The 55,199-nt window shown below is 68.0% G+C and carries 58 protein-coding genes and 2 tRNA genes (2 of these 60 only partly in view); 21 read left to right on the plus strand and 39 right to left on the minus strand.

Translation table 11 applies throughout. The features are described 5' to 3' along the window. Nucleotides 1–663: the 3' portion of an 8-oxo-(d)GTP phosphatase MutT1 gene (gene mutT1 / locus G6N28_RS02140; protein WP_163896822.1), read on the plus strand. The gene continues 264 nt to the left of window position 1, outside the view; the window shows 663 of its 927 coding nt (coding positions 265–927); the start codon falls outside the window, past its left edge; its stop codon occupies nt 661–663. 94 nt (nt 664–757) lie between these two features. On the opposite strand, the gene G6N28_RS02145 is transcribed toward mutT1, so the two are convergent. The 3 genes from G6N28_RS02145 to leuC form a co-directional block, all read right to left on the minus strand. Beyond that, the gene (locus G6N28_RS02145) at nt 758–1,363 is read right to left on the minus strand and encodes an HU family DNA-binding protein (protein ID WP_163896823.1); all 606 of its coding nucleotides are present in this window, start codon (nt 1,361–1,363) and stop codon (nt 758–760) included. A gap of 190 nt (nt 1,364–1,553) precedes the next feature. Beyond that, on the minus strand, nt 1,554–2,147 hold the full coding sequence (leuD, locus tag G6N28_RS02150) for a 3-isopropylmalate dehydratase small subunit (RefSeq protein WP_163896824.1): 594 nt from the start codon (nt 2,145–2,147) through the stop codon (nt 1,554–1,556). 10 nt (nt 2,148–2,157) lie between these two features. Beyond that, nucleotides 2,158–3,603, minus strand: coding sequence for a 3-isopropylmalate dehydratase large subunit (gene leuC / locus G6N28_RS02155; RefSeq protein WP_163896825.1), 1,446 nt, complete (start codon nt 3,601–3,603; stop codon nt 2,158–2,160). Between the two features lie 38 nt (nt 3,604–3,641). On the opposite strand from leuC, the gene G6N28_RS02160 reads away from it, so the two are divergent. Further along, complete coding sequence (locus tag G6N28_RS02160) at nt 3,642–4,343, plus strand: IclR family transcriptional regulator (RefSeq protein WP_163896826.1); 702 nt, start codon at nt 3,642–3,644, stop codon at nt 4,341–4,343. 90 nt (nt 4,344–4,433) lie between these two features. Here G6N28_RS02160 and G6N28_RS02165 read toward each other — a convergent pair. The 4 genes from G6N28_RS02165 to G6N28_RS02180 form a co-directional block, all read right to left on the minus strand. Beyond that, nucleotides 4,434–4,506: transfer RNA gene (locus G6N28_RS02165), tRNA-Glu, on the minus strand. A 62-nt stretch (nt 4,507–4,568) separates the two neighbouring features. Continuing rightward, nucleotides 4,569–4,643, minus strand: a tRNA-Gln gene (locus G6N28_RS02170). A 120-nt stretch (nt 4,644–4,763) separates the two neighbouring features. Further along, on the minus strand, nt 4,764–6,233 hold the full coding sequence (gltX, locus tag G6N28_RS02175; protein ID WP_163896827.1) for a glutamate--tRNA ligase: 1,470 nt from the start codon (nt 6,231–6,233) through the stop codon (nt 4,764–4,766). Further along, the gene (locus G6N28_RS02180; protein ID WP_163896828.1) at nt 6,233–7,024 is read right to left on the minus strand and encodes a fumarylacetoacetate hydrolase family protein; all 792 of its coding nucleotides are present in this window, start codon (nt 7,022–7,024) and stop codon (nt 6,233–6,235) included. Before G6N28_RS02180 ends, gltX begins: the two co-directional genes overlap by 1 nt. A 142-nt stretch (nt 7,025–7,166) precedes the next feature. Between G6N28_RS02180 and G6N28_RS02185 the strand changes: the two genes are divergently transcribed. After that, on the plus strand, nt 7,167–8,342 hold the full coding sequence (locus tag G6N28_RS02185; protein ID WP_163905748.1) for an MFS transporter: 1,176 nt from the start codon (nt 7,167–7,169) through the stop codon (nt 8,340–8,342). Nucleotides 8,343–8,385: 43 nt separating this feature from the next. Here G6N28_RS02185 and G6N28_RS02190 read toward each other — a convergent pair whose 3' ends face one another. Together G6N28_RS02190 and serA are read right to left on the minus strand one after the other, a co-directional pair. Then, on the minus strand, nt 8,386–9,396 hold the full coding sequence (locus tag G6N28_RS02190; protein ID WP_163896829.1) for a 3-isopropylmalate dehydrogenase: 1,011 nt from the start codon (nt 9,394–9,396) through the stop codon (nt 8,386–8,388). Further along, the gene (gene serA, locus G6N28_RS02195) at nt 9,393–10,979 is read right to left on the minus strand and encodes a phosphoglycerate dehydrogenase (RefSeq protein ID WP_163896830.1); all 1,587 of its coding nucleotides are present in this window, start codon (nt 10,977–10,979) and stop codon (nt 9,393–9,395) included. Before serA ends, G6N28_RS02190 begins: the two co-directional genes overlap by 4 nt. A gap of 54 nt (nt 10,980–11,033) precedes the next feature. Here serA and G6N28_RS02200 point away from each other — a divergent pair, with 54 nt between their 5' ends. Then, nucleotides 11,034–12,464 carry a phytoene desaturase family protein gene (locus G6N28_RS02200; RefSeq protein ID WP_179962003.1) on the plus strand — a complete coding sequence of 477 codons (1,431 nt, stop codon included), beginning with the start codon at nt 11,034–11,036 and terminating at the stop codon, nt 12,462–12,464. A 63-nt stretch (nt 12,465–12,527) separates the two neighbouring features. On the opposite strand, the gene ilvC is transcribed toward G6N28_RS02200, so the two are convergent. The 3 genes from ilvC to G6N28_RS02215 are packed head-to-tail and all read right to left on the minus strand — an operon-like array spanning nt 12,528 to nt 15,970. Continuing rightward, on the minus strand, nt 12,528–13,529 hold the full coding sequence (gene ilvC / locus G6N28_RS02205; RefSeq protein WP_179962157.1) for a ketol-acid reductoisomerase: 1,002 nt from the start codon (nt 13,527–13,529) through the stop codon (nt 12,528–12,530). Nucleotides 13,530–13,586: 57 nt separating this feature from the next. Beyond that, nucleotides 13,587–14,093, minus strand: coding sequence for an acetolactate synthase small subunit (gene ilvN / locus G6N28_RS02210; protein WP_163896833.1), 507 nt, complete (start codon nt 14,091–14,093; stop codon nt 13,587–13,589). After that, on the minus strand, nt 14,093–15,970 hold the full coding sequence (locus G6N28_RS02215) for an acetolactate synthase large subunit (protein ID WP_163896834.1): 1,878 nt from the start codon (nt 15,968–15,970) through the stop codon (nt 14,093–14,095). The genes ilvN and G6N28_RS02215 overlap by 1 nt, the downstream gene beginning before the upstream one ends. A 344-nt stretch (nt 15,971–16,314) precedes the next feature. On the opposite strand from G6N28_RS02215, the gene G6N28_RS02220 reads away from it, so the two are divergent. Beyond that, nucleotides 16,315–16,656: a PH domain-containing protein gene (locus G6N28_RS02220; protein ID WP_163905750.1), complete on the plus strand. Its 342-nt coding sequence runs from the start codon at nt 16,315–16,317 to the stop codon at nt 16,654–16,656. 5 nt (nt 16,657–16,661) lie between these two features. On the opposite strand, the gene G6N28_RS02225 is transcribed toward G6N28_RS02220, so the two are convergent. After that, nucleotides 16,662–17,486: a DoxX family protein gene (locus G6N28_RS02225; protein ID WP_163896835.1), complete on the minus strand. Its 825-nt coding sequence runs from the start codon at nt 17,484–17,486 to the stop codon at nt 16,662–16,664. 135 nt (nt 17,487–17,621) lie between these two features. Here G6N28_RS02225 and G6N28_RS02230 point away from each other — a divergent pair, with 135 nt between their 5' ends. After that, complete coding sequence (locus tag G6N28_RS02230; RefSeq protein WP_163896836.1) at nt 17,622–18,743, plus strand: PQQ-dependent sugar dehydrogenase; 1,122 nt, start codon at nt 17,622–17,624, stop codon at nt 18,741–18,743. Between the two features lie 7 nt (nt 18,744–18,750). Here G6N28_RS02230 and gatB read toward each other — a convergent pair whose 3' ends face one another. Then, nucleotides 18,751–20,253, minus strand: a complete 1,503-nt coding sequence (gatB, locus tag G6N28_RS02235) for an Asp-tRNA(Asn)/Glu-tRNA(Gln) amidotransferase subunit GatB (protein WP_163896837.1) — start codon at nt 20,251–20,253, stop codon at nt 18,751–18,753. Nucleotides 20,254–20,277: 24 nt separating this feature from the next. Beyond that, nucleotides 20,278–20,751: a MarR family winged helix-turn-helix transcriptional regulator gene (locus tag G6N28_RS02240; RefSeq protein WP_163896838.1), complete on the minus strand. Its 474-nt coding sequence runs from the start codon at nt 20,749–20,751 to the stop codon at nt 20,278–20,280. A gap of 72 nt (nt 20,752–20,823) precedes the next feature. On the opposite strand from G6N28_RS02240, the gene G6N28_RS02245 reads away from it, so the two are divergent. Further along, nucleotides 20,824–21,519, plus strand: coding sequence for an NAD(P)-dependent oxidoreductase (locus G6N28_RS02245; protein ID WP_163896839.1), 696 nt, complete (start codon nt 20,824–20,826; stop codon nt 21,517–21,519). A gap of 24 nt (nt 21,520–21,543) precedes the next feature. Here G6N28_RS02245 and G6N28_RS02250 read toward each other — a convergent pair whose 3' ends face one another. The 3 genes from G6N28_RS02250 to gatC all read right to left on the minus strand — a co-directional run bounded on the left by G6N28_RS02250 (nt 21,544) and on the right by gatC (nt 24,429). Beyond that, the gene (locus tag G6N28_RS02250; RefSeq protein ID WP_163896840.1) at nt 21,544–22,575 is read right to left on the minus strand and encodes an ATP-dependent 6-phosphofructokinase; all 1,032 of its coding nucleotides are present in this window, start codon (nt 22,573–22,575) and stop codon (nt 21,544–21,546) included. Nucleotides 22,576–22,651: 76 nt separating this feature from the next. After that, nucleotides 22,652–24,133, minus strand: coding sequence for an Asp-tRNA(Asn)/Glu-tRNA(Gln) amidotransferase subunit GatA (gene gatA, locus G6N28_RS02255; RefSeq protein ID WP_163896841.1), 1,482 nt, complete (start codon nt 24,131–24,133; stop codon nt 22,652–22,654). Further along, on the minus strand, nt 24,130–24,429 hold the full coding sequence (gatC, locus tag G6N28_RS02260; protein ID WP_163896842.1) for an Asp-tRNA(Asn)/Glu-tRNA(Gln) amidotransferase subunit GatC: 300 nt from the start codon (nt 24,427–24,429) through the stop codon (nt 24,130–24,132). Before gatC ends, gatA begins: the two co-directional genes overlap by 4 nt. Before the next feature lie 73 nt (nt 24,430–24,502). On the opposite strand from gatC, the gene G6N28_RS02265 reads away from it, so the two are divergent. The 6 genes from G6N28_RS02265 to G6N28_RS02290 all read left to right on the plus strand — a co-directional run bounded on the left by G6N28_RS02265 (nt 24,503) and on the right by G6N28_RS02290 (nt 28,863). Then, a complete protein-coding gene (locus tag G6N28_RS02265) occupies nt 24,503–25,159 on the plus strand; it encodes an ACT domain-containing protein (RefSeq protein ID WP_163896843.1) in 657 nt (218 codons plus the stop codon). Nucleotides 25,160–25,238: 79 nt separating this feature from the next. Further along, the gene (locus G6N28_RS02270; RefSeq protein WP_163896844.1) at nt 25,239–25,850 is read left to right on the plus strand and encodes a DUF4178 domain-containing protein; all 612 of its coding nucleotides are present in this window, start codon (nt 25,239–25,241) and stop codon (nt 25,848–25,850) included. 8 nt (nt 25,851–25,858) lie between these two features. Next, nucleotides 25,859–26,362, plus strand: coding sequence for a DUF2617 family protein (locus G6N28_RS02275; RefSeq protein ID WP_163896845.1), 504 nt, complete (start codon nt 25,859–25,861; stop codon nt 26,360–26,362). Next, on the plus strand, nt 26,359–26,787 hold the full coding sequence (locus G6N28_RS02280; RefSeq protein WP_163896846.1) for a DUF4247 domain-containing protein: 429 nt from the start codon (nt 26,359–26,361) through the stop codon (nt 26,785–26,787). The genes G6N28_RS02275 and G6N28_RS02280 overlap by 4 nt, the downstream gene beginning before the upstream one ends. A 34-nt stretch (nt 26,788–26,821) precedes the next feature. Further along, nucleotides 26,822–27,292: a DUF350 domain-containing protein gene (locus tag G6N28_RS02285; protein WP_163896847.1), complete on the plus strand. Its 471-nt coding sequence runs from the start codon at nt 26,822–26,824 to the stop codon at nt 27,290–27,292. Continuing rightward, a complete protein-coding gene (locus G6N28_RS02290; RefSeq protein ID WP_163896848.1) occupies nt 27,289–28,863 on the plus strand; it encodes a polyamine aminopropyltransferase in 1,575 nt (524 codons plus the stop codon). Before G6N28_RS02285 ends, G6N28_RS02290 begins: the two co-directional genes overlap by 4 nt. Nucleotides 28,864–28,866: 3 nt before the next feature. Here G6N28_RS02290 and G6N28_RS02295 read toward each other — a convergent pair whose 3' ends face one another. Beyond that, complete coding sequence (locus G6N28_RS02295; protein WP_163896849.1) at nt 28,867–29,121, minus strand: metallothionein; 255 nt, start codon at nt 29,119–29,121, stop codon at nt 28,867–28,869. 155 nt (nt 29,122–29,276) lie between these two features. Continuing rightward, nucleotides 29,277–31,385 carry an NAD-dependent DNA ligase LigA gene (gene ligA / locus G6N28_RS02300; protein ID WP_163896850.1) on the minus strand — a complete coding sequence of 703 codons (2,109 nt, stop codon included), beginning with the start codon at nt 31,383–31,385 and terminating at the stop codon, nt 29,277–29,279. A 154-nt stretch (nt 31,386–31,539) separates the two neighbouring features. Here ligA and G6N28_RS02305 point away from each other — a divergent pair, with 154 nt between their 5' ends. Together G6N28_RS02305 and G6N28_RS02310 are read left to right on the plus strand one after the other, a co-directional pair. Beyond that, nucleotides 31,540–31,944, plus strand: a complete 405-nt coding sequence (locus G6N28_RS02305; protein ID WP_163896851.1) for an MmcQ/YjbR family DNA-binding protein — start codon at nt 31,540–31,542, stop codon at nt 31,942–31,944. Nucleotides 31,945–31,982: 38 nt separating this feature from the next. Beyond that, entirely contained in the window at nt 31,983–33,587 is a 1,605-nt protein-coding gene (locus tag G6N28_RS02310) for a 4-coumarate--CoA ligase family protein (RefSeq protein WP_163896852.1), read from the plus strand. A 1-nt stretch (nt 33,588) separates the two neighbouring features. On the opposite strand, the gene G6N28_RS02315 is transcribed toward G6N28_RS02310, so the two are convergent. The 4 genes from G6N28_RS02315 to G6N28_RS02330 form a co-directional block, all read right to left on the minus strand. After that, nucleotides 33,589–34,461 carry a hypothetical protein gene (locus tag G6N28_RS02315; protein ID WP_163896853.1) on the minus strand — a complete coding sequence of 291 codons (873 nt, stop codon included), beginning with the start codon at nt 34,459–34,461 and terminating at the stop codon, nt 33,589–33,591. Nucleotides 34,462–34,566: 105 nt separating this feature from the next. After that, entirely contained in the window at nt 34,567–34,911 is a 345-nt protein-coding gene (locus G6N28_RS02320) for an ArsR/SmtB family transcription factor (RefSeq protein WP_163896854.1), read from the minus strand. Beyond that, on the minus strand, nt 34,908–35,393 hold the full coding sequence (locus G6N28_RS02325) for an SRPBCC family protein (RefSeq protein ID WP_163896855.1): 486 nt from the start codon (nt 35,391–35,393) through the stop codon (nt 34,908–34,910). Before G6N28_RS02325 ends, G6N28_RS02320 begins: the two co-directional genes overlap by 4 nt. A 187-nt stretch (nt 35,394–35,580) precedes the next feature. After that, complete coding sequence (locus tag G6N28_RS02330; RefSeq protein WP_163896856.1) at nt 35,581–36,591, minus strand: uroporphyrinogen decarboxylase/cobalamine-independent methonine synthase family protein; 1,011 nt, start codon at nt 36,589–36,591, stop codon at nt 35,581–35,583. A 57-nt stretch (nt 36,592–36,648) separates the two neighbouring features. Here G6N28_RS02330 and G6N28_RS02335 point away from each other — a divergent pair, with 57 nt between their 5' ends. After that, nucleotides 36,649–37,293, plus strand: a complete 645-nt coding sequence (locus G6N28_RS02335; RefSeq protein WP_163896857.1) for a sensor domain-containing protein — start codon at nt 36,649–36,651, stop codon at nt 37,291–37,293. On the opposite strand, the gene G6N28_RS02340 is transcribed toward G6N28_RS02335, so the two are convergent. Genes G6N28_RS02340 through fdxA form a run of 3 tightly spaced genes read right to left on the minus strand, consistent with a single transcriptional unit; the run spans nt 37,290 to nt 38,589 of the window. Beyond that, nucleotides 37,290–37,583 (minus strand): hypothetical protein, encoded by a 294-nt coding sequence (locus G6N28_RS02340; RefSeq protein WP_163896858.1) that lies wholly within the window; start codon nt 37,581–37,583, stop codon nt 37,290–37,292. The two genes, G6N28_RS02335 and G6N28_RS02340, sit on opposite strands and share 4 nt — an antisense overlap. Before the next feature lie 8 nt (nt 37,584–37,591). After that, nucleotides 37,592–38,245 (minus strand): helix-turn-helix transcriptional regulator, encoded by a 654-nt coding sequence (locus G6N28_RS02345; RefSeq protein ID WP_163896859.1) that lies wholly within the window; start codon nt 38,243–38,245, stop codon nt 37,592–37,594. Beyond that, the gene (fdxA, locus tag G6N28_RS02350; RefSeq protein WP_163896860.1) at nt 38,245–38,589 is read right to left on the minus strand and encodes a ferredoxin; all 345 of its coding nucleotides are present in this window, start codon (nt 38,587–38,589) and stop codon (nt 38,245–38,247) included. Before fdxA ends, G6N28_RS02345 begins: the two co-directional genes overlap by 1 nt. Before the next feature lie 161 nt (nt 38,590–38,750). Between fdxA and ctaD the strand changes: the two genes are divergently transcribed. Then, on the plus strand, nt 38,751–40,430 hold the full coding sequence (gene ctaD / locus G6N28_RS02355; RefSeq protein ID WP_163896861.1) for an aa3-type cytochrome oxidase subunit I: 1,680 nt from the start codon (nt 38,751–38,753) through the stop codon (nt 40,428–40,430). Nucleotides 40,431–40,444: 14 nt separating this feature from the next. Here ctaD and G6N28_RS02360 read toward each other — a convergent pair whose 3' ends face one another. The 10 genes from G6N28_RS02360 to G6N28_RS02405 form a co-directional block, all read right to left on the minus strand. Further along, complete coding sequence (locus tag G6N28_RS02360; protein WP_163896862.1) at nt 40,445–40,891, minus strand: hypothetical protein; 447 nt, start codon at nt 40,889–40,891, stop codon at nt 40,445–40,447. Beyond that, nucleotides 40,884–41,507 carry a helix-turn-helix transcriptional regulator gene (locus G6N28_RS02365; protein ID WP_163905752.1) on the minus strand — a complete coding sequence of 208 codons (624 nt, stop codon included), beginning with the start codon at nt 41,505–41,507 and terminating at the stop codon, nt 40,884–40,886. Before G6N28_RS02365 ends, G6N28_RS02360 begins: the two co-directional genes overlap by 8 nt. Before the next feature lie 169 nt (nt 41,508–41,676). After that, nucleotides 41,677–42,744: a tRNA 2-thiouridine(34) synthase MnmA gene (mnmA, locus tag G6N28_RS02370; RefSeq protein WP_163896863.1), complete on the minus strand. Its 1,068-nt coding sequence runs from the start codon at nt 42,742–42,744 to the stop codon at nt 41,677–41,679. Next, on the minus strand, nt 42,744–43,973 hold the full coding sequence (locus tag G6N28_RS02375) for a cysteine desulfurase family protein (protein WP_163896864.1): 1,230 nt from the start codon (nt 43,971–43,973) through the stop codon (nt 42,744–42,746). Before G6N28_RS02375 ends, mnmA begins: the two co-directional genes overlap by 1 nt. Nucleotides 43,974–44,020: 47 nt before the next feature. After that, a complete protein-coding gene (locus G6N28_RS02380) occupies nt 44,021–44,845 on the minus strand; it encodes a lysophospholipid acyltransferase family protein (RefSeq protein WP_163896865.1) in 825 nt (274 codons plus the stop codon). Then, a complete protein-coding gene (locus G6N28_RS02385; protein ID WP_163896866.1) occupies nt 44,842–45,666 on the minus strand; it encodes a GNAT family N-acetyltransferase in 825 nt (274 codons plus the stop codon). Before G6N28_RS02385 ends, G6N28_RS02380 begins: the two co-directional genes overlap by 4 nt. 96 nt (nt 45,667–45,762) lie before the next feature. Continuing rightward, complete coding sequence (locus G6N28_RS02390; protein WP_163896867.1) at nt 45,763–45,978, minus strand: nitroreductase family protein; 216 nt, start codon at nt 45,976–45,978, stop codon at nt 45,763–45,765. Nucleotides 45,979–45,983: 5 nt separating this feature from the next. Next, nucleotides 45,984–46,727, minus strand: coding sequence for an SDR family oxidoreductase (locus tag G6N28_RS02395; RefSeq protein ID WP_163896868.1), 744 nt, complete (start codon nt 46,725–46,727; stop codon nt 45,984–45,986). A gap of 139 nt (nt 46,728–46,866) precedes the next feature. Next, complete coding sequence (locus G6N28_RS02400) at nt 46,867–47,823, minus strand: electron transfer flavoprotein subunit alpha/FixB family protein (protein WP_163896869.1); 957 nt, start codon at nt 47,821–47,823, stop codon at nt 46,867–46,869. A 30-nt stretch (nt 47,824–47,853) separates the two neighbouring features. Beyond that, entirely contained in the window at nt 47,854–48,645 is a 792-nt protein-coding gene (locus G6N28_RS02405) for an electron transfer flavoprotein subunit beta/FixA family protein (RefSeq protein ID WP_163896870.1), read from the minus strand. A gap of 196 nt (nt 48,646–48,841) precedes the next feature. On the opposite strand from G6N28_RS02405, the gene G6N28_RS02410 reads away from it, so the two are divergent. The 3 genes from G6N28_RS02410 (at nt 48,842) to G6N28_RS02420 (ending at nt 52,492) form a co-directional block, all read left to right on the plus strand. Continuing rightward, a complete protein-coding gene (locus G6N28_RS02410; protein ID WP_163896871.1) occupies nt 48,842–49,612 on the plus strand; it encodes a class I SAM-dependent methyltransferase in 771 nt (256 codons plus the stop codon). 32 nt (nt 49,613–49,644) lie between these two features. Further along, entirely contained in the window at nt 49,645–51,132 is a 1,488-nt protein-coding gene (locus G6N28_RS02415; RefSeq protein ID WP_163905754.1) for a 1,4-alpha-glucan branching protein domain-containing protein, read from the plus strand. Between the two features lie 118 nt (nt 51,133–51,250). Continuing rightward, nucleotides 51,251–52,492, plus strand: coding sequence for a glycosyltransferase family 4 protein (locus G6N28_RS02420; protein WP_163896872.1), 1,242 nt, complete (start codon nt 51,251–51,253; stop codon nt 52,490–52,492). A 105-nt stretch (nt 52,493–52,597) separates the two neighbouring features. Here the strand turns inward: G6N28_RS02420 and G6N28_RS02425 are convergent, their stop codons facing one another. After that, nucleotides 52,598–53,335 (minus strand): acyltransferase, encoded by a 738-nt coding sequence (locus G6N28_RS02425; RefSeq protein WP_163896873.1) that lies wholly within the window; start codon nt 53,333–53,335, stop codon nt 52,598–52,600. 94 nt (nt 53,336–53,429) lie between these two features. Here G6N28_RS02425 and G6N28_RS02430 point away from each other — a divergent pair, with 94 nt between their 5' ends. Next, nucleotides 53,430–54,716 carry a BamB-related PQQ repeat family beta-propellar protein gene (locus tag G6N28_RS02430; RefSeq protein WP_179962004.1) on the plus strand — a complete coding sequence of 429 codons (1,287 nt, stop codon included), beginning with the start codon at nt 53,430–53,432 and terminating at the stop codon, nt 54,714–54,716. Here G6N28_RS02430 and G6N28_RS02435 read toward each other — a convergent pair. Then, nucleotides 54,713–55,199, minus strand: the 3' portion of a protein-coding gene (locus tag G6N28_RS02435; protein WP_163896875.1) for an esterase. It continues 209 nt past the right edge of the window; only the last 487 of its 696 coding nucleotides appear in the window; its start codon lies off the right edge, out of view; its stop codon occupies nt 54,713–54,715. The two genes, G6N28_RS02430 and G6N28_RS02435, sit on opposite strands and share 4 nt — an antisense overlap.

Raw genomic sequence — 55,199 nt, forward strand, 5'->3', positions numbered from 1 at the left:
GAGGGCATCAAGAAGGTGCGCTACTGGGCGGCGCGCAGAACCGGCGGCGAATTCAGCCCCAACCCCGAAGTCGACGACCTGAAGTGGTTACCCGTCACCGAGGCGATGAAACAGCTGGAGTACCCGCACGACCGAAAGGTGCTGCGCCACTTCATGAAGCTGCCCGTCGACACCAAGACCGTGCTGATCGTCCGGCACGGCACCGCGGGCCGCAAGTCGCGCTACAAAGGCGACGACCGAAAGCGCCCGTTGGACAAGCGCGGCCGTGCCCAGGCCGAATCGCTCGTCGGGGTGCTGCTGGCATTCGGCGCCGACACCCTCTACGCCGCCGACCGGGTGCGCTGCGAACAGACATTGGAACCGCTGGCAGAGGAGTTGGCAACGGTCATCCGCAAGGAACCGTCGTTGACTGAGGAAGCGTATTCCGATGACCGAAAGGCCGCGCGGCGCCGTGTCCTCGAAATCGCCGCAGGCGACGGTGTGCCGGTGATCTGCACGCAGGGCAAGGTGATCCCGGACCTGATCGAGTGGTGGTGTGAGCGCGACGGCGTGCGCCCGGACAAGTCGCGCAACCGTAAGGGCAGCACCTGGGTGATGTCGCTTTTCGACGGCAAGCTGATCGCCGCGGATCACATCGAGAGCCCGCTGGCCAACCAGAAGTAACGGTCCCGCTTCGACTTCGGAGTTAGTCGACCTACCCAAGCACGCAGATACGCCGTGGGTCGCGTTCGACCCACGGCGTATCCGGCTGTGGAATTTACCTGCGGCCGCGCTTGGCTGCGGCCTTCTTCGCCGGAGCCTTCTTCGCGGTCTTCTTGGCAGTCCGCTTGGTAGCAGCCTTCTTCGCCGGTGCCTTCTTCGCGGTCTTCTTGGCAGTCCGCTTGGTGGCAGCCTTCTTGGCAGTCCGCTTGGCTGCGGCCTTCTTCGCCGGTGCCTTCTTCGCGGTCTTCTTGGCAGTCCGCTTGGTAGCGGCCTTCTTCGCCGGCGACTTCTTGGCGGCCTTCTTGGCTGTCTTCTTCGCAGCCTTTCGGGCCGTAGTCGCTGTCACGCCGCGCTTGACGGCAGGTCCTTCTGCCGGGAGACGCTGCGCTCCAGAGACAACCGCTTTGAACTGCGCGCCTGGCCGAAACGCCGGCACCGAAGTGGGCTTGACTCGCACGGTCTCGCCTGTGCGCGGGTTACGTGCGACGCGAGCGGCGCGACGGCGCCGTTCGAAAACCCCGAAGCCGGTGATGGTGACGCTGTCTCCCCGGTGAACCGCACGCACGATGGTGTCAACGATATTCTCCACCGCAGCGGTTGCCTGCCGACGATCGGTGCCCAGCTTCTCCGTGAGTACGTCGATGAGCTCCGCTTTATTCATGCAAACCTCCGAAACCAGTGGCCCTCCTTGGACCGACTGAGGACACGGTAAACCCATTACCCATTGATTTCCAAGAGCCACGCGCAATTTCAAATGAAACTGGCGAACTTTCTTGCCGCCCTTGAACTCCAGCCGGACGGCTCAAGAACCGGGTTTCGGCGACGGTGATTCGGCTCGCCGGGGCCGTTCGTCAGGCCGGCAGAGTGCGCGGTTTCCAGCTCGGCCGGCGTGCTTCATACGCGTCGATCTCAGCGCATTTCCGCAGCGTAAGGCCTATATCGTCGAGCCCTTCGAGCAGTCGCCAGGCGGTGTAATCGTCAATCGTGAACGGCACCATAACCGTTCCAGCGACGATATTCCGATCTTGAAGATTCACAGTGATTTCCAGGCCTGGCTGCTGCTCGATGAGCTTCCACAACAGTTCAACATCATCCTGAGAAATTTCTGCCGCCAGGAGTCCGGCCTTGCCCGCATTACCCCGAAAAATGTCGGCGAAGCGCGACGAGATAACGACCCGGAAGCCGTAGTCCATGAGCGCCCAGACCGCATGCTCGCGTGACGAACCGGTGCCGAAATCCGGGCCCGCGACCAATACGGACCCCTTGTCGAAGGGCGGCAGATTCAGTACAAAGGACGGATCGTTACGCCAGGCCGCGAACAACCCGTCCTCGAAACCCGTTCGGGTGACCCGCTTCAGATAGGCCGCCGGGATGATCTGGTCGGTGTCCACATTCGAGCGGCGCAGCGGCACCCCGATGCCGGTGTGGGTGCGAAAGGCTTCCATGTCAGCTCCTCTAGCGGGTCGTGGCGTCGGGCAGGTCTGCGGGGGAAGACAAGGTGCCGCGTACCGCCGTGGCGGCGGCGACCGCCGGCGACACCAGGTGAGTGCGGCCGCCTTTTCCTTGCCTGCCTTCGAAGTTGCGGTTGGACGTCGATGCGCACCGTTGGCCTGGTGACAACTGGTCGGGATTCATCCCCAGGCACATCGAGCAACCCGCCTGCCGCCACTCCGCTCCGGCGGCGGTGAAGATCTCGCCGAGACCTTCGGATTCGGCTTGCGCGCGCACCCTCATCGAACCGGGCACGATGAGCATCCGCACCCCGTCGGCGACCTTGCGACCTTTCAGCACGTCCGCCACCACCCGCAGGTCTTCGATTCGGCCGTTGGTGCACGAGCCGACGAACACGGTGTCGACCGCGATGTCCCGCATCGCCATCCCTGGACGAAGGTCCATGTAGGCCAATGCCTTTTCGGCCGCCTGGCGTTCACCGTCGTCGAGCATCAGTTCGGGATCTGGCACACAACCCGATAGCGGCACCCCCTGCCCGGGGTTGGTACCCCAGGTGACGAACGGACTCAGGGTCGTGGCATCGATGTAGACCTCGGTGTCGAACTCGGCGCCGTCATCGGTGCGCAGTCGGCGCCACGCCGCGACCGCCTCGTCCCACTGCGCGCCCCCCGGGGCATGCGGACGATCCCGCAGGAATTCAAACGTCGTCTCGTCGGGCGCCACCATGCCGGCCCGCGCGCCGGCCTCGATGCTCATGTTGCAGATGGTCATCCGGCCCTCCATCGACAGCGATTCGATGGCGCTGCCCCGGTATTCGATGACGTGACCCTGACCTCCGCCGGTTCCGATCTTCGCGATCACCGCCAGGATGATGTCCTTCGCGCTGACCCCGCGCGGCAATTCACCGTCGACGTTGACCGCCATCGTCTTGAACGGGCGCAGCGGCAGGGTCTGCGTCGCGAGCACATGCTCGACTTCCGAGGTGCCGATGCCCATCGCCAACGCGCCGAACGCGCCGTGCGTCGAGGTGTGACTGTCGCCGCACACCACCGTCATGCCGGGCTGGGTCAACCCCAGCTGCGGCCCGATGATGTGCACGATGCCTTGTTCGGCGTCGCCCATCGGATGCAACCGGATGCCGAACTCTGCACAGTTGCGGCGCAGGGTCTCGACTTGGGTGCGGGAGATCGGATCGGCGATCGGCTTGTCGATGTCGATCGTCGGCACGTTGTGGTCCTCGGTCGCGATCGTCAGATCGGGCCGGCGCACGGTGCGCCCGTTGAGCCGCAGCCCGTCGAATGCCTGGGGACTGGTCACTTCGTGCACCAGGTGAAGGTCGATGTAGATCAAATCGGGCTCGCGCGCCGCACCCTCGCCCGTGCCCTCGGCGACGACGTGGTCGGCCCACACTTTCTCCGCCAGAGTGCGCGGCTTGGTGCTGGTAGACATCTTGACTATCTCACAATCTGGGACGCTAGTATCTCCTTATGAGACAGGATAGCGGCATCGGGGTGCTCGACAAAGCCGTGGGCGTCCTGCATGCGGTGGCCGAGTCACCTTGCGGGCTGGCCGAACTGTGCGAGCGCACAGGACTTCCCCGCGCGACCGCGCACCGGCTGGCCGCGGGGCTGGAGACACATCGGCTGCTCGCCCGCAACGGCGACGGTCGGTGGCGGCTGGGTCCGGCGCTGACCGAACTGGCCGGGCAGGTCAACGATCCGCTGTTGACGGCGGGCGCGGTGGTGCTGCCGCGCCTGCGGGAGATCACCGGCGAGAGCGTGCAGCTTTATCGCCGAGAGGGCATCACACGAATCTGTGTGGCCGCATTGGAACCGCCTGCCGGGCTTCGCGATACGGTGCCGGTGGGCACGCGCCTGCCGATGACCGCCGGTTCGGGGGCCAAGGTGCTGTTGGCGTACGCGGATGCGGCGACGCAGCAGGCCGTCCTGCCCACCGCCAAGTTCACCGATCGTGCGCTCGCCGAGGTGCGCAAACGCGGTTGGGCGCAGAGCGTCGCCGAACGCGAACCCGGGGTGGCCAGCGTCTCAGCGCCGGTGCGCGACGGCCGCGGCACGGTGACCGCGGCGGTGTCGGTGTCGGGGCCGATCGACCGGATGGGCCGACGGCCGGGCGTACGGTGGGCCGCTGATCTGTTGGCCGCGGCGGAGGCGCTCACCCGACGGCTGTGACTGCGGGGCCACCCAGGCGCGAGCAGACGCAAAAACCCCCATTTCCACACGAATTTGGGGGTGTTTGCGTCTGCTCGTCGGCTGGTTTTGTACCCCCGATGGGATTCGAACCCACGCTACCGCCGTGAGAGGGCGGCGTCCTAGGCCGCTAGACGACGGGGGCCAGAAGAGCATCCGGACCGCCAGCATAGCTCAGCCGCCGATGTCGGCCTAATCACGCTGGCTTGGCTGGGGTACCAGGACTCGAACCTAGAATGGCTGAACCAGAATCAGCTGTGTTGCCAATTACACCATACCCCACTGGCTACCTATAACCGCTGGTCACAGGCTATTATTCCGGTCCTCCACGCGGAGCGCCGCGGTGCGGCGTCGCTCGTGTCGGACCGACGTGCAGACTACCAAAGATTCGCGACCACCTTCTCAGGCCTCCGTCGCCGCCACGGCGTGCTCGCGCCCCAGGCGTAGCCGGCGCAGGGTGCGCTCACGCCCCAGCAGGTCCAGCGACTCGAACAGGGGCGGGCTGACCGTGGCGCCGGTGGCGGCGACCCGGACCGGGCCGAACGCTTTGCGGGGTTTGAGCCCCAGGTTCTCCAACAGCGAAGCCTTGAGGGCCGCTTCGATCGCTGCGGTGTTCCACTCGTCGAGCCCTTCGAGAGCGGCCAGCGCGGCGTCCAGCACCGGCACGGCCTCCGGTTTGAGCTCTTTGGCCGCGGCCTTCTCGTCGAGCCTGTACTCGTCGTCGTTGAGGAACTTCAGCAGATCCCAGGCATCACCGAGAACCACGATGCGGGTCTGCACCAGATCCGCGGCCTCGGCGAACCGCTTCCCGTCGAGCCCGGTGTCGTACCCGTGGTCGGCGAAGTAGGCCGACAGCCGCGCGGTGAAGTCCTCGGCGCTGAGCATCCGAATGTGTTCGGCGTTGATCGCGTCGGCCTTCTTCTGGTCGAAGCGGGCGGGGTTGGCGTTGACGTCGACGACGTCGAAGGCGGCCACCATCTCGTCGAGCGTGAAGAGGTCGCGGTCGTCGGCGATCCCCCAGCCCAGCAACGCCAGGTAGTTCAGCAGCCCCTCCGGGATGAAACCGCGTTCACGATGAACAAAGAGGTTGGACTGTGGATCGCGCTTCGACAACTTCTTGTTGCCATCCCCCAGAACGGTTGGCAGGTGCGCGAACTCGGGGATACCTTCGGCCACCCCGATTCGGATCAAGGCGCGGTAGAGGGCGATCTGGCGCGGCGTGGACGGCAGCAGGTCGTCACCGCGCAGCACATGGGTGATCTTCATCAGCGCGTCGTCGACCGGATTGACCAACGTGTACAGCGGATCTCCGCTGGCGCGGGTCAACGCGAAGTCGGGCACGCTGCCGGCCGCGAAAGTGGTCTCACCGCGCACCATGTCGTGCCAGGTGATGTCCTCGTCGGGCATTCGCAGCCGCAGCACCGGCCTGCGACCCTCGGCGAGAAACGCCGCCCGCTGCGCCTCGGTGAGGTCACGGTCGAAGTTGTCATAGCCCAGCTTGGGGTTTCGCCCGGCCGCCACATGGCGTGCCTCGACTTCCTCAGCGGTGGAGAAGGCTTCGTACACCTCCCCCGATTCCAGCAGGCGGTTCAGCACGTCGCGATAGATGTCGCCACGCTCGGACTGCCGGTAGGGGCCGTAAGGTCCGCCGATGTCGGGTCCCTCGTCGTAGTCCAGCCCCAGCCATTTCAGCGCATCCAGCAGCGCCAGATAGCTTTCCTCGCTGTCGCGTTGGGCATCGGTGTCCTCCAACCGGAACACGAACGTGCCCCCCGTGTGACGGGCGTACGCCCAGTTGAACAGCGCGGTGCGGATCAACCCGACGTGCGGGGTACCGGTCGGCGACGGGCAGAACCGTACTCGTACCGTCATCACTTTCCTTTGCGGACAACAGGGTTGGTCAGCGTGCCAAGTCCTTCGATGGTGATGCTGACGGTGTCGCCGTCCTCGATGGGGCCGACGCCCGCGGGTGTACCGGTCAGCAGCAGGTCACCGGGCAGCAGCGTCATCACGTGTGAGATCCACTCGACGATCTCCCCGACGCCATGAATCATCAGCGACGTGCGGCTGTCTTGTTTGACCTCGCCGTTGACTTCGGTGCGGACCGCGAGGTCGGAGGGGTCGAGGTCGGTGACGATCCACGGCCCGACCGGGCAGAAGGTGTCGTGTCCTTTGGCGCGGGTCCACTGACCGTCTTTCTTCTGCTGGTCCCGAGCCGACACGTCGTTGGCGATCGTGTAGCCGAGGATGTTGTCGGCGGCGCGCGCCGCGGGCACGTCCTTGCAGGGCCGCCCGATCACCACCGCCAGCTCACCTTCGAAGTGCACCGGGTTGGCGTCGGCGGGCAGCTGGATCGGCACGTTGGGCCCGATGATCGCGGTGTTGGGTTTCATGAAGATCACCGGATCGTCGAACGTGCCGCTGTTGCCCCCCATCTCCTCGACATGCGCGGCGTAGTTCTTGCCCACGCACACCACCTTGGTGGCCAGGATCGGTGCCAGCAGGCGCACGTCGGCCAGCGGCCACTGTCTGCCGGTGAAGTCCGGCGTGCCGAACGGGTGTTCGGCGACCTCGCGGGCGACGGCCTGGGTGGGGTCGTCGGTCGGGCCCTCGATGGTGACGAAGGCCACCCCGTCGGGGCTCGCGATACGGCCAAGGCGCATGGGCTCCAGCCTAATGGCCGCGGTCAGTGCGGATGCGGCCGCTCCCGCGGCGTCGAGATTCCACACTGTGAAATACGAATTCAGCGATGTGAGACCGCCGTGCGACCATGACCTGGTGACCGCCGAATCGACCAGCACCGCAATGCGCTGGTCGATGTTGGCGATCGCGCTGGCGGCGACCACGAGTGCCAATGTGTTCATCAACGGTGTGGCGTTTCTGATTCCGGCGCTGCAGTCCGAACGTGGCCTGAACCTCGCATCGGCCGGGCTGCTGTCTTCGATGGCCGGCTTCGGCTTGGTCGTCACGCTGATCGCATGGGGCTACGTCGTCGACCGGATTGGCGAACGTTTCGTGCTCGCAGTGGGTTCGGCGTTGATCGCGGCCGCGGCGGTCGGTGCCGCTTCGGTGGAGCCACTGTGGGCGGTCGGCGTGTTTCTGTTTCTGGGCGGGATGGCCGCGGCGAGCAGCAATTCGGCCAGCGGGCGGCTGGTGGTCGGCTGGTTTCCCCCCAACCAGCGCGGCCTGGTGATGGGAATCCGGCAGGCCGCGACACCGCTGGGAGTCGCGTTGGGCGCGTTGGTGATTCCCCGCATCGCCGAAAGCTACGGGGTGTCTGCCGCGCTGTTGTTCCCCGCGCTGGTGTGCGGAGTTTCGGCCGTGGTGTGCGCGGTGGCTGTCGTCGACCCGCCCCGGCCGCCGCGCGCGGAGGCAACTCAAGAGGTACTGGCCAACCCGTATCGCGAATCGGGTCTGCTCTGGCGCATCCACGCGGTGTCCGTGCTACTGGTCGTGCCCCAAGCGGTGCTGTGGACGTTCACGCTGGTGTGGTTGATGACCGAACGCGGGTGGTCGGCGGAGTCGGCGGGCGCGATGGTCACGGTGGCGCAGGTGCTCGGCGCAGGCGGGCGCGTCGCCGCGGGCCGGTGGTCGGATCTGCTGGGCTCACGGCTGCGTCCGATCCGCACGATCGCATTGGCGGCGGCCGTCACGATGGGGCTGTTCGCGTTGACGGACTGGCTCGATTCCCCGACCAGCGTGGCGTTGATGGTGATCGCGGCGGTGATCACGGTGTCCGACAACGGGTTGGCGTTCACCGCGATCGCCGAGATCGCGGGCCCGTTCTGGAGCGGGCGCGCACTGGGCGCCCAGAACACCAGCCAGCATCTGGCCAGCGCGGTCGCGGCCCCGTTGTTCGGCGGGTTGATCGGAATGGTCGGTTACGCCGCGGCGTTCGCGGTCTGCGCGCTGCTCCCGTTGGTCGCAGTGCCCGTCGTGCCGGCGGACAACACTTTCGCGAAACGAACCCCAGGCTTGTGATTTCGACCGCGGGCCCGGCCCTGGTGGAGCTCTCGCGAAGAAACTACAGCGACGCCGCGATCCGGTCACCGATCTGCGCGGTGGACAGCTTGTCGTCGCCGCGGGTGGCCAGGTGATGTTCGACGGCCTTGTCGACGCGGGCCGCCGCCTCGTGCTCACCGACATGGGACAGCAGCAGCGCGACCGACATGATCGCCGCGGTCGGGTCGGCGATACCCTGCCCGGCGATGTCGGGCGCGCTGCCGTGCACGGGCTCGAACATCGACGGGTTCGTCCGGGTCGCGTCGATGTTGCCGCTGGCCGCCAACCCGATTCCGCCGCACACCGCGGCGGCGAGGTCGGTGACGATGTCGCCGAAGAGGTTGTCGGTGACGATCACGTCGAACCGGCCGGGGTCGGTGACCATATGAATGGTGGCGGCGTCGACGTGCTGATAGCCGATTTCGACGTCCGGGTAGTCCGCGGCGACCTCCTGCACGGTGCGCCACCACAGCGTTCCCGCATACGTCAACACATTGTTCTTGTGCACCAACGTCAGATGCTTGCGACGCTGCTGGGCTCGGTCGAATGCGTCCTTGACCACCCGGCGCACGCCGAACGCGGTGTTGACGCTGACCTCGGTGGCGACTTCGTTGGGCGTGCCGACGCGGATCGCGCCACCGGTGCCGGTGTATGGGCCTTCGGTGCCCTCGCGCACGACCACGAAGTCGATGTCGGGGTTACCGGCCAGCGGGCTGTTCACCCCCGGATACAACCGGGCCGGACGCAGGTTGATGTGGTGGTCCAGCTCGAAGCGGATCCGCAGCAGCAGACCGCGTTCGAGCAGACCGCTGGGTACAGACGGGTCGCCGATGGCGCCGAGCAGAATCGCGTCGTGGCCGCGTAGTTCGTCGAGCACCGAGTCCGGCAGCACCTCACCGCTGGCGTGATAACGCCGCGCACCGAGGTCGTAGGTCGTCTTCTGCACGCCTGGCAGCACCGCGTCGAGCACTTTGACGGCCTCGCCGACCACCTCGGGGCCGATCCCGTCGCCGGCAACGATCGCGAGTTTCATGACAGGTCCACCACTTCCAGCAGCATCGCGCCGACTGCCTCGCAGATCTCGGTGCGGACCTCGGCGGGCACGTCGCGGTCGATGCGCAGCAGGATCGTCGCGCCGGGACCTTCGCTGTCCTCGCTGAGTTGAGCGGCGTGGATGTTGATGTCGGCGGAGCCGAGCAGGGTGCCGATCTTGCCGAGCGTGCCGGGCTGATCGATGTAGTTGACGATCAGGTACACGCCCTCGGCGCGCAGATCGAAGTTGCGGCCGTTGATCTGGACGATCTTCTCCACCAGTTCCGGCTCCGTCAGCGTGCCCGCGACGTTGGCGGTCGTCCCGTCGGAGTACACCGCCCGCACGTCGACGACGCTGCGGTGACTGGGGCTCTCGCTGGCGGTGCTGATGTCGGCCTGCACCCCGCGTTCGGCGGCGATCGCCGGGGCGTTGACGAACGTCACCGGGTCCTCGATGACGGCGGAGAACAAGCCTCGCAGGGCCGAAAGCCGCAGCACCTCAACATCTTCGGAGGCCAGCTCACCACGCACCTGCACCGACAGCGACGCAGGCAGCTCGTCGCTCAGCACCCCGACGAGCAGACCCAGCTTGCGCACCAGATCCAGCCACGGCGCGACCTCCTCACCAACGACCCCGCCGCCGACGTTGACGGCGTCGGGCACGAACTCCCCGGCCAGCGCGAGCTTCACGCTGGCGGCGACGTCGGTGCCCGCGCGGTCCTGCGCTTCGACGGTGGACGCACCCAGGTGTGGGGTGACGACGACCTCGGGCAGATCGAACAGCGGGCTGTCGGTCGTGGGCTCCTTGGCGAACACGTCGATGCCCGCGGCACGCACGTGTCCGGAGCGCACCGCCTCGGCCAGCGCGTCCTCGTCCACCAACCCGCCGCGCGCGGCGTTGACGATGACCACCCCCGGTTTCGTCTTGGCCAGTGCCTCCTTGCCGATCAGGCCCGCGGTCTCCGGGGTCTTCGGCAGGTGCACGGAGATGAAGTCCGCGCGGCCGAGCAGCTCGTCGAGCGTGAGGAGTTCGATGCCGAGCTGGGCGGCACGCGCCGCCGACACGTACGGGTCGTAGGCGATCACGTGGGCGCCGAAGGCGGCAAGCCGCTGGGCCACCAGCTGGCCGATGCGGCCGAGCCCGACGACGCCGACGGTCTTGCCGTAGATCTCGACGCCGGAGAACGATGAGCGCTTCCACGTGCGCGCACGCAGTGATGCGTCGGCGGCCGGGATCTGACGGGCCGCGGCCAGCATCAGCGCCAGCGCATGCTCGGCGGCGCTGTGGATGTTGGAGGTCGGCGCATTGACGACCAGCACACCGCGCTCGGTGGCGGCGTCGACGTCGACGTTGTCGAGGCCGACGCCGGCACGCGCGACGATCTTGAGTTTGGGGGCTGCGGCCAGCACCTCGGCGTCGACGGTGGTCGCCGAACGCACCAGCAGCGCGTCGGCCTCCGGCACCGCGGCCAGCAGCTTCTCTCGGTCCGGGCCGTCAACCCAGCGGACTTCTACCTGGTCACCCAGGGCGGCGACGGTGGATTCAGCCAACTTGTCGGCGATCAATACAACGGGCAGACTCACCCGGTCAGACTAATGGGCTTCGAAGACGGGGTGGCGGGCGGGAGAATCAGCATCGTGGATGTCAGCGTTGTCGGCAGCGGACCCAACGGGCTGGCCGCCGCCGTCATCTGCGCCAGAGCCGGGCTTTCGGTGCAGGTTTTCGAGGCGCAACCCACCCTCGGTGGCGGTGCCCGCACGCTGCCCGACCCGGAATTCCCCGACGTCGCCCACGACATCTGCTCGGCCGTGCATCCGCTGGCGCTGGCCTCGCCCTTCCTGGCGCAGTTCGACCTGCCGGCCCGGGGCGTGACGTTGCAGGTGCCCGAGATCTCCTATGCCAACCCGCTGCCGGGCAGGCCCGCGGCGGTCGGCTACCACGACCTCGACCGCACCTGCGCCGAACTCGAGCACGGACAGTCGTGGCGGCGGCTGCTGGGCCCGCTGGTCGAGCGCGACGACGCCGTGCTGCAGCTGCTGCTCGGCGACAAGCGGTCGATCCCTCGCGATCCGATCGCCGCGGTGCAGGTGGGCCTGCGCCTGCTCGAGCAGGGCACCCCGGCGTGGCGCGCGCTGTCCGGGGAGGACGCCCGCGCCCTGTTCACCGGTGTTGCCGCCCATGTGATTTCCCAGATGCCGTCGCTGGTGTCGGCGGGCGGCGGGTTGATGCTGGCGACGCTGGCCCACACCGTGGGCTGGCCGATCCCCGTCGGTGGCAGCCAGGCCATCGCCGATGCGTTGATGGCCGACCTGCGTGCCCACGGCGGGTCGATCGTCGCGGGCGAACACATCACCGAACCACCCGAGGGGGTGGTGTTCTACGACACCGCCCCGACCGCGCTGTTGGACATCTACCGCGACGAGCTGCCTGCGCTGTACCGGAAAGCGCTGCAGCGCTATCGGTTCGGGCCAGGCGTAGCCAAGGTGGATTTCGTTGTCTCCGAAGAGATTCCGTGGACCGATTCGCGGCTGGCCGGAGCGCCCACCCTACATATGGGTGGGACCCGTGAGCAGGCCGCACACGCCGAACGCGAGGTCGCCGCGGGCCGCCACGCGCCGTGGCCGATGGTGCTCGCGGCGCTGCCGCATCTGGCCGATCCGTCGCGCATCGACGCGCAGGGCCGCCGCCCGCTGTGGACGTACGCGCATGTGCCGTCGGGATCAGACGTCGATCAGACCGAAACGGTGACCGGCATCTTCGAGCGGTTCGCGCCGGGGTTCCGCGACATCGTCGTGGCCGCGCGGTCGATTCCCGCCGCACGGTTGGCAGACCACAACGCGAACCTCATCGGCGGCGACATCGGCGTCGGCGGCAACACGCTGATGCACGCGCTGGCCGGCCCGACTCCGCGGCTGAACCCCTGGAGCACACCGATTCCCAAGGCGTATCTGTGTTCCTCGGCCACCCCGCCCGGCGGCGGAGTGCACGGCATGTCGGGCTTTTACGCGGCGCGCACCGCGCTGCGGCGCGAGTTCGGCATCAAGACCCTGCCGTCGCTGGCACCGTAACCCAGCGATTTCGGCGCGCAAACGCCCCGTCAGCGGCCATGAGCGCGCCGAAATCGCAGGTAATCAGGCCGTGTCGGTCAGCGGGCGGTCCACCCAGCTCATCAAATCGCGCAGCTTCTTGCCGACGACCTCGATGGGATGCTCGGCGTTCTGCTTGCGGAGTCGCTCGAGTTCCTTGTTGCCGCCTTCGACGTTGGCGACCAGCTTCTTGACGAAGGTGCCGTCCTGGATCTCGGACAGGATCTGCTTCATGCGGCTCTTGGTGTCGGCGTCGATCACCCGCGGCCCGGACAGATAGCCGCCGAACTCGGCGGTGTCGGAGACCGAGTAGTTCATCCGCGCGATGCCGCCCTCATACATCAGGTCGACGATGAGTTTCAGCTCGTGCAGCACCTCGAAGTACGCCAGCTCGGGCGCGTAGCCGGCCTCGACCATCACATCGAAACCAGTCTTGACGAGTTCCTCTGTGCCGCCGCACAACACGGCCTGCTCACCGAACAGGTCGGTCTCGGTCTCGTCCTTGAAGGTGGTCTTGATGACGCCGGCACGGGTGCCGCCGATGCCCTTGGCATACGAGAGCACCAGCGCCTGGCCCTCCCCCTTGGGGTCCTGCTCGACGGCGACCAGGCACGGCACGCCCTTGCCGTCGACGAACTGGCGCCGCACCAGGTGGCCGGGCCCCTTCGGGGCGACCATGCCGACGGTGACGTTGGCAGGCGGCTTGATCAGGCCGAAGTGGATGTTGAGGCCGTGGCCGAAGAACAGCGCGTTGCCGTCCTGCAGGTTCGGCTCGATGTCGCTGGAGAAGATGTCGGCCTGGGCGGTGTCGGGTGCCAGCAGCATGATGACGTCGGCCCACTTGGCCACCTCGGCGGGCGTGTCCACCTCCAGCCCCTGCTCGGTGACCTTCTCGCGGGATTTCGAGCCATCCTTGAGACCCACCTTCACCTGCACCCCGGAGTCGCGCAGGCTCAGCGAGTGCGCATGGCCCTGGCTGCCGTAGCCGATGACGCCGACCTTGCGTCCCTGGATGATCGAAAGATCGGCGTCGTCGTCATAGAACATCTCAACTGCCACAGTTAATCTTCTTCCTGTCTTCGGTTTTCGGCTTCTGCACGGTGCCTATTTCACGGTGCCGATGCCACGCGGTCCACGCGACAGCGACACAATTCCGGACTGCACGAGCTCCCGGATCCCGTAGGGCTCCAGCACGCGCAACAGCGCATCCAGTTTGTCCTGGGTGCCGGTGGCCTCGATGGTCAGGGATTCGTTCGACACATCGACGACCTTGGCGCGAAACAGGTTCACCGCCTCGATGACCTGACCGCGGGTGGTCGCGTCGGCGCGCACCTTGATCAGCGCCAGCTCACGCGCGACGGAGTTGTCCTCGTCCTGCTCGACGATCTTGATCACGTTGACGAGCTTGTTGAGCTGTTTGGTGATCTGCTCGAGCGGCGCCTCTTCGACGCTGACCACGATCGTCATCCGGGACATGTCCTTGTGCTCGGTGGCACCGACCGCCAACGACTGAATGTTGAACCCGCGCCGGGAGAACAGCGACGCCACCCTGGCCAGCACACCGGGTTTGTCCTCGACGAGCACCGACAGTGTGTGCGTCTTGGCGCCCATCAGGCGTGCCCCTCTTCCGGGTCGTCGAACAGCGGGCGGATGCCCCGGGCGGCCTGGATCTCGTCGTTGCTGGTGCCCGCGGCGACCATCGGCCACACCTGGGCGTCGGCGCCGACGATGAAGTCGATCACCACCGGGCGGTCGTTGATCTCCCGCGCCTGCTTGATGACGGCCTCGACGTCTTCGGCGCGCTCACAACGTAATCCGACGCAACCGAGCGCCTCGGCCAGCTTCACGAAATCCGGGATGCGGCGCGAGTGGGTCGCCAGATCCGTTTGGCTGTACCGCTCTTCGTAGAACAGCGTCTGCCACTGCCGGACCATGCCGAGGTTGCCGTTGTTGATCACCGCCACCTTGATCGGCGCCCCCTCGACCGCGCAGGTGGCCAACTCCTGGTTGGTCATCTGGAAGCAGCCGTCGCCGTCGATGGCCCACACCTCGGCCTCGGGCCTGCCGAACTTGGCGCCCATCGCGGCGGGCACCGCGAAACCCATGGTGCCGAGGCCGCCGGAGTTCAACCAGGTCTTGGGCTTTTCGTAGGAAATGAACTGCGCGGCCCACATCTGGTGCTGCCCAACGCCTGCCACGTACACCGCGTCGGAACCCGCCATCTTGCCCAGCGTTTCGATCACGTACTCCGGCGACAGGCTGCCGTCGCTCTGCGGGCCGTAGCTCAGCGGGTAGGTCGCTTGCACGCCGCGCAGATACTGCATCCAGTTGTCGATCTCGATGTTCTCGAGCGCACCGTCGCGGCGCAGCGCCTCGATCAGATCGACGATCACGTTCTTGACGTCACCGACGATCGGCACGTCGGCGAAGCGGTTCTTGCCGATCTCGGCGGGGTCGATGTCGGCGTGAATGACCTTGGCCTCGGGCGCAAACGAATCCAGCTTGCCCGTCACCCGGTCGTCGAAGCGGGTGCCCAACGCGATCAGCAGATCGCTGCGCTGAAGGGCGGCCACCGCGGACACCGTGCCGTGCATACCGGGCATGCCCATGTTCTGCGGATGGCTGTCGGGGAACGCCCCGCGCGCCATCAGCGTGGTGACCACCGGGATGCCGGTCAACTCGGCCAGCCGGCGTAGCTCCTCGCTGGCGTCGCCGCGGATCACGCCGCCGCCGACATAAAGCACCGGCTTGCGCGCGGCGGCGATCAGCTTGGCCGCCTCCCGCACCTGGCGGCTGTGCGGCTTGGTGTTGGGCTTGTAACCGGGCAGGTCCAGCTGCGGCGGCCAGCTGAACGTGCACTGGCCCTGCAGCACATCCTTGGGGATGTCGACGAGCACCGGCCCAGGGCGGCCCGACGAGGCGATGTGGAACGCCTCGGCGATCACCCGAGGGATGTCGTCGCCGTTGCGGACCAGGAAGTTGTGCTTGGTGATCGGCATCGTGATGCCGGAGATGTCGGCTTCCTGAAACGCGTCGGTGCCGATCAGGCCGCGCCCGACCTGACCCGTGATCGCCACGACCGGAATGGAGTCCATGTGCGCGTCGGCCAGCGGGGTGACCAGGTTGGTCGCACCGGGACCCGAGGTCGCCATGCACACCCCGACCTTGCCGGTGGCGTGCGCGTAGCCGCTGGCGGCGTGGCCTGCGCCCTGCTCGTGGCGGACCAACACGTGGCGCAGCTTCTTCGAATCGAAAAGCGGGTCATAGACCGGCAAGACGGCGCCGCCGGGAATGCCGAAGACGACATCGACGTCGAGCACCTCCAGGGCCCGGATTACGGCCTGCGCTCCGGTGAGCTGTTGTGGCTCAATGCGTTCGACCGAGGCAGCGGCAGTCTCGGCGGCTGGTTTCGCAGCGGCGGACGCGGCGGCTCCGCCGTTGGGCGTGGTCGCCGACTTCTCCGGTGCCCGCGTGGTGGTTGCGCTCACGGTGTCTGTCTTTCTCCTAAATCCTGTGCGGATCCGTATCTAGGGTCTCAAATCGGTGATCGGGCAAGAAAAAACCCCCGCCAGCTGGGCTGCTGTACGAGGGTCGCGCGTCGATGCTGGTGGCTATGCCCGGCAGAGGGCAAGCGCGGCATCGACGCGCTTCCCAATTACTACGAGCAATCCCGGGGCCTGCATAACCGTCGACGGTAGCCTCTGCACTGGTCACAGGTCAAATTCGGGTGCAGCCGGCCTCCTCACATTGCCGGTCGGATTCCCGATGGTGCGAAGATGGCCTGGTGAGCTCCCCCGCCGCGTCGAACCCCGTCGTCATCCGGATCTCCCCGATGGCCCATTTGGCGGTCGGATTCCTGACGCTGGGCCTGCTGGCGATCGTGATGGCCGGACCCAGCTGGACGCCGGTGCTGTTCGTCATCCCGGTGCTGCTGTCGGCATACATCGGTCGCTACCGGACGGTGGCCGACCGCGAGACGGTGACCGCGCGGACATTCCTGGACAGCCAGACCATCCGGTGGGACGACATCGCGGGCCTGCAGTTCGGCAAGGGCACGTCGGCCTACGCCGACCTCAAGGACGGCAGGAAGGTGCGGCTGCCCGCGGTGACGTTCGCGACGCTGCCCCGGCTGACCGCGGCAAGCGGCGGACGGGTACCCAACCCGTATGAGTAAGGGGCCTATGCCAGCGGGTTGCCGCCGTTGAGCAGCACCCAGATCGCGATCCCTGCGCCCACCCCGAGCACCAGCGCGGCGATCGACCCGATGAACGGCCGTCGCGCCCAGCCCCGCGCGGCGTCCAGCCCATACCGGCCGGGTCCGACCAGGATGATGACCGCGACGGCGACCCCCAGAAACACCTGATACTCGTGCCCGTCGGTGAGGAACGCCGCCAGCCGGGCCTCCTCATGGGCGACCATCGCCTCGGCCAGCACCCCGGTCACCAGGTAGGCCAGCGCGCCGGCCGCGGCCACCGGGGTGAACAAACCGAGCACCAGCAGCACACCGACGGCGATCTGACCGAACGTCGTCACATAGGTCAGGATGTCGGGGTACTGAAAGCCCAGCGTGGCCAGCTCGGTCTTCCAGCCGTCCAGGCCGGGACCACCCCAGAGCCCGAACGCCTTCTGCAGCCCGTGCGTGATGAACAGCACGCCCACCGCGACCCGCAACAGCAAGAGGCCGAGATCCTGGGTGCCCCTGCGGTCCCCTGGCCCGGCCACGTCGGGTTCGATCGCCGCGGGTTCGGGTGAATACGGGGTCGCGTGCCGTCCGCCCGGCTGCACGTACGGCAGCGGTTCGGGGTCGTTGAGCAGCGCGAACCCGGGTGTCACCGACGCCGAACCGCCCGAGTCGTAGGGCGGGATCGCCGTGGTTTCGAAATCCCCTGCGTAGTTGGCCGACGGCAGGTCGTCCTCGGGGTCGACCAGGCTTGCCGACGCCGGCCGCCCAGCCGCGTCGTCGGGCCGCTGCCAGGCGCGTGGGTCATGGGGTTGACTGGTCACGGTGCCAGAGTAAGTGCAAGTCACCCGCGAACCGGGGATTGGCGCGGTGCTTTCGGCGCTTATTCGCCGGGTTGGCCCAGCGCATCGGCAGGTGCGCGTGGCGCAGATCGCCGAACGATCCGTAACCTGGCTCGCATGAAACTGCGCGCGCCGATGCGAGGTGTGGTCGCCGTCGTGTGCGCGGCGTTGCTGGTCGGGTCCGGCTGCGCCCGGTTCGACGACGCGCAGTCGCAGCCCTTCACCACCGAGCCGGAGCTGGCGCCGGGGCCGACGACGACGCCGACGCCTCCGCCGCCGCTGCCGCCGAAACCGTTCCCGAAGGCCTGCCCGGCCCCCGGCGTGATGCAGGGCTGCTTGGAGAGCACGAGCGGGTTGATCATGCTGCCCGACAGCCAGTCGGCGCTGGTGGCCGAACGCACGACCGGGGCCGTCAAGGAGGTGTCGGTCCGGGCCGAACCGAAGGTCAAGGCCACCCTTCCGGTGGACGGGTCCGGCGACGGCGGGCTGATGGACATCGCATTGTCGCCGACCTACGCCCAGGACCGGTTGATGTATGCCTACGTCAGCACGCCGACCGACAACCGGGTGATCCGCATCGCCGACGGCGACATCCCCAAACCGATCCTCACCGGCATCCCCAAGGGCGCCGTCGGCAACACGGGCTCGCTGATCTTCACCAGTCCCACGACGCTGCTCGTGCAGACCGGGGACGCCGGAAACCCGGCCGACGCGGCCAACCCGGCCTCGATGGCGGGCAAGGTGCTGCGCATCGAGCAGCCCACGACCGTCAACCAGGCGCCGACGACGACCGCGCTGTCGGGCATGGGCTCGGCCGGCGGCATGTGCATCGACCACTCGGACGGCTCGCTCTACATCACCGACCGCACCCCGACCGCCGATCGGCTGCAGCGCATCACCAAGGATTCGAAGACCTCGACGGTGTGGACGTGGCCGGACCGACCGGGCGTCGCGGGGTGCGCGGCGCTGGACGGCACGGTGCTGGTGAACCTGGTCAACACCAAGCAGACCGTCGCCGTGCGGCTGGCCCCGGATACCGGCGCGGTCACCGGCGACCCGGAGGTGGTGCGCCAGGACCAGCACGGGCACGCGTGGGCGCTGGCGCTGGCACCGGACGGCAACGTGTGGGGCGCGACGGTCAACAAGACCGCAGGCGGCGCGGAGAAGCTCGACGACGTCGTGTTCCCGTTGTTCCCGCAGGGTGGCGGCTTCCCGCGCCGCAACGCGGACAACACCTGATCGCGCGCTAGTTGCAGGCTTCGAGGACCAGTTCGCGCACCCGTGCCGCGTCGGCCTGACCCTTGGTGGCCTTCATGACGGCGCCGACGATCGCACCTGCGGCCTGCACCTTGCCGCCGCGGATCTTCTCGACGATGTCGGGGTTGGCGGCCAGAGCGTCGTCGACGGCGGCCTGCAGCGCGGAGTCGTCGCGGACCACCTCGAGGCCACGGTCGGCCATCACCTGCTCGGGGTCGCCTTCCCCGGCGAGCACGCCCTCGACCACCTGACGGGCCAGCTTGTTCGACAGCTTGCCGTCGTCGACGAGCTTGACCACCGCGGCCACCTGCGCGGGCGTGATCGGCAAATCGGACACCTCCACCCCATCTTCATTGGCCTTCTGCACCAGGAAGTTGCCCCACCACGCCCTGGCGGCCTCGCTGGATGCACCGTGCTCGACGGTGGCCGCGATCAGGTCGAGCGCGCCGATGTTGACCAGGTCGCGCATCACCTCGTCGGAGACCCCCCACTCCTCCTGGGTGCGCTTGCGTGTCACCCAGGGAAGCTCGGGGATGGTCTTGCGCAGCCGCTCGACGAGTTCGGCGTCGGGTGCCACCGGCTCCAAGTCGGGTTCGGGGAAGTACCGGTAGTCCTGCGCGGTTTCCTTGCTGCGGCCGGGTGAGGTGTAGCCGTCCTCGTGAAAGTGCCTGGTCTCCTGGATGACTCGGCCGCCCGATTCGAGAACAGCTGCCTGACGGCGCATCTCGTAGCGGACCGCGACCTCGACGCTCTTCAGCGAGTTGACGTTCTTGGTCTCGGTGCGGGTACCGAACTCGGCCTGCCCGATCGGCTTGAGCGAGACGTTGGAGTCACAGCGCATCGACCCCTGATCCATGCGCACATCCGATACCCCCAGGCCCCGCAACAGGTCTCGCAGAGCGGTCACGTAGGCGCGGGCGGTCTCGGGAGCGCGGGCGCCGGCACCCTCGATCGGTTTGGTGACGATCTCGATCAGCGGCACGCCGGACCGGTTGTAGTCGATCAGCGACGTGGTCGCACCCTCGATGCGGCCGGTGTCGCTGCCGAGGTGGGTCAGCTTGCCGGTGTCCTCCTCCATGTGGGCGCGCTCGATCTCGACGCGCCAGGTGCTTCCGTCGTCGAGCGGGATGTCGAGGTGGCCGTTGATCGCGATCGGCTCGTCGTACTGGCTGATCTGATAGTTCTTGGGCATGTCCGGATAGAAGTAGTTCTTCCTGGCGAACCGGCACCACGGCACGATCTCGCAGTTGAGGGCCAGCCCGATGCGGATCGCGGATTCGACGGCCTGCTGGTTGAGCACGGGCAGCGAGCCGGGCAGGCCCAGGCACACCGGGCACACCTGGGTGTTGGGTTCGGCGCCGAACTTGTTGGCGCAGCCGCAGAACATCTTCGTCGCCGTCGACAACTCGACGTGCACCTCGAGGCCGAGCACCGGCTCGTAGCGGGCAATCACGTCGTCGTAATCGAGCAGTTCGGAAGCGGCGACAGTCATGGCAGCGAGTCTAGTGGTGGCCGGTCAGCCCAGTTTTGGGTGCACGCCGGGGATCAGGCCCGCCGCGGCGGACATCCGTTGCAGCAGATGCAGGACGTTCGTGCGCTCGGCGGCCGTCAACGTGGCGGTGATCTCGTCCTCCTGCGCGCGCCCGACGGCGTCGAGTTCCGGGAGCAGCTGGCGGGCCTTGTCGGTCAGCGTCACGGCGAACGCCCGGCGATCGCTCGGGTGCGGCATCCGCTTGACCAGCCCCTGCCCCTCCATCCTGTCGACCACCGTCACCATCACGTTGCGATGGATGTCGAGCTGCGCGGACAGTTGGCGTTGAGACTGGCCGTCGTCCGCCGACAGCGCCTTGAGCACCGCGTAGGTCCGTGGCTCGACACCGAACGGTTGCAGCCGGCGCACGAAGTCCTCGGCGAGGTAGACGCCGAGCTGAGACAGCAGGAACGGGATGCGCTCGTGTAGTGCGCCGATGCCCATCGAGCGCTCGTCCATGCGCCGACACTAGCACTCGCAGTGATAGTCACCTACGGTGATAATCATACAAGATGACTAGTTAGGAGCGCTATGCACATCGCGATCTTCGGCGCCAACGGCCCGACCGGCCGACTGGTGACCCAACGGGTGCTCGAGGCAGGCCACTCTGCCGTCGCGGTGACGCGGCGACCGCGCGACTTCCCGCTCACCGACGACCGGCTGACCGTGGCGCGCGCCGACGCGAAAGACGCCACGGCGGTGAACGACGTCGTCGCCGGGACCGACGCGGTGTTGTCGAGCCTGGGCGTGCCGTTCAGCCTGCGACCGATCGACACCTACTCCGCCGGCGTCGAGAACATCGTGGCGGCCATGCACGCGAACAAGGTCCGCCGGCTGGTCGTGGTGAGTTCGACGGGCGGTCACCACTACCCCGACCGGGTCGATCCGCCGTTCGCACTGCGGATCGTGGAGCCGATCATCACCCGCACAATCGGCAAGAGCACCTACGACGATCAGCGTCGCATGGAGAACATCGTGACCGGCAGCGGGCTCGATTGGACGGTGGTGCGCCCGTCGGGGCTGTTCGATCTGCCGGCGACGACCAGTTACGTTGCCGGAGAAGTGAATCCGGTGGGCGCGTTCACCGCGCGCATCGACCTCGCCGACTACATGACGCGGCTCGCCGCCGACACGGCCACCGCCGAGAAGACCGTCGTCGTCTCGACCACCGAGCAGGTGCCCTCGATGTGGCAGATGATGCGCCGCGAAGCCACCACGGTCGCCTGATCCTTCAGCGCGAGCGGGACAGACTCAGCCGAAGAACTCCGCGGCGTCGTCGTATCGGCTCTGCGGCACCAGCTTCAGCTGACGGGTGGCGTCGGCCAGCGGAACCCGCCCGATCTCCTGCCCGCGCAGCGACACCATCATTCCGTACTCGCCCGCGTGTGCGGCGTCGGCGGCGTTGACGCCGAAGCGGGTGGCCAGCACGCGGTCGAAGGGGGTCGGCGTGCCGCCGCGCTGCACGTGCCCGAGCACGGTGACCCGCACCTCTTTGTTGATGCGCTTCTCGACCTCGACACCGAGCTGCTGCGCGACGCCGGTGAACCGCTCGTGGCCGAACTCGTCGAGTCCGCCCTCGCGCAACTGCATCGTGCCCTCGGCGGGTTTGGCGCCCTCGGCCACCACGCAGATGAAGTGCGAATCGCCCCGCACGAAGCGCGCTTTGATCAGCCGGCAGACCTCCTCGACGTCGAACGGCTGCTCAGGGATCAGCGTCATGTGCGCGCCCGAGGCCAGGCCGGCGTTGAGCGCGATCCAGCCGGCGTGCCGGCCCATCACCTCGACCAGCATCACGCGCTGGTGCGATTCGGCGGTGCTGTGCAGCCGATCGATGGCCTCGCTGGCGACGCCGAGCGCGGTGTCGTGACCGAATGTCACGTCGGTGCAGTCGATGTCGTTGTCGATGGTCTTGGGGACGCCGACCACCGGAACGTTCTCCTCGGACAGCCAGTGCGCGGCGGTCAGCGTCCCTTCGCCGCCGATCGGGATGAGCACGTCGATGCCGTTGTCGTCGAGCGTCTGCTTGATCTGGTCCAGCCCGGCCCGCAACTTCTCCGGATGCACCCGGGCGGTGCCCAGGATGGTGCCGCCCTTGGCCAGCAGCCGATCGTTGCGGTCGTCGTTGGCCAGCTGGACGCGCCGGTTCTCCAGCAGGCCGCGCCAACCGTCCTGAAACCCGACGACCGAAGACCCGTACCGCACGTCGCAGGTGCGCACGACCGCCCGGATCACCGCGTTCAACCCGGGACAGTCGCCACCGCCAGTGAGAACTCCGATCCGCATGGTTCCCATCCTCCCCGAGCGGACCGTTGTTCGCGCCCCTACTCGACGTTTGCGTTCAACCCGGTGCGCTCGGCGGCTACATGGCCGACGGCAACGGGCCCCGCGCGGCCTCGTACGCGGCGCCGACGCGGTAGATCCGGTCGTCGGCCAGCGCAGGTGCCATGATCTGCAGGCCGACGGGCAGGTTGTCGTCGGAGGACAGCCCCGACGGCACCGACATCCCGCAGTGGCCCGCGAGGTTCAGCGGCAGCGTGCACAGATCGAACAGGTACATCGCCAGCGGGTCATCGACCTTCTCCCCGAGACCGAACGCGGTGGTCGGGGTGGTCGGCGAGATGAGCACGTCGACGCGCTGGTAGGCCTCGTCGAGGTCGCGGGCGATCAACGTGCGCACCTTCTGCGCCTGGTTGTAGTAGGCGTCGTAGTACCCCGCCGACAGCGCGTAGGTGCCGATCATGATGCGGCGCTTGACTTCTGGGCCGAAGCCGGCGGCGCGGGTCAACGCCATGACCTCCTCGGCGCTGTGGGTGCCGTCGTCGCCGACCCGCACCCCGTACCGCATGCCGTCGAAGCGCGCGAGGTTCGACGACACCTCCGAGGGCAGGATCAGGTAGTAGGACGACAGCGAGTAGTCGAGGTGCGGGCAGTCCACCTCGGTCACCTCGGCACCCAGCTCGGTCAGCTGACTCACCGCGGCGTTGAACGACTCCAGCACCCCGGGCTGATAGCCGTCGCCGCGCAGCTGGCGCACCACGCCGATCCGCACGCCCTTGAGGTCACCGCTCGCGCCGGCGCGCGCCGCGCCCACCACGTCGGGGATCTCGACGTCGAGGGACGTGGAGTCGCGCCGGTCGTGCCCGGCGATCAGCTGATGCAGGAGCGCGGTGTCGAGGACGGTGCGCGCGCACGGCCCGCCCTGATCGAGCGACGACGCGCACGCCACCAGCCCGTACCGCGACACCGTCCCGTACGTCGGCTTCACCCCGACGGTCGCGGTCAGCGCCGCGGGCTGACGGATCGACCCGCCGGTGTCGGTGCCGATGGCCAGCGGCGCCTGAAAAGCCGCGAGCGCCGCCGCGCTGCCGCCACCGGATCCCCCCGGCACCCGCTCGACGTTCCACGGGTTGCGGGTCGGGCCGTAGGCGGAGTTCTCGGTGGAGCTGCCCATCGCGAACTCGTCCATGTTGGTCTTGCCCAGGATCGGGATGCCGGCCGCGCGCAGCCGCACCGTCACCGTCGCGTCGTACGGTGACTGCCAGCCCTGAAGGATCTTGGACCCGCAGGTGGTGGGCATATCGGTGGTGGTGAACACGTCCTTCAACGCCACCGGGACACCGGCCAGCGGCGAGGGCAGGTCCTCCCCGGCGGCCACCGCCGCGTCGACGCGCGCCGCCGCGGCCAGCGCCCGGTTCTCCGCGACGTGCAGAAACGCGTGGTAGCGCTCGTCGGTGGCGGCGATCTGGTCGAGGCAGGCCTTGGTGACCTCTGCCGAGGACACCTCCTTGCGTGCGATCTTGTCGGCCAGCATCGCCGCGTCCAGCCGGATCAGGTCGTTCATTCGGCCTCCCCCAGGATGCGCGGCACGCCGAACCGGCCGTCGACCGCGTTGGGCGCCTCGGCCAGGGCTTCCTCCTGGCTCAGCGACGGCTGCACCTTGTCGGGCCGGAACACGTTGACGTCCTTGAGCGGGTTGTCGGTGGGTGCGACGCCGGTGACGTCGACGGCCTGGATCTGGCTGACGTGGCCGATGATGGCGTCCAGCTGACCGGCGAAACTGTCCAGCTCGTCGTCGGTCAGGGCCAGCCGGGCCAGGCGCGCGAGGTGAGCCACCTCGTCTCGAGAGATCTTCGACACGCCGTCAACCCTAGCCAGTGCCGTCGTCGCCGCCCGCGCTGCCGAGGGCCCAAGGCTGTGTAACAGTGAGCGCGTGCCTTCGTATCTGCTGCGAGTCCAGCTCGAGGACCGCCCGGGCAGCCTCGGCGGGCTGGCCGTGGCGCTCGGCTCGGTGGGCGCTGACATCTTGTCGCTCGACGTCGTCGAACGGGGGTCGGGTATCGCGATCGACGATCTGGTCGTCGAGCTGCCGCCCGGGTCGATGCCCGACATGCTGATCACCGCCGCCGAGAAGATCGACGGCGTGCACGTCGATTCCGTCCGGCCGCACACCGGGCTGCTGGAGGCCCACCGCGAGCTGGAGCTCATCGACCGCGTCGCCGCCGCACCCAGAAAGACCAAGCTGCAAGTGCTCGTCGACGAGGCACCCAAAGTGCTGCGGGTCGGGTGGGCGTCGGTGATCCGGCTGGCCGAAACGGGACCGCAGCGCATCGTCGGCAGCACGGGAGCGCCCGAGACGCCCACGGTCGACACGCCATGGCTGCCGCTCGAGCGCGCCGAGGCGCTGGACGGGGCCGCCGACTGGGTGCCGGCGCTGTTGCGCGAGATGAACACCACGTTGGCCGCCGCACCGCTGGGCGATCCCCGCACCGCGCTGGTGGTCGGGCGGCCGGGCGGGCCGCAGTTCCGGCCGTCGGAGGTGGCGCGGCTGGGCTATCTGGCCGGCATCGTCGCGACGATTCTGCGCTGAGTCCGCGCGCGTCACCGGCTGTTACCGTGGGCTGATATCCGCTTGACGCACCGCCGCACGCCGTACGGAAGGGTTCCGCGTGGACACGCTGCTGATCGTACTCGCCATCGTCCTGCTCGCCGCGGCCGTCATCGTGCTGGTCGTGGCCTTGCGCCGGCCGAAGAATACCGAATCCGGTGCGGACCGCCAAGACCCGCTGAAGTTCGCGGCGACCATGCCGCAATTCGGTCCTCGCCAACTCGGGCCGGGCGCGATCGTCTCCCATGGCGGCGTGGACTATGTCGTGCGCGGTTCGGTCACGCTGCGGCAAGGCCCGTTCGTCTGGTGGGAGCATCTGCTCGAAGGCGGTGGCGAACCGTTGTGGTTCAGCGTGGAAGAAGACGAAGGCCGGCTGGAACTTGTGATGTGGCAACGCCGTAAAGACGTCACGCTCACCCCCGACGGCCCGCTCGAGGTGGACGGCATCTCCTACCGAGAGATCGAAAGGGGCCGCGCGTCGTTCACCACCGAGGGCACCACGGGCCTGCCCGCCGGCGGCGAGATGGAGTTCGCCGACTACGCCGACGCCGGCGAGACGTCGTTTCTCGGGTTCGAGCGGTGGGCGGCGGACATGCCGTGGGAGATCTCCATCGGAAAGCCCGTGCAGCCAGGCGAATTGACCGTGTATCCGGCCCCGCCGCCGAGCGCTTAGGAACGTCGTTGCCCCTGCACCGCCTGGCCGTCAGCCCAGCCGACGTCTCCGGGGCCGGGCTGCGGCTCGCACTCAACACGGCCGCGCCGACGCCTCTCGCCGTCTGCCGGTTGCGTCACCCCGACGGCGGCGAACTCGTCCTCGGGGTGCTCGGCGCCTCCCACGTCGTCTCGGTCAAGTGCGCGAATTCCTCGTTTTCCGAGGAGGTTTCGTGTACTGCTGTGGCCCCCACCCCGTTGCCGGGTCGTGCCGTCGCGCCCGGCTACCTGCTTCGGTCGCGGCACGAGGCACACGATGAGACGAGTTTCCGCGCGCTGGCTCGGCTGCTGCGTGAGCGCTGCGCGCAGAGCACCGGGTGGCTCGGCGGCGCGTTTCCCGGCGACGACGCCGCGCTGACGGCGCTGTCCGCCGAACCCGACGGTGACGGGTGGCGGTGGCGCACCTGGCATCTGTATCCGCACCCGTCCGGTGGCGGCACCGTCGTGCACACGAACAGCCGGTGGCGGCCATGAGCCGCACCAACCTGTTCTGGCTCGCCGGCGGTCTGGCCGTCGGCGGCATCGTCTGCCTGATCCTCGGCATCTCGATGCTGCCCGACATCCGAACGCATGTGGCCGAAACCTACCCCGCGTATTCGCATGGCGCGCAAGCCACGAGCTATGAATGCACGGGGTCACCCGCCGAAGTGGCCGACCGGCTGGCGGACTACAAGAGCCCGGAGGCCCGCGCCACCGACCGCGGCTCGGAGTACCTGCGCTACAACGACGACATCGTGATCGTCGGCCCAGACGGCAACCGTCCGTGCACCATCCGCGTGGAGGACATCAACGCCCGATACAGCCACGGCGGTTTCATCTTCCTGGGGCCCGGGTTCTTCCCCGGGTCCCCGGCGGGCGGTGCGGGCGGTAGCCCCGGCGGCCCCGGGGGAACGAAATGACGCCCGCACCAACCCTGATCGGTTAGGAGACCCGATGAACCCCGAAATACGAGCAGCCGTCGTCGAATTCGGCACCATCAGCGGTGAAAGTCTGGCGCAGAACGTCATTGCCGCGCTGTTGTACTTCGCTATCGGTGTCGTCGTGCTGGCGGCCGGCTTCCTCATGGTGGATCTGCTGACGCCGGGGAACCTGCGCCAGATGGTGTTCGTCGAGCGGCGGCCCAACGCCGTGGCCGTCGCCTGTGGCATGTACGCCGCGCTGGCGACCGTGGTCGTTTCCGCGATCGTGAGCAGTTCCAACGAGTTGGGCCAGGGACTGGTCGACGCCGCCGTCTACGGGCTGGTCGGCGTGTTGTTGCAGGGGCTGGCGCTCGTCGTGCTCGAAGTCGTCGTGCCGGGGCGGTTCCGCGACCTCATCGCCGACGAGCGGCTACATCCCGCGGCCATCGCCACCGCCGTGACGCTGCTGGCCGTGGGAGGGGTGAACGCCGCCGCGCTGTCATGACGACCGGGCACGCGCCTGATCCGGCGCCGCCGGTCGGTTCGACGACGCGCTGGCGGGCGGTGCTGCTCGCGGCGGTGGCGGCCTGTGCGGCGTGCGGGCTCGTCTACGAGCTGGCGCTGCTGACACTGTCGGCCAGCCTGCACGGCGGTGGCATCGTCGCGATGTCGCTGATCGTCGCGGGCTATGTCGCCGCGCTGGGGGCGGGGGCGCTGCTGGTCAAACCGTTGCTGGGACGGGCGGCCATCACGTTCATCGCCGTGGAGACGTCGTTGGCGATAATCGGCGGGCTTTCGGCGGCGGCGCTGTATGTGGCGTTCGCGTTCGTCGGCGGTTCGGTGTGGGTGCTGGTGGTGGGCACGCTGCTGATCGGCAGCCTGGTGGGTGCCGAGGTGCCGCTGCTGATGACGCTGTTGCAGCGCGGCCGCGTGTCCGGTGCCGCCGACACCGGACGGGTGCTGGCCAACCTGAACGCCGCCGACTACCTCGGCGCGCTGGTCGGCGGCCTGATCTGGCCGTTCATCTTGTTGCCGCAGCTGGGCATGATTCGCGGTGCGGCGGCCACGGGGGTCATCAACGTGGTCGCCGCAGCGGTGGTCGCGGTGTTCCTGCTGCGGCGCATCGTCACCTCACGCGAATTCATCACGGCAATAACGGTTTTGGCTGCAGCGTTGGCGTTGTTGGTGACGTTGCTGGTGCGGGCCGACGGCATCGAAACCTCGACACGTCAACGGCTGTACGCGGATCCGATCGTCGCGCTCGAACGCTCGCCCTACCAGGAGATCGTGGTGACCCGCCGTGGCGAGGACACCCGGCTGTATCTCGATGGCGGGCTTCAGTTTTCGACCCGAGATGAATACCGGTACACCGAGAGCCTCGTCTATCCCGCGCTCGGTGACGGTGCGCGCTCGGTGCTGATCCTCGGCGGCGGTGACGGCCTGGCCGCCCGCGAGGTGCTGCGCCAACCCGGGGTCGAGACGATCGTTCAGGTGGAGTTGGATCCCGCGGTGGTGCAGCTGGCGCGCACCACGCTGCGCGACGTGAACGCCGGCGCGCTCGACGATCCGCGGGTCACCGTCGTGATCGACGACGCGATGCGCTGGCTGCGCGAGCCCTCGCCGGTCCTGCCGCGGGGAGGTTTCGACGCGGTCATCGTCGACCTGCCCGATCCGGACACCCCGGTGCTCGGCCGGTTGTACTCGGTGGAGTTCTACGCGTTGATCGGCCGGGTGCTGGCCGACGACGGCCTGATGGCGGTGCAGGCCGGCAGCCCGTTCGCCACCCCGACGGCGTTCTGGCGCACGGTCTCGACGATCGGGGCCGCCGGGTATGCGGTGACGCCCTATCACGTACATGTGCCGACGTTCGGCGACTGGGGAATGGTGCTGGCCCGCCGCGGCGCAGCCCCGCCGGTGCCGACGATTCCCGATGACGCGCCGCCGCTGCGGTTTCTCAATCAGCGGGTGCTCGACGCGGCCACGGTGTTCGGCGGTGACATCCGCCCGCAGTGGTTGGAGCCATCGACGCTGGACCATCCGCGCATCGTCGACGACATGCGGAAAGGCTACCGGTGAGCGTCAACCACCCGCCGGCACCGGATAGCGGTCGTTGACGTCGGCGCTGGTGTCCTTGCGTGCGCAGTGCGCGCAACAGAAGATCGCCTCGGGGGTCTCCACGCCGTGGCCGAGGATCCGGCAGCCGCAGTGCGCGCATTCGGGCGCCAGCTGCGCGGCGGCGCATTCGATGCTGTCGAAGGTCGCGCTCTTACCGTCGCCCCATGTGACGGTGAACGCCTTGTCGTACTCGTTGCCGCAGGTATCGCAGATTGCCATCAGAACTCCTTGTCCCTCGCCCATCCGGGTGCCCGGCGGACGGCGATGACAAACGCTCGCGCCCCTGCCCGCCCCGCGCCGTGATCGGCGAAACAGCGAATTCTTCTCGCACTTTCCCGCCCGTTTGTCCCTTTCGACGCAATTAGGCAAACGGGTCAGACGGCGTCGGGGCCGCCGTCCAGCAGCCGGCGGAAGCCGTCCTCGTCGAGGATCGGCACACCGAGCTCGACGGCCTTTTCGTACTTCGAACCCGGTGAATCGCCGGCCACCACATAGGCGGTCTTCTTCGACACCGACCCGGCCGCTTTGCCGCCGCGCGCGACGATGGCTTCCTTGGCCTCGTCGCGAGAGAACCCGGTCAGCGACCCGGTGACGACGATCGACAGGCCCTCGAGGTGGCGTTCGATGCTCTCGTCGCGTTCGTCGGCCATCCGCACCCCCGCGGCGCGCCACTTGTCGACGATCGCGCGGTGCCAGTCGACCTTGAACCATTCGGTGATCGCCTCGGCGATGGTCGGCCCGACACCCTCGACCGCGGCGAGCCGTTCCTCCGAGGCCGCCATGATCGCCTCCAGGCTGCCGAACTCGGTAGCCAGCGCGCGGGCAGCCGTCGGGCCCACATGCCGGATGGACAGCGCGACCAGAACCCGCCACAGCGGACGCGACTTGGCCTCGTGCAGGTTCACGAGCAGCCGCTTGCCGTTGGCCGACAGCTTGCCGTCCTTCGTCCGGAACAGCTCGGTGCGCAACAGGTCTTCGCTGCCGAGGCTGAACAGGTCGCCTTCGTCGGTGATCACCCCGCTCTGCAGCAGCGCGACGGCCGCTTCGTAACCCAGCCCCTCGATGTCGAGCGCACCGCGGCCCGCGAGGTGAAAGACCCGCTCGCGCAGTTGCGCCGGACAGGTCCGGGTGTTGGGGCAGCGGATGTCGGCGTCACCCTCCTTGGCCGGGGCGAGCTTGGTGCCGCACTCCGGACAGTTTGTGGGCATGACGAATTCGCGCTCGGTACCGTCACGCAGATCGACAACGGGACCCAGCACCTCCGGGATCACGTCGCCGGCCTTGCGGATCATCACGGTGTCGCCGATCAGCACGCCCTTGCGTTTGACCTCCGAGGCGTTGTGCAGCGTGGCCTGACTGACCGTCGAGCCGGCGATCTTGACCGGCTCCATCCAGGCGTACGGCGTCACCCGGCCGGTTCGGCCCACGTTGACCTTGATGTCGAGGAGCTTGGTCTGCGCCTCCTCGGGCGGATACTTGTAGGCGACCGCCCAGCGCGGCGCCCGCGACGTCGACCCGAGCCGGCGCTGCAGCGCCACTTCGTCGACTTTGACCACGACACCGTCGATTTCGTGATCGACCTCGTGGCGGTGTTCACCCCAGTACGCGATGCGCTCGGTGACCGCCTCCATGCCCTGCACCCGCGCGGTGTGCTCGGAGACCGGCAGCCCCCAGGCGCTCAGCGCGCGGTAGGCCTCGTGCAGCGACGTCGGGCGGAAACCCTCGACGTGACCGATGCCGTGGCAGATCATCCGTAGTTTGCGACGCGCCGTCACGGCCGGGTTCTTCTGCCGAACCGAGCCGGCGGCGCTGTTTCTCGGGTTGGCGAACGGCGGCTTTCCCTCGGCGACCAGGCCCGCGTTGAGCTCTTCGAAGTCGGCCACCCGGAAGAACACCTCGCCGCGCACCTCCAGAACCTTCGGCAGCGGGAATTCCTCGGTGGCGGTGAGCTTTTCGGGGACGTTGTCGATGGTGCGGGCGTTCAGTGTGACGTCCTCGCCGGTGCGGCCGTCGCCGCGGGTCGCCGCCCTGACCAGCCGGCCGTCGCGGTACACCAGCGACAGCGCCACCCCATCGATCTTCAGCTCGCACAGAAAGTGCGCGTCCTCGCCGATCTCGTCCTTGATGCGCGCGGCCCACGCGGCCAGTTCCTCCGGGGTGAAGACGTTGTCCAGGCTGAGCATCCGCTCCAAGTGCTCGGCGGGGGTGAAGTCGGTGGCGAAGCCGGCGCCGCCGACCAGCTGCGTCGGCGAGTCGGGGGTGCGCAGCTCCGGATGCTTCTCCTCGAGCGCCTCCAGTTCGCGTAGCAGTTTGTCGAAGTCGGCGTCGGAGATGATCGGCGCGTCGCGGATGTAATAGCGGAACTGGTGCCCCCGCACCTCGTCGGCGAGTTCCTGCCAGCGGCGCCGCACATCCGCGTCGGGGGCGTCCTCGGCCTGCTCGGCCAGCGTCGTCTCGGGATCCGGGGTCGCCTTGGTGCTCACCCCCGCAGGCTAATGCAGCCAGCCGACATCGCACGGCGCGGCGCCGCGGGCCCGACCGTCGCCGTCCAGACCGACGCTTTGGCTGGTTTGCGGCCCATCGACTCGACCATTGCGTCGGTGTCGACGCGTGCACCACTTGGTTACCCTTGCGGGCATGCCGCACCCGATCATGTTCCGCGACGACGACCTCGGGCTGGCACGGGTGCGCGAGATCGCGCTGGGCTTCCCCGAGGCGTTCGAGAAGATCTCCTGGGGGCGGCCCGTGTTCTGCGCGCCGAAGATCTTCGCGATGTACGGCGGCAGCGCCAAGACCGGCGTCAAAGGCCAGTACGTCCAGTACCCCCACTCGATCCTGGTCAAGGTCGACGAGAGCGACCGGCGCGCGCTCGAGCAGGACACCCGCTTCTTCTACCCCGCCTACATGGGGCCGTCGGGTTGGCTGGGGCTGGATTTCACCGCGACGGACAAGATCGACTGGACCGAGGTGCGCGAGCTGATCGACGCCTCGTTCCGACTGGTCGCGCCCAAGAAGCTGATCAAGCGCCTCGACGTAGGCTGACCAGGTAAGCGGTGCGCCATCACTGAATCGGAGACGCCTTGAGTTTCGCCAGTCCCTTTCCCGAAGTCGACATTTCGTCCACCAGCGTCTACGACTACCTGTTCGGCGATATCGCACAGGACGACCTCGACCGGGTCGCGCTGATCGACGCCAAGTCCGGTCGCCAGACCAGCTACCGCGAGATGATCGCGCGCGTCGACGCGTTCGCCGGCGCCCTGGCCGGGCGCGGGATCGGTGTCGGCGACGTCGTCGGCTTGCTGTCGCCGAACAGTTCGGGGTTCGCCGTGGCGTTTCACGGCATCCTGCGCGCCGGCGCGACGGCCACCACGATCAACGCGCTGTTCACCGCCGCCGACATCGCCAAGCAGCTGCTCGATTCGAAGGCCAGGATGCTGGTCACCGTCACACCGCTGCTGGAACTGGCGGGCGAGGGCGCGGCGGCCGCAGGGATCCGGCCCGAGGACGTCGTCGTGCTCGACGGCGACGGGCTCGCCGCCACCGGACATCCCAACGCCGCCGATCTGATGGGCCCGGGCCTGCCGGCACCCGACGTCAGCTTCGCGCCGTCGTCGCATCTGGCGGTGCTGCCCTACAGCTCCGGAACCACCGGCGTCCCCAAGGGCGTCATGCTCACCCACCGCAACCTAGTGGCCAACGTCGCCCAGATCCGGCCGCTGCACGGCATGGTCGCCGACGACGCGATCCTGGCGGTGCTGCCGTTCTTTCACATCTACGGAATGACTGTGCTGCTCAACGCCGCCCTGCACGCCCGCGCCCGGCTGGTCATCATGGGCAGCTTCGACCTCGAGGAGTTCCTGGCCAACATCGCCGAGCACAAGTGCACGATCGCGTTCATCGCGCCGCCGGTGGCCGTGGCGCTGGCCAAACATCCGCTGGTCGACGACTACGACCTATCCTCGCTGAACACCGTGATGTCGGGTGCCGCGCCCTTGGACGCCGATCTCGGCCACGCCGTCGCCAAGCGGTTGGGCTGCACCGTCGTTCAGGGCTACGGCATGAGCGAGCTCAGCCCGGTCAGCCACATCACCCCGTTCGACGGCGGCCTGCAGGAGATGAACATGGTCGCGCCGCTGAGTTCGGTCGGCTGGACGGTGTCCAACGGCGCCTCCAAGCTCGTCGACCCCGAGACCGGTGACGAAATCCCTCCTCCCACAGAGGGTCTCAGCAAGACTGGTGAACTCTGGTTCAAGGGACCCAACGTGATGGCGGGATATCTGAACAACGAGGCGGCCACCAGGCAGACCATCGACGACGAAGGCTGGCTGCACACCGGCGATCTCGCGCAGGTCGACGCCGACGGCTGCGTGTACATCGTCGACCGCCTCAAGGAACTGATCAAGTACAAGGGCTATCAGGTACCGCCCGCCGAACTCGAGGCGGTGCTGCTGAGCCATCCCGCGATCGCCGACGCCGCCGTGGTCGGGGTGACCGACGCCGACGGCGAAGAAGTCCCGAAGGCGTTCGTGGTCAAGCAATCCGCCGCAGAGCTGACCGAAGACGAGGTGATGGAGTTCGTTGCAGCTCAGGTCGCCCCGTACAAGAAGGTGCGTCAGGTGGCGTTCATCGACGCGGTGCCCAAGTCCGCGTCGGGAAAGATTCTGCGCAAGGATCTGCGCGGCTGACTCAGGGTCGGTGCAACCGGTCGGCCATCTGCGCGGCCCGCGCCTGCCGGTAGCCCAACGCCGCGCCCGCGGCCGGAATCAGCAGCAACCCGGCGATCCCCCACAACGCATTCCAGTTCGCGCCCGGAGCGCCGGGAAGGGGCACCGGCATGTGCGGCGGTGTGGCTAGGCGGTGCAACAACGGCGGCGCCGGGCGCGCTGGAGGACGCGGTGGCGTGGGCGCAGGCGTGGGCACAGGCGGCGCAACGACGGGCGTCCGTGTGGGTGCCTGCTGCTGACGCGGTGCGAAATCGCCGCTCTGCAAGCCGGGTTGGCGGCCGTTGCCGATGGTCACCCGCGGCGGCTGAAATGTGGCTGCGGGCCCGGCGACCGGCGCCGAGCCGCCGCCACCGCCGGCGCCGGCTCCAGGAGCGAGGCTGGTGCTGACGGTCGGCGCGTCGACGGCAGGACCACTGCTGATGGCCGGACCATCGGAGCTTCCCGGCGCATCGGCGGGCGGCCGGTCGTCGCTGACGGGCCCGCGGGCGTCGACGCCGGCCCGCGCGTTCGGCTCCGGTTGCGGACTGTCTTCGCGCCCGGTTCCGACCCGCGACTGCGGGCCCTCGCCGCCGCGGTTGGATCGGCCGTTTCCGTTGCCGTCGTTGCTGTGGCGCCGCTGACCGGCATCCGAACGGTTGCCGCGGTTGTCGTGGTCGCCCTTCGAACCGTGGCGGCCGTGCCCACCATCGCGATCAGCACTGGACCCGCGATCGGAGCCGCCCCCGCGCGAACCACCCGGGTCTGCCGTGGCAGTCGCCAGTCCAGGGCCGCCGATCAACAGACACGCCGCTACGACACCAACACTCGTCGCCAGGCGCTGGTGAAATTGGGCCACAATTCCTCTCCTGCCAGTCGGCAAAGACGATTCGATGCGGGCGGGATGAATTGTCGCACGCGAGAGCACCGCACATCAGCGGTCTCGCCGAACGCACGCAAATCGTTATCGGGTGTCTGGGTTTTCGTCTTCGACGAAAGCCCGCAACCGGTCGATCGCGCGATCCCAGCGTCGCGACAGGCCCGTCAGGTATTCGCTGGCTTCGGTCAGCGACTCGGGCTCGACCTGCCAGATGCGTTCCCTGCCGCGGCGTTGACTGCTGACCAGGCCCACCGTTTCCAACAGCACAAGGTGTTTGGTCGCCGCCTGCCGGGTGACCGGTACCGCCTGCGTCACCTCCGTCGTCGAGCAGGGGCCGCCGTCGCACAGGCGAGTGATGATCCGTAGCCGGTTCGGGTCGCCCAACGCGTCGAACACCGGCGCGCGGTCGAGAAGCGCCGAGGTGCTCACACCGTCTCGCTCATCGCGACGTACTTGCGTACCAGCTCGGTCTGCGCGGCCCAGCCCGAGCTGTTGTCGTCGAATGCCGCCTTACGACGATCCTCGGGGATGGCGTCGAACCCGGACTCGACGATGCGCAACAGCACGCCGTCGGCGGTCTCCTGCAGCGTGAACTCGACAAGGGTGGTCGGGCCGTCCTCGCCGCCTGCGACGAGGTAGGGGCGCCAGCGGTAGGCCAATCGGTGCGGCGGCTCCACTGCGACGATCCACCACGTATCGGCCGTACCCTCATACGGCTCTTGGCTTTTGGCGATCTCTTCGTCGACCGCCGTCGGCGTCATCACCCCGGTGAGCGCGGCGCCCTCGACGAACGGCCCGTCGAAGCGAACCCCGAACCACCGGCCGAACTGGTCGGCGTCGCTGATCGCCTTCCAGACCCGCTCCAGCGGAGCTTTCAGCACGACGTGCTTTTCGATTCGATCCGAACTCATGCGCAACCTCCTGGTTGCGTGTCACCCTACGGGTGCAGGCCGGTAATGCGCAACCCCCAGGTTGCGCGTTTCTGAGGCGACGCCAGCGTGTCACCGAGTTCTGCCGCAGGGTCGCGATGAGCCGGGCAAGCACTGCCCTGCCGCAGAAATCGGCGATGACCACGACGGGACCACGGCGGTCCGAGCGTCAGATCGCGTCGGGGTCCTCGGCGAACCCGTCGGCGACCTTCTGCACCAACTCGACGGCGGCGCGCGCCCACTGCGGGGTTGCCCCGGCCAGCCCACAGGCCGGGGTGATGCCGACTCGTTCCCGCAACACCGACCGGGAGAATCCAAGCCGGTCGGTGACAGCGGCCGCCGCCTTGGCGACCTCCTCGACATTCGGTGGAGTTGTCGGGGCCGTGGCGGGAACGACGCCGAGCAACACCGCGCGACCCGATTCGACGAACTCGCCGATGCCGTCGAGATCGGCGCCGGCAAGCGTGGTCACGTCTACCGCAATCGCGGGTATTGCGCTGCGCTGCAAAAGATTCCAGGGCAGATCTGAGGCGCAGCTGTGCAACATCACGTCGGCACCGAGAGCGCTGACGTGGTCATCGAGGAGCCCGAGCGCTACCGACTCGTCGACAGGATGCACGGGTGTCAGGCTGGTCACCCCGGTGAGGCGGCCCTGCAGCGCGTCAGGCAACAGCGGTTCGTCGAGCTGCGCGACGACGGCGGTGTCGAGCCGTTTGGCCAACCGCGCACGGTGCGCTGCCATTCCCTCGGCCAGCGACACGGCCAGATCGCGGAGCGCACCCCGGTCGGTGATCGCGCGGTGCCCGTTGGGCAGCTCGAGCTGGGCGGCCAGCGTGATCGGCCCCGGCGACTGCACCTTGACCGGGCGCGCGCTGCCGCGCAGGCCCGCCTTTTCCCACGCTTCTTCGAATGCGTCGATGTCCTCGTCGAGCAGGCTCATCGACCGCCGGGCCACGGCGCTGCGACCGGAGACGATCCGATAGCCGCGCGGGACGGTGTCGATGCCGATGTCGACCAGCAGCGCACCGGCACGACCGATCATGTCCGCACCCACGCCGCGAGCGGGCAACTCGACCAGATGCGGCAGGGTGTGCAGTTCGCCGACGATCACCTCGGCGGCCTGGCGCGGTGACGACCCGGGCCAGGATCCGATTCCGGTCGCTGCAGCGAAAACGCTCACTCGTTTGACAGTATGCGATCGGGCTAACCTCATTCCCGAAGGGCTGGGAGGAAGGCCATGCGGGTATCGCCGGGATCAGCGGTCCTGTGGTGGGCGGCGACGCTGTTGGTCGCGGGCTGCGCACAGACGGTGACGGGCAGTGCCGTGCGGGCCATACCAGGCATCGACGACGACTCGTTGTCTCCGTTGGACGTCGACACGATCATGCTCGACCAGGCGCAGATGCGCGCCATCACCGGGGCCGGTGACGACCTCACCATCATTCCGAGTATGGACGGCAAGATCCCCGTCGACATCGACCACTTTGCCGAATCGACCCCGTCGCAGTGCCAATGGATCTTCGCCGAGACCCAGACGTTCGGCCCCGACGTCGAAGAATTCCACAAGACGACGTTTCAGCACCCGCCCGGCGGCGGTCTGATCTCCCAAGGCGCCGCCGCATACCGCGATGCGGACACCGCGCGCCGGGCCTTCGATGATCTCGTCGCACGCGCCGACGGTTGCAGCACAACGCCGTTGGGCCCGATGCTGGTCGGCGACGCGGTCATCACCCCGGACTCCCTGCAGACCCGCACCGACAACGGGTGCGGCCGGGACTACCGCGTCAAGAACGTCGTACTGGTCGAGGTGACGGCGTGCCGGTTTCCCAGCTCGGTGCCGACCATCGTGATGACCAACATCTTGGCCAAGGTGCCGAATTAAGCCTCGTGCGTGGCGAATTGGCGTCGCATGTCACGGATGTAGCCGTCGTATGCGCAGGCGACGTCGTCTAGGTCCAGCTGCCCGGGCAACTCGTCGAAGCGTTGGCGTTTGCCCAGATAGTCCAGGGTGGCGGCGACGACGCTCAGCTCGTCGGCCTGCTCTCCGGCGATGTCCAGCACGATTTCCGGGGCGGCGTGCACCCGGATCGTCACCACCTCGTCGTCGAGGGTCGCCCGAACCAGATAGTCGTGGTCGTCCAGCGGGTCTATGCCCTGCAGATCATCGGTCATCGTTGTCTTCATTTCTCGTCGCCTTGCGCGGTCGACCTGAGGTGTGCGACACAGAGATCCGGCTCGACGAAGGGGTCCAGGCGCTCGACGGCCAGCGGGGCCTGCATCGCCGTCAGCGCGCCCTGCATCAGCCCGAGGTGCAGGGCGCAGACCACGGACTGGTGCCGGTCCACGACCTCGATGAAAGGACAGTGCCGCAGCCGGATGTCGTGCACGGGGCGGGTCGTCGGTGGCTCCGGGCCGAAACCCACCTCGGCGAGCACATCGACGAACTCGTCGACAGCCTGGCTCCTGGACGGCGCTGGGCCGCTATTGCCCTTCGTCAGGGTGGGGCCCCACGAGCGCCCCAGCTCGGTGCTGGCACGCACGGGATCGCGCGCGTGTGCCGCAAAGTAATCCGTCATGACGGCTGCCAGCAGGGAGTAGTTCGTGGGCCCGGCGGGATCCATTCTGCGGGTGGCCCGGTACCGGGTCGGCGGACGCCCCCGCGTCGTGACCCGATCGGTCACCTCCTCGACGAGCTCTGCCTTCACCAAGGCATCGAGATGGAAGCGAACAGTGTTGGGGTGCACGCCGATTTCGCCGGCCAGGCTGGAGATGCTGCGCGACTCGGTGGAGTTGCGCAGTGCGTCCAGAATCCGATCGCGCCGTCCCCGGCGCATCACTCCCCCTGCGGCGGAAGGGCAGCCACCATTTCTGTGTCGGCGTCGATGGGTCCGAGCTTCGCAGCCCCGCCCGGTGACCCCAGCGGCTCATCCCGCCCGGGCAGCGTGTCGGTGAAGAACTTCGCGTTCTCCGCGATGTAGGGCTGCAGCTCGTCTGGCAGGTCGTCTTCGTAGTAGATCGCCTCCACCGGGCACACCGGCTCACAGGCACCGCAGTCGACACATTCATCGGGGTGGATGTAGAGCATCCGGGCACCCTCGTAGATGCAGTCGACGGGGCACTCCTCTACGCAGGCACGGTCTTTGACGTCCACACAGGGCTGACCGATCACGTACGTCATGCCCCGTACATTACTACAACTTTGACTTGTAAAAAAGCCCCCCGGACCCTGGTGCTCGCGCGAGATTTAGAGGACTATAGTCATCTAAATAAAACCCTGGGTGAAGGGACGGTAATGGACCACGTGTTCGGGAAATCTTGTGCCGCAAGGGGCAATGACTCATGAGCATCATCGCCGAGAGGACAGCCACCAGACCGTCCCCGCCACGACAGGGTCCGAAGGGTTCGCTCGTCTACAAACTGATCACGACCACCGACCCCAAGCTTCTCGGGATCATGTACATCGCGACGTCGTTCGCCTTCTTCCTGGTCGGCGGGTTGATGGCGCTGCTGATGCGTACCGAGCTGGCGGGGCCCGGGCTGCAGTTCCTGTCCAACGAGCAGTTCAACCAGCTGTTCACCATGCACGGCACGATCATGCTGCTGCTGTATGCCACACCGATCGTGTTCGGCTTCGCCAACTGCATTCTCCCGCTGCAGATCGGCGCCCCCGACGTGGCCTTTCCGCGGCTCAACGCGTTGAGCTACTGGCTTTATCTGTTCGGCGGCCTGGTCACGGTGTCGGGGTTCATCACCCCCGGCGGCGCAGCCGATTTCGGCTGGACCGGCTACACGCCCCTGAGCAATGTGCTGCACTCGCCGGGCGCGGGCGGTGACCTGTGGATCTTCGGTCTCGGTGTGGCCGGTCTCGGCACCATCCTGGGCGCGGTCAACATGATCACCACGGTGGTGTGCATGCGCGCCCCGGGCATGACGATGTTCCGGATGCCGATCTTCACCTGGAACATCCTGGTGACGTCGATCATCGTGCTGATGGTGTTCCCGCTGCTGACCGCGGCGCTGTTCGCGCTGGCCTACGACCGCCACTTCGGCGCGCACATCTATGACCCCGCCAACGGCGGCGTGATCCTCTGGCAGCACCTGTTCTGGTTCTTCGGCCACCCCGAGGTCTACGTCGTGGCCATTCCGTTCTTCGGCATCGTCACCGAGATCTTCCCGGTGTTCAGCCGCAAGCCGATCTTCGGCTACACCACGCTGGTCTACGCCACCATCGGCATCGCCGCGCTGTCGGTCGCGGTGTGGGCGCACCACATGTTCGCCACCGGAGCCATCCTGCTGCCGTGGTTCTCGTTCATGTCCTACATGATCGCGGTGCCGACCGGTTTGAAGTTCTTCAACTGGATCGGCACGATGTGGAAGGGGCAGTTGACATTTGAGACGCCGATGCTGTTCTCCATCGGCTTTCTGCTGACGTTCCTGCTCGGCGGCCTGTCGGGCGTGATGCTGGCCAGTCCGCCGCTGGACTTCCACGTCACCGACACCTACTTCCTGGTGGCGCACTTCCACTACGTGCTGTTCGGCACCATCGTGTTCGCCACCTACGCCGGGATCTACTTCTGGTTCCCCAAGATGACCGGGCGTCTGCTCGACGAGCGGTTGGGCAAGCTGCACTTCTGGCTGACGTTCATCGGCTTTCACACCACGTTCCTGGTGCAGCACTGGTTGGGTAACGAGGGCATGCCGCGGCGCTACGCCGACTACCTGCCCACCGACGGGTTCACCACGCTCAACGTCGTTTCCACCATCGGGGCGTTCACCCTCGGCGTCTCGATGCTGCCGTTCCTCTGGAACGTGTTCAAGAGCTGGCGTTACGGCGAACCGGTGACCGTGGACGATCCGTGGGGCTACGGCAACTCGCTGGAGTGGGCCACCTCCTGCCCGCCGCCACGGCACAACTTCACCGAGCTGCCCCGGATCCGTTCGGAACGCCCAGCCTTCGAACTGCACTACCCCCACATGGTCGAACGGATCCGCGCGGAGTCACACATCGGCCGCCACTGAGTGCGGGGCGACGTTCAGACCAGGTGACCGACGACCCTGGAGGTCAACACCAGCGCCAGCGCGAGAAGCGTGCCCACCTTGACGACCTCCAGGGCGACATAGAGGTAGTGCATCTGCGAGCGCGGCAGGGTCTCACCGGCGAGGATTCGGTTCGAGCGCTTGGTCAGCGGTGGCCGCACAGCGACGACCTGAACGGCGAGCACCGCCGCTGCCACCACGACCAGGATCAACGCGACCGTAGCGGGCCTGGCGACCAGGGTTGCCAGCAGAAGCACCGCGGCGAGCACGACTTCGACACCGTTGAGGGCCTTGAAGACGCGCCGGCCGATGCCCAGCCCGATCGGAAGGGTCACACCGGGCGCGCCGAACTTGAGCGGTGCCTCGAGAAACGAGATGGCCAGCACCATGCCGAGCCACAGCATCGGCACGAGCAATTGCACGTATCTAGCGACTTCATTCATGTGACACCACCCTTGCCAGGCAGAGCTCGGGCTCGACGAACGGCTCCAGCTCCGCGGATATCGTCGTATCGCGGGCCAGCTCGGCCAGCACCCCGCGGTGCAGGCCGCAGCCCACCTCGGGGTGCGCGCGCGCCAGTTCACGGATCGGACACGCGTGCAGCCTGATTTCGCGCTCACGCTTCGTACGCGACCGCTTCGCCGCAAGCAGTTCCGGGGCGAAACCCATGCGGGCGAAGACCTGGGTGGCCACCACCGCGAGACGATCGAGGGCGTCGTCGTCGCTCAGGTTTTCGCCCGGCCCGGCATCGGCCTTGAACGCGGCGATCATCTGATCCGCCCAACGCCGTCCCGCACGCTCAGCGCGGTCGCGGCGGGTCTGTGCGGTCCTCCCGAGTTCCATCGCCAGCACCTCGGCCAGCACCCGGTAGTCGAGGCGATCTTCCACCGCCACGTAGCCGGTTCGCGGCCGCCCCGCCCCGGCGCGGTGCAGCCGGGTGCGCGCGATCGCCCCCTCGTCACACAACGCGTCCAGGTGGAAGCGCACCGTGGTCACATGCAGACCGATCTGTCCGGCGATTTGGGCGGCGTCGACGGGGCCCTCGTGCTGGCGTACCAGGTGGAGCACGCGTTCGCGTTGACGGTTGCGCGGCAACCGATTTCGTCGCGGTCGCGCCGCCGCAGCAGGAACTTCGTCGTCCACGGGGTCTTCGCTCCGATATTTAACGGATGGAACTCATTTTTATAGTAGCCGCGATCCGGCCGCGGAACCACCGCCGCCGCAGATGTCAACGGCAGATCGTGGCGCTTCCGATGACCTCGTCTCCCTGCGGGTCCGGACGATAGAGCACCATGGTCTGTCCCGGCGCGACCCCGCGCAGCGGGGCCCGTAGCTCGACCGCCAGCTGCCCGTCGCGCAGCTCCGCCACGCCGTCAGCGACCCCGCCGTGCGCGCGCACCTGCACCGCGCACTCCACCGGCCCGGTCGGCGCGACGCCGCAGGTGAACACGGGCCATTCGCCGGTCAGCGTCCAGATGTCCAGATCGGCGGCGTCACCGACGTAGACGGTGCCGGTTTCGGCATCGATGTCGGTCACATAGCGTGGCCGGCCGTCGGGACCCGGCCCGGCGACGCCCAGACCCTTGCGCTGTCCGATCGTGAAGCCGTGCACCCCGTCGTGCTCGGCCAGCACGGTGCCGCCACGGTCGACCACGTTTCCCCTGCGCACACCGATACGGGCACCGAGAAACGCGCGGGTGTCCCCGGACGGAATGAAACAGATGTCGTGGCTGTCGGGTTTGTCGGCCACCGCGAGCCCGCGGCGCGCAGCCTCCTCGCGGATCTGGGCTTTGGGCGTGTCACCGATCGGGAACAGCGCGTGCCGAAGCTGTTCGGCGGTCAGCACGCCGAGCACGTAGGACTGGTCCTTGTCACGGTCCACCGCGCGGCGCAGCCTGCCCTCGGCCAGGCGCGCGTAGTGGCCGGTGGCCACCGCGTCGAAGCCCAGCGCCAGCGCACGAGCAGCCAACGCGGAGAACTTGATTCGCTCGTTGCACCGCACACACGGGTTAGGTGTTTCGCCGCGCGCATACGACGACACGAAGTCGTCGATCACATCGTCAGCGAAGCGGTCGGCGAAATCCCATACGTAGAACGGGATATCGAGCACATCGGCGACGCGGCGGGCGTCCCCGGCGTCCTCCTTCGAGCAGCACCCGCGTGACCCGGTGCGGAGCGTGCCGGGGGCCGACGACAACGCCAGGTGCACGCCGACGACGTCGTGGCCGGCGTCGACCATCCGGGCCGCAGCGACCGAGGAATCGACGCCACCGCTCATCGCGACGAGAACCCGCATCAGTCCACCGCTCCCGAACTCGCGAGCACCGCCTGCCGGGCGCGCTTCACCGCGGCGGGAAGGACGGCGAGCGCGGCGTCGACGTCCGCCTCGGTGCTGGTGTGCCCCAGCGACAGCCGAAGGGATCCCCTGGCGGCCGCGGGATCACTGCCCATCGCGATCAGCACATGCGACGGCCGCGCCACCCCGGCGGTGCACGCCGATCCCGTCGAGCACTCGATTCCCTTGGCGTCCAACAGCATCAACAGCGAGTCGCCCTCGCAACCGCGGAACGTGAAGTGGGTGTTGCCCGGTAGCCGCCCCGCTCCCGCGGCACCGTTGAGGTGCACGTCGTCGATGCTGGACAGCACGCCGTCGATCAACCGGTCGCGCAGTCGGGTGACCCGCGCGCTGTGCGCCTCCAGGCCCTCCACCGCGACCTTGGCGGCAGCGGCCATCGCCACTGCACCGGCCACGTGCGGTGTGCCCGAACGGACATCGCGCTCCTGACCGCCGCCGTGCAGCAGCGGCACACATGTGGTTTCCCGGCGCAGCAGCAGCGCGCCGACGCCGGTGGGTCCGCCGAACTTGTGTGCGGTGACGCTCATCGCCGACAGCCCGCTCGATGCGAACTCGACGGGTACCTGGCCGACGGCCTGCACGGCGTCGCTGTGCATCGGAACCTCGAACTCGGCTGCGACGGCGGCGAGTTCGGCGATCGGCATGATCGTGCCGACCTCGTTGTTGGCCCACATGACAGACACCAGCGCGACATCGTCGTGGCGCTGCAACACATCCCGCAACGCTGCCGCTGTCACCGAACCGTCCGGTTGCACCGGCAGCCAGGTCACCTCGGCGCCTTCGTGCTCGACGAGCCATTCCACCGCGTCCAGCACCGCGTGATGCTCGACGGGCGTGGTGACGATGCGGCGCCGACGCGGTCCGGCGTCACGGCGAGCCCAGTAGATGCCCTTGATCGCCAGGTTGTCGCTCTCGGTGCCGCCCGCGGTGAAGATGACCTCCGACGGCCGCGCGCCCAGCAGGTTGGCCAGTGCTTCGCGGGCCTCTTCCATCTGGCGGCGCGCCACCCGGCCGGTGCCGTGCAGCGACGACGCGTTGCCGACGGTCGCCAGCACAGCCGTCATCGCCTCGATGGCAGCGGGGTGCATCGGGGTGGTGGCGGCGTGATCGAGGTAGACCGGCCCTGATGAGCCCCTCGGGCGAGCATCCGGCGTAGTCGGCGAGGTCATAACCGTTCAAGTCTAGCGGCCGGCCCGGCATGCTCTGGCTCCCGCGGTCAGGCCACCAGTGCGTGGACGTGCCCGCGGCGGGACCGGTTGCCCCGCACCGCGCACTCGCAGCGGCCTGCCAGGTCACGGCGGTCGGTCCCCGGCAACTGCAGCGACGCGACGTGCACCCGCACCATCGTGCGCTGCGCGGTCATCAACCGCCGGACGGAGGCCAGCAGCGTGTCGTCGCCGACGTAGGCCGCGGCGGTCGACCGGCGGCCGTCACGGTGGTGGTAGCTCAACCGCAGCGGCTGAACCGGCCTGCCGGCGTCGATGGCGGCCTGAAACATCGCGGGCCGGAACGGGCCGTGCGCCAGCCCGCACCAGGTGGTGCCCTCGGGAAACGCGACGACGGTGTGCCCGGCACGCAACCGGGCGGCGACCGCGTCGACGACGTCGGGTAGCCCACGCAGGTTGGCCCGCTCGATCGGGATGACCTTCATCAGCCGGGCCAGCAATCCCAGGCCGGGCCAGTTGATCAGCTCCGATTTGGCGACGAACCGTCCGGGCACCACCGCGCCGATCGCGAAGACGTCGACCCACGATACGTGCCCGCTGACCACCAGCACGCCGGACAGATTACGAATCGGGCCACCCGAGACGGTGATTCGCACGCCAAGGCAGCGCAGCATCAGCCGGCAGTACCCGCGCTGGACGCGGGAACGTGCTGGCAGCGGCGTGAGGATCAGCGGGATCGCCGCCAACAACGTCAGGGCCGAACAGGCGCGAATGGCGATGCGGCAAGCCGTTACCAGGCGGTGACCAGCCGCCGTCGCACCGGCCCCGAGGCAGTCGGCGTCGCACGGCGCCAGGGGCACCCATGGACTGGTCACGACGTCATCCCGTCGGCCATCACCGCTGCCGCTTGCACCGATCGGAGCCTGCGCAGGTAATGGGTGTCGGCGCGGCGTTTGTCGAGCAGCGCCGGAAAGTCGGCCACCCCGAAGTCCGGGTCGTGGGCGGGGTCGCCGCAGACCTGGGCGCCGAGGCGCAGGTAGCCGCGCATCAGCGCGGGCGCTTTCACGCGTTCGGGCGGGTCGATGTCGTCGAGGCGCCTACCGTCGACGATCACCGGGCGGTGGGGGTACACGGTGTACCGCGCCGGCGCGGCATGACGGCGCCGCACGAGATCACGCACGCCGCGGACCGAGCGCCCGGGTACGGGGTCGTCGGCGTCGTAGATCGGCACGGACACGCAACCGGTCACGTAGTCGTAACCGCAGCGGTCCAGATAGGCCAGGATGCCGGCCCACATCAACAGCACGACACCGCCGTTGCGGTGCTCCGCGCGCACCGCCGCACGACCCATCTCCACCAGGTGAGGCCGCAGCGGATCGAGGGCGCGCACGTCGAATTCGGTTGCGGTGTATAGGCCTTTTGCAGCGATCGCCCCTGCGGGAGGCAACATCCGGTAGCAGCCCACCAGCTCTCCGGAGGCGTCGTCGCGCACCAGCAGGTGATCACAGAACTCGTCGAAGCGGTCGGCGTCGGTGGCGGTGGTGAGCGCGAAGCCCGGCTCGGTGCTGAACACGTCGTGCCGCAGGCGCTGCGCGGCCTCGATCAGCGCGTCGTCGGTGGACAGCAGCAGGGTGTAGCGGGGCACGCTCGCGGTGCCCGGGTGGCCGGCGGGTATGAGGACAGAAGCGGTGCTCATGGCTGCACGGTCGCGCCGCTGCATCTCCGGATGGCGTCGCGTGCGTGACGTGTCCGTGAGCGCTAGATGACGACTTGTCGTCCCCTATGTCAAATGTCACTCCCGGAAGATCACGTTGTCTCCGACGGCGTTGCGCGGGGTGTCGAGGTGGTTGGCCGGGAAACCCGGATCGGGATAGCCGATGGCCAGCCCGCAGAGCACAGTGAGGTCGACGGGGATCTCCAGCTGTGCGTGCAGGGTGTCGGGAAAGTTGTCCGGGAGGAACATCCGCGTCGAGCGACGCTGGCTGATCGCCTCTTCGAGTCCGCTCACGGCGGTCAACGGTGGCTGAGCCAGTCGGCGAACCTGGTGGTTGCGATGGCGGCGTCGTCGCCGGTGACCAGGCTGTGGTCGTCCACCGGGGTGCCGAAGTAGGTGGCCTTGGGGTCAACGACGACGGGCCGATCGTCACCGTTGGCGCTCAACACCGCCCTTGCCAGCTCGGCGAACGACATCTTGTCGGGCCCGCCGATGTTGCAGAAACCGTTGCGGGCCGGCGCGTTGGCCGCACGGGCCACCTCGGCGGCGACGTCATCGGCTGCGATCGGCTGGATCGCTCCGTCGGGCGCATGCACCTCGCCGTCGATCGTCAACGAATCGGCGATCGACTCGGCGAACTCATGGAACTGCGTGGCCCGCACGATCGTGTACGGCAGGCCCGATTCCCGCAGGATCGTCTCCTGGACGACCTTGGCCCGCATGTAGCCGCTCTCGGGCAGCTCGTCGGCTCCAACGATGGACAAGGCCACATAGTGGCCGACGCCGGCTTCGGCGGCGCCGTTCGTCAGGTTGGTGGTCGAGTCGGTGAAGAACCGCTTCACCGCATCGTCCTCGAACGACGGCGAGTTCGTCAGGTCCACCAGCACGTCCGCGCCGCGCAGCGCGTCGGCGACACCTTCGCCGGTGAGCACGTCCAGCCCGCTTTGCCGGGAGGCCGAGACCACCGTGTGGCCGGCGGCTTCGAGCAGGGGGACCACCTTGGAGCCGATCAGACCGGTTGCGCCGATTACCGTGATCTTCATTTCCGAACACCTTTCCTTTGGTCGCAAGTCCACGCTCCCACCAGGTGACGTCCGTCGCACCCTTGAAAATCCGTAGTCGCCATCCACGCAAAACGCCCCGACGTAGACGTCGGGGCGGTTGCGTACCAGTCGGGCCGAGCTATCCCTTGCGGGCCTTGACCGCCTCGGCCAACTGCGGGGTGACCTTGAACAGGTCACCGACGATGCCCAGGTCGGCGATCTCGAAGATCGGCGCCTCCTCGTCCTTGTTCACCGCGATGATCGTCTTCGACGTCTGCATGCCTGCGCGGTGCTGGATGGCACCGGAGATGCCGAGCGCGATGTAGAGCTGTGGCGAAACGGTCTTGCCGGTCTGGCCCACCTGGAACTGACCCGGGTAGTAGCCGGAGTCGACGGCGGCGCGGGAAGCACCGACGGCGCCGCCGAGCGCGTCGGCCAGTTCCTCGACGATCTTGAAGTTCTCCGCGCTGCCGACGCCGCGCCCGCCGGAGACCACGACCGTGGCCTCGGTGAGCTCCGGACGGTCGCCGGCCACCGCGGGTTCGCGCTTGGTGATCTTCGTCGCATTCTCGGCCTGGGCGGGTACCTCGACGCTGACGACCTCGCCGGCGCCCGCGCTCGGCGCGGCCTCCACCGCGCCGGGGCGCACGGTGATGACCGCGAGCTCACCGGTGGCCTCGGCCTCCACGGTGTAGGCGCCACCGAAGATCGAGTGAACGGCCCTGCCGCCCTCCTTGACCTCCACCACGTCGGTCAGCACGCCCGCGCCGGTCCGCGCGGCCAGCCGCCCGGCGATCTCCTTGCCGTCGGCCGTGGCCGCCAACAGCACCGCGGCCGGGCTGGCCGACTCGACCAGCGACGCCAACACGTCCACGTACGGGGTGATGAGGTAGCTCTCCGCGTCATCGGACTCGGCCGTGTAGATCTTGGCCGCGCCGGCCTCTTTGAGCCCCTCGACGAGCGGCTCGGCGGTGCCCGGCTTGCCCACCACGACGGCGGACGGCTCACCCAGAGCGCGGGCGGCGGTGATCAGTTCAGCAGTGACCTTCTTGAGGGCACCGTCGGCGTGCTCGACGAGCACAAGTACTTCTGCCATGAGTTTCTGTGTCTTTCTCCGAAGTCGGGACTAGATGATTTTTTGAGCAACCAGGTACTCGGCGATCTTGGTGCCGCCGTCGCCTTCGTCGGTGACCTTCTCGCCGGCCGTCTTCGGCGGCTTCGGGGTCGAAGAGAGCACCTTCGAACCCGCGTTCTCGACACCGACCTCGTCGGGCTCGACGCCGATCTCGGCGAGCGTCAGCTTGGTCACTTCCTTCTTCTTGGCGGCCATGATGCCCTTGAAGGAGGGGAAGCGCGGTTCGTTGATCTTCTCGTTCACGCTCACCACGGCAGGCAGCGGCGCCTCAAGCGTGAAGACGCCGTCATCGGTCTCGCGCTCGCCGACGACCTTGCCGCCCTCGACCGTCACCTTGCGCAGGTGGGTCAGCTGGGGCAGGCCGAGGTACTCGGCCACGATGGCCGGGACCGCGCCCCCGACACCGTCGGTGGATTCGTTGCCGGCGATGACGAGCTCGGTGCCCTCGATGGTGCCCAGCGCGCGGGCCAGCGCCCACCCGGTCTGCACCATGTCGGAGCCGTGCATGCCGTCGTCGACGAGGTGGACCGCCTTGTCGGCACCCATCGACAAGGCCTTGCGGATGGCCTCGGTGGCGCGCTCGGGTCCGGCTGTGAGCACTGTCACAGTGCTCTCGCCGCCCTCTTTCTCCTTGATCAGCAGCGCTTCTTCGACAGCGCGCTCGTTGATTTCGTCCAGCACGGCGTCGGCGGCCTCACGGTCGAGGGTGAAATCACCATCGGTCAGCTTGCGCTCTGACCATGTGTCTGGGACCTGTTTGATCAGGACCACGATGTTCGTCATGAGTCTGGTTCGTCCTCCTTGAAGAGACCGGGCGGCCGGCCTGCATTACCACGTTTGAAGCAACAAACACCATGTTACTAGCGAGTAACTTACGGTGGTTCGCAGGAACACAATAGCGGGTCGAAGCTTGCGTTCTAGCAGCACGTAGGCGTTGAACCGTTCGCCTGCGCGCCGATAGGGGTTAGCCTGCCTTGCAATGAGCGCATTCGTCACCGGCGGTCCAGACCTGCCCCTCACCGGGGAACGCACGGTTCCGGGCCTGCCGGAGGAGAACTACTGGTTCCGCCGCCATGAGGTCGTGTACCGGCGGCTGGCCGAGCGCTGCGCGGGCCGAGATGTCCTCGAAGCGGGCTGCGGCGAGGGCTACGGCGCCGACCTGATCGCCGATGTGGCGCGACGCGTAATCGGTCTGGACTACGACGAATCGGCGGTCGCCCACGTCCGGGCGCGCTATCCCCGGGTCGAGATGCGCCATGGCAACCTGGCCGAGCTGCCCCTCGCCGACGCCGAGGTCGATGTGGTCGTCAACTTCCAGGTGATCGAACACCTTTGGGACCAAGGACAATTCGTCGCCGAGTGCCTGCGCGTGTTGCGCCCCGGCGGCGCCCTGCTGATGTCGACGCCCAACCGCATCACGTTCTCACCCGGTCGCGACACCCCGGTCAACCCGTTTCACACCCGCGAACTCAATGCGGCCGAACTCACCGAACTGCTGACGACGGCCGGGTTTCGGATGGAGCGCATGTGCGGGGTTTTCCACGGCCCGCGGCTGCTCGAACTCGATGCCCGCCACGGCGGTTCGATCATCGACACCCAGATCGCCCGCGCGTTGGCCGACACACCCTGGCCGACCGACCTGCTCGCCGACGTTGCGTCGGTGCGCACCGACGACTTCGACCTCATCGACTCCGCGGAACGCAACATCGACGACAGCCTCGACCTGGTGGCAATCGCGGTGCGGCCGTGAGTACGTCGCCGGCCGGTGCCCCGGCTCCGGGGATGTTCACGCTTGTGCTGCACACGCATCTGCCGTGGCTAGCCCATCACGGCCGCTGGCCGGTCGGCGAGGAGTGGCTCTACCAGTCGTGGTCGGCGGCCTACCTGCCGCTGATGCGTGTGCTTCGCGGGCTGGCCGCCGAAGGCCGTCGTCACGTGGTGACGCTGGGCATGACACCGGTGGTCACCGCGCAACTCGACGACCCGTACTGCCTCACCGGCATGCACCACTGGTTGGCCAATTGGCAGCTGCGCGCCCTGGAGGCGACGACGCTCGGAGCACCGTTGCGCCAGTTCGGAGTTCGCGAGCTGGCCGAAACCGAACAGGCGATCACCGACTTCGAGACGCTGTGGGCCCACGGTGGTAGCCCGCTGCTGCGTGAGCTGATCGACGCCGAAACCATCGAGTTGCTCGGCGGGCCGTTGGCGCACCCGTTTCAGCCGCTGCTGCATCCGCGGTTGCGCGACTTCGCGTTGCGTGAGGGTCTCGCCGACGCCGCGCTGCGCTTCGCGCACACCCCGCGCGGCATCTGGGCGCCCGAATGCGCGTATGCGCCGGGCATGGAAAACGACTATGCCGCAGCAGGTGTCGGGCATTTCATGGTCGACGGGCCGTCGCTGCACGGTGACACCGCGCTTGGCCGCCCGGTGGCCGGGTCGGATGTCGTCGCATTCGGCCGTGATTTACAGATCAGCTACCGGGTGTGGTCGCCCAAGTCGGGCTATCCCGGCCACCCGGCATACCGCGACTTTCACACCTATGACCACACCACCGGTCTGAAGCCCGCGCGGGTGACCGGGCGCCACGTCGCCTCCGACGACAAGGCGCCCTACGACCCGCAGCGCGCCGACCGCGCAATCGACCACCACGTCGCCGATTTCGTCGATCTGGTGCGCCGTCGGCTCCTCGAGGAGAGCGAACGGATCGGCAGGCCCGCACACGTCATCGCCGCTTTCGACACCGAGCTGTTCGGGCACTGGTGGTATGAGGGTCCGGTGTGGCTGCAGCGGGTGCTGCGGGCACTGCCGCAGGCCGGGGTGCGGGTGGGCACGCTGTCCGACGCGATCGCCGACGGTTTCGTGGGTTCGGCCGTCGAATTGCCGCCCAGCTCATGGGGTTCGGGTAAAGACTGGCATGTGTGGGCCGGTGAGAAGGTCAGCGATCTGGTCCAGTTGAACAGCGAGGTCGTCGACACCGCGCTGTCCACTGTGGACAAGGCGCTCGGCGAGACCAGCCCTCGTGATTTCGTCGCCGATCAGATCCTTCGCGAGACGTTGTTGACCGTATCCAGCGACTGGCCGTTCATGGTGAGCAAGGATTCGGCCGCCGACTATGCGCGCTACCGCGCGCATCTGCACGCCCACGCCACCCGCGAGATCGCCGATGCGGTGGCGTCGGGCCGGCACGAGCACGCCAAGCGGCTGGCCGAGGGATGGAACCGCGCCGACGGGCTTTTCGGCGCGCTGGACGCCAGGCGGTTGCCCCGATGAAGACCCCCTCCTTCGTGGGCGAGCGTGCGTGTCCGAGGCCGACACGCCGTAGATCGGCCGAACTTCACGCACGTCCACTACTTGCGTGTGAGCCCACGCGCCGAACTGAGGACATCGCGTGAAGGTCCTCATGGTGTCTTGGGAGTACCCGCCGGTGGTCGTCGGCGGCCTCGGCCGCCACGTCCACCACCTGGCCACGGCACTGGCTGCGGCCGGACACGAGGTCGTCGTGCTCAGCCGTCGTCCCAGCGACACCGATCCAAGCACCCACCCCACGACCGACGACGTCAGCGAGGGTGTGCGCGTCATCGCCGCCGCACAGGACCCGCACGAGTTCGAGTTCGGCAGCGACATGATGGCCTGGACGCTGGCGATGGGGCATTCGATGGTGCGCGCCGGGTTGGCCATCAAGGGCACCGACACCGAACCCTGGAAGCCGGACGTCGTTCACGCACACGACTGGCTGGTCGCGCACCCGGCGATCGCGCTCGCCGAATACTTCGATGTGCCACTGGTTTCCACCGTCCACGCCACCGAGGCGGGCAGGCACTCCGGTTGGGTGTCGGGGCGGATCAGCCGCCAAGTGCACGCGGTGGAGTCCTGGCTGGTGCACGAATCCGACTCGCTCATCACGTGTTCGGCGTCGATGAGCGACGAGATCACCGAGCTGTTCGGTCCGGGGCTGGCCGAAACCCGGGTGATTCGCAACGGAATCGACGTCGCGCGTTGGCCGTTCGCGCCTCGACGGCCGCGCCAAGGCCCGGCGCGGCTGCTGTATCTGGGCCGGCTCGAGTACGAGAAGGGTATTCACGACGCCATCGCGGCGCTGCCCCGCATCAGGCGCACCCATCCGGGCACCACGCTGACCATCGCCGGCACCGGGACCCAGCAGGCGTGGCTCGTCGAGCAGGCCCGAAAACACAAGGTACTCAGGGCCACATCGTTCGTCGGCCACCTCAACCACGACGACCTGGTCAACCTGCTGCACACCGCGGACGCCGCCGTGCTGCCCAGCCACTACGAACCGTTCGGCATCGTCGCGCTGGAGGCCGCGGCCACGGGCACCCCGTTGGCGACCTCCAACGTCGGCGGCCTGGGCGAGGCGGTGATCAACGGCCAGACGGGGGTGTCCTATCCCCCGCGGGACATCGCGGCCCTGGCCAACGCGGTCCGCACCGTGCTCGACGACCCGCAGGCCGCGCAGAAGATGGCCGTCGCCGCGCGCGAACGCCTCACCTCCGATTTCGACTGGGACGCGGTCGCCGAGGAGACCGCCCAGGTGTACCTTTCGGCCAAACGCGCTGAGCGCCAACCACATCGCAGGCGCCCCATCATCGAGCACGCGCTCCCCGACCGCTGACACCGCCGCCGCGAGTGTGCGTGAACTCGCGGGAAATGACGGCGTGTCGCCCTCTGACACGCACGCTCGCGCACAAGGCGCGTCGGGCCCACGCGCCAAGCAGGTTTAGCGCGACGCTTTCTTGCGCTCGATGTCGGCCAGCGCCGCGGCCAGCTCGGCGCGCTGGGCCGCCGAGGTCTCCCACGCCAGTCGCCGGTTCTTGACCACCTTGGCGGGTGCGCCCACCGCGATCGAGAAGTCCGGGATCTCCCCCTTGACCACCGCGTGCGACCCGAGCACGCAGCCGCGCCCGATCGTGGTGTTGCGCAGCACGGTGACCTTGGTCGCGATCCAGGTGTCCGGCCCGATGCGCACCGGGCCCTTGACGATGCCCTGATCCTTGATCGGCACGTTGATGTCGTCCATCTTGTGGTCAAAATCACAGATGTAGACCCAGTCGGCCATCAGCACCGAATCACCCAGCTCGATGTCGAGGTAGGTGTTGATGACGTTGTCGCGGCCGAGCACCACCTTGTCGCCGAACCGCAGCGAACCCTCGTGACAGCGGATCGTGTTCTTGTCGCCGATATGGACCCACCGCCCGATCTCCATCGTCGACAGCTCGGGGGTGGCCTGGATCTCCACGCCCTTGCCGAGGAACACCATGCCGCGGGTGATGATGTGAGGGTTGGCGAGCTTGAACTTCAACAACCGCCAATAGCGCACCAGATACCACGGGGTGTAGGCGCGGTTGGCCAGCACCCACCGCAACGACGCCATCGTCAAAAACCTTGCCTGGCGCGGGTCTCGCAGCCGCGACCCCCGCCAGCGCTTGTGCAGCGGAGCGCCCCACATGGTCGTCATGGCCGCAAAGCCTACGCCAGCACGTTCGCCCCGAACGGTTACCCTCACGTGGGCTTCACGAACTGCCCCACGGACTTCACAACGGAAGGACCCGGTGTTGCGGCGACTGACCGTGCTGGTGTCGACGACGCTGATCACGGCCGCGTTGGCCGGGTGCGGCAGCACTGACTCGTGGGTGAAGGCACATCCGGCCGAGGGCTGGCCGGCGCAGTACGGCGACGCGCGCAACAGCAGCTACGCGCCGACGCCCGGCGCCGACGCGCTGCGCCTGGAGTGGACCCGCTCGGTCAAGGGCGATCTGTACTCCTCGGTCGCGCTGGGCAACGACGGCTACTCGGGGCTCAACGCACAGACCCCCGCCGGCTGCTCGCTGATGGTGTGGGAAGCCGACAACAACGCCCGCCAGCGCTGGTGCACCCGGCTCGTGCAGGGCGGCGGCACCGCCAGCCCGCTGCTGGACGGGTTCGACAACCTCTACATCGGCCAACCGGGCGCCATCCTGTCCTTTCCCCCGACACAGTGGATCCGCTGGCGCAAGCCCGTGATCGGAATGCCGACCACACCCCGGATTCTGGCGCCCGGGCACCTGCTGGTGGTCACCCACCTCGGCCAGGTGCTGGTGTTCGACGCCCACGAGGGCGTCGTCGTGGGAACGCCGCTGGACCTGGTGGCGGGCATCGACCCGAAGGACTCCGAACGCGGGCTGGCCGACTGCCAACCGGCCCGCGCCCGCTGCCCGGTGGCCGCCGCGCCGGCATTCACGCCGACGCCCGGGCTCATCGTGCTGGGCCTGTGGGAACCCGACGCCGACGCGCCGATCCTCGTCGGGTTGCGGTACCGGCCCGACCAGACCCCGCTTCTGACCCGCGAATGGACCAGCGACGCCGTCGGCGGCGGCCCGTTGGCCAGCCCCGTCTTCTCCGCGGACGGCTCGACTGTGTACGTCAACGGCCGCGACGAGCAGCTGTGGGCGCTGAACTCCGCCGACGGCAGCCCGAAGTGGTCGGTTCCGTTGGATTACCTAGCGCAGACGCCGCCCTCGGTGTCGCCGGACGGGCTGATCGTCGCCGGCGGCGGTCCCGGCGCGAAGCTGGTCGGCATCAACGACGCCGGCGACAAGGCCGAGGTGAGCTGGGCCCGCGACGACGTCACCACGCTGTCGACGGCCAGCCAGGCGGGTCCCGACGTGGCCTACACCGTGGTCCGAGACGGCGAGGACGGCCTGGCGCTGATGGTGTTCGACCCCGCCGACGGACACACCGTCAACCGCTACCCGCTGCCTCGGGGCACCGGGTGGCCCGTCGGCGTCTCGATCGGCAAGGACCGCCGCGTCGTCACCGCGACCAGTGACGGGATGGTCTACGGGTTCGCGCCCGCTTAGAGCGCCAGCATGGGCGCGACGACCGTACGCGGCACCGACGCCTGCACCGGTCCCGCCGAGTCCGGCAGCAACGAGCCCTGCGTGAAGAAGAAGATCAGCGCGTCGTCGGTCAACGCGAAGTGCTGGTAGTTGGCCGGGTCCTTGCCGGCGCCCGGCGACGCGGGCACGACCGTGCCGTACTCGTTCTGCAGATACCGGTCGACCTCGGGGTAGATCACCTCGAGCGGATCGCTGTCCGGTTTGAACAAGGTGTCGAACGTGATCGGCGCCTTCTTGCCGACGTCCCAGTTGAACGCCTGGAAGAAGGTTTGCGGCTGCACCCCGCCGACGTTCTGCCACACGGTGAACACCAGGCTCCTGGTGCCCGCGTCCGGCGGGCCCGAACGATAGCTGGTGCCGGTGGCGTCCAGTTCGTAAGGCAGGTTGTACGAGTCGGGCATTCCCGCGACGTTGACGAAGCCGTCCCGGGTCTGGGTCAGATAA

It is taken from the genome of Mycolicibacterium pulveris (genome assembly GCF_010725725.1).
In the GTDB taxonomy this organism is placed as follows: domain Bacteria; phylum Actinomycetota; class Actinomycetes; order Mycobacteriales; family Mycobacteriaceae; genus Mycobacterium; species Mycobacterium pulveris.

Bases quoted from the DNA above. Each gene is read 5' to 3' on its own strand.
- G6N28_RS02240 (WP_163896838.1), bottom strand. From the start codon at position 20,751: ATGGACGAGCGCTCGATGGGCATCGGCGCACTACACGAGCGCATCCCG.
- G6N28_RS02400 (WP_163896869.1), bottom strand. From the start codon at position 47,823: ATGGCAGAAGTACTTGTGCTCGTCGAGCACGCCGACGGTGCCCTCAAG.
- G6N28_RS02415 (WP_163905754.1), top strand. From the start codon at position 49,645: ATGTTCACGCTTGTGCTGCACACGCATCTGCCGTGGCTAGCCCATCAC.
- G6N28_RS02250 (WP_163896840.1), bottom strand. From the start codon at position 22,575: ATGCGGATCGGAGTTCTCACTGGCGGTGGCGACTGTCCCGGGTTGAAC.
- gltX (WP_163896827.1), bottom strand. From the start codon at position 6,233: ATGACGGTACGAGTACGGTTCTGCCCGTCGCCGACCGGTACCCCGCAC.
- G6N28_RS02375 (WP_163896864.1), bottom strand. From the start codon at position 43,973: ATGACCTCGCCGACTACGCCGGATGCTCGCCCGAGGGGCTCATCAGGG.
- G6N28_RS02345 (WP_163896859.1), bottom strand. From the start codon at position 38,245: ATGCGCCGGGGACGGCGCGATCGGATTCTGGACGCACTGCGCAACTCC.
- gatB (WP_163896837.1), bottom strand. From the start codon at position 20,253: ATGACTGTCGCCGCTTCCGAACTGCTCGATTACGACGACGTGATTGCC.
- G6N28_RS02305 (WP_163896851.1), top strand. From the start codon at position 31,540: ATGCCGCACCCGATCATGTTCCGCGACGACGACCTCGGGCTGGCACGG.
- ilvN (WP_163896833.1), bottom strand. From the start codon at position 14,093: ATGGGCGCCAAGACGCACACACTGTCGGTGCTCGTCGAGGACAAACCC.
- mnmA (WP_163896863.1), bottom strand. From the start codon at position 42,744: ATGCGGGTTCTCGTCGCGATGAGCGGTGGCGTCGATTCCTCGGTCGCT.
- G6N28_RS02295 (WP_163896849.1), bottom strand. From the start codon at position 29,121: ATGGCAATCTGCGATACCTGCGGCAACGAGTACGACAAGGCGTTCACC.
- G6N28_RS02285 (WP_163896847.1), top strand. From the start codon at position 26,822: ATGAACCCCGAAATACGAGCAGCCGTCGTCGAATTCGGCACCATCAGC.
- G6N28_RS02145 (WP_163896823.1), bottom strand. From the start codon at position 1,363: ATGAATAAAGCGGAGCTCATCGACGTACTCACGGAGAAGCTGGGCACC.
- fdxA (WP_163896860.1), bottom strand. From the start codon at position 38,589: ATGACGTACGTGATCGGTCAGCCCTGTGTGGACGTCAAAGACCGTGCC.
- G6N28_RS02220 (WP_163905750.1), top strand. From the start codon at position 16,315: ATGGCCCATTTGGCGGTCGGATTCCTGACGCTGGGCCTGCTGGCGATC.
- G6N28_RS02280 (WP_163896846.1), top strand. From the start codon at position 26,359: ATGAGCCGCACCAACCTGTTCTGGCTCGCCGGCGGTCTGGCCGTCGGC.
- G6N28_RS02290 (WP_163896848.1), top strand. From the start codon at position 27,289: ATGACGACCGGGCACGCGCCTGATCCGGCGCCGCCGGTCGGTTCGACG.
- G6N28_RS02245 (WP_163896839.1), top strand. From the start codon at position 20,824: ATGCACATCGCGATCTTCGGCGCCAACGGCCCGACCGGCCGACTGGTG.
- G6N28_RS02185 (WP_163905748.1), top strand. From the start codon at position 7,167: ATGCGCTGGTCGATGTTGGCGATCGCGCTGGCGGCGACCACGAGTGCC.
- ilvC (WP_179962157.1), bottom strand. From the start codon at position 13,529: ATGTTCTATGACGACGACGCCGATCTTTCGATCATCCAGGGACGCAAG.
- G6N28_RS02425 (WP_163896873.1), bottom strand. From the start codon at position 53,335: ATGACGACCATGTGGGGCGCTCCGCTGCACAAGCGCTGGCGGGGGTCG.
- G6N28_RS02340 (WP_163896858.1), bottom strand. From the start codon at position 37,583: ATGACCGATGATCTGCAGGGCATAGACCCGCTGGACGACCACGACTAT.
- ctaD (WP_163896861.1), top strand. From the start codon at position 38,751: ATGAGCATCATCGCCGAGAGGACAGCCACCAGACCGTCCCCGCCACGA.
- G6N28_RS02335 (WP_163896857.1), top strand. From the start codon at position 36,649: ATGCGGGTATCGCCGGGATCAGCGGTCCTGTGGTGGGCGGCGACGCTG.
- leuC (WP_163896825.1), bottom strand. From the start codon at position 3,603: ATGTCTACCAGCACCAAGCCGCGCACTCTGGCGGAGAAAGTGTGGGCC.
- G6N28_RS02385 (WP_163896866.1), bottom strand. From the start codon at position 45,666: ATGAGCACCGCTTCTGTCCTCATACCCGCCGGCCACCCGGGCACCGCG.
- gatA (WP_163896841.1), bottom strand. From the start codon at position 24,133: ATGAACGACCTGATCCGGCTGGACGCGGCGATGCTGGCCGACAAGATC.
- G6N28_RS02405 (WP_163896870.1), bottom strand. From the start codon at position 48,645: ATGACGAACATCGTGGTCCTGATCAAACAGGTCCCAGACACATGGTCA.
- G6N28_RS02160 (WP_163896826.1), top strand. From the start codon at position 3,642: ATGAGACAGGATAGCGGCATCGGGGTGCTCGACAAAGCCGTGGGCGTC.
- G6N28_RS02410 (WP_163896871.1), top strand. From the start codon at position 48,842: ATGAGCGCATTCGTCACCGGCGGTCCAGACCTGCCCCTCACCGGGGAA.
- leuD (WP_163896824.1), bottom strand. From the start codon at position 2,147: ATGGAAGCCTTTCGCACCCACACCGGCATCGGGGTGCCGCTGCGCCGC.
- G6N28_RS02190 (WP_163896829.1), bottom strand. From the start codon at position 9,396: ATGAAACTCGCGATCGTTGCCGGCGACGGGATCGGCCCCGAGGTGGTC.
- G6N28_RS02325 (WP_163896855.1), bottom strand. From the start codon at position 35,393: ATGAGTTCGGATCGAATCGAAAAGCACGTCGTGCTGAAAGCTCCGCTG.
- G6N28_RS02395 (WP_163896868.1), bottom strand. From the start codon at position 46,727: ATGAAGATCACGGTAATCGGCGCAACCGGTCTGATCGGCTCCAAGGTG.
- G6N28_RS02180 (WP_163896828.1), bottom strand. From the start codon at position 7,024: ATGCGCCTTGGCCGTATCGCGAGCCCCGACGGGGTGGCCTTCGTCACC.
- G6N28_RS02360 (WP_163896862.1), bottom strand. From the start codon at position 40,891: ATGAATGAAGTCGCTAGATACGTGCAATTGCTCGTGCCGATGCTGTGG.
- G6N28_RS02230 (WP_163896836.1), top strand. From the start codon at position 17,622: ATGAAACTGCGCGCGCCGATGCGAGGTGTGGTCGCCGTCGTGTGCGCG.